We start from the raw sequence: 40,882 nt of genomic DNA on the forward strand, positions 1-40,882 counted from the left end.
GGGGCCTCGCTCGTTGCGCTTCACGGACCGTCACCCGATCGGTGGCCCGCTCGAAGAAGCTCACTGTTCTCGTCGGCTGCGGTGAAGGCGCAGACGAAGACTCGCCCCTCAGTGCGCAGGAAGCAACCTCGGTGCTGCCAGGGGGTAAGGCCGTTTCAGGATGGGATGTTGCGGCCGCCCCTTCGGCCTACGTGCAAAAGAAGGCCCTTGAATTCGGTCTAACCTCTTGCTACACGAAGGCATCCTGCGAGAATGTCCGCTTCGCGGGACGGTCTGTGTTCATGAAGGCACAAAAGCCCGGGATCACATTTTCGATCCTGACCTACCAGGACGCAGAGACTGCGCAGTTGGCCTACACCTCAGTATGGGAGGCTTGGAATGGCCGCGTCCCTAAGGCCAAGAGAGTGAACCTCGGAAAGATTGGGGACCGCAACAACGCCGTGACCGGGCTGGATGTCTCAGGTGTCCCCGGGTCGAAGTCTGTGCTCTCACAAGTGCGAGTTGGCAGCGTCATCTTGCTGACGCATGGTGCGGCAGCGCCGAAGGTCGAGTTGTCGGATTCCCTGATAGGTAGATGCGCCACAGCCTTCGCCGAACGTGCTCAGCAGGCACAAGACGGCGAGACGCCGTCGGCTGGCCTTGAGAGCGGCTGACACGGCAGCTGTAGTTCTTGATCGTCTGCCTGTCCATGCCGGTCAGTGCGGCTGCCAGGGCATGCACCTGATCGAGTAGCCGTGCAAACGAATTCTTTCGTCGGTACCCTGAGTGAAGCCGTGTGGCCACTGCCGCTGCACCACGCGGCGAGACGCCACCATGAAGAGAGGCGCAGGGGTCAGTTCGGAGCCGGGGAAGCCGTGTTGTCGGCCTAAAAGTCGAAGTTGATCTGGTCCCCCTCTACGGAGGACACCTTGACCGTTACACCCAAGGTGCTGCCGTCGTCCGCTGTGAGCTTGCACCTGGTGGTGGTCCCGACCTTGCCGGCGAGGTCCTCGGGACAGGTAATGTGCGGCTTTGGCTGGCCCGTTGTGGCGGCGGGCTTTTCGGCGAGTATGGTGGCCAGCTTGTCCGAAGACATTTTCGCCGTCGACCCGATGTTGACCGAAGCCGAGCAGCCGACAAGCAGCACGCTGGCGGCTACGGCCGGAAGGATCCAGATCGCTGCTGACGACCGCGTCGTAGCCGTGAAGAACTCCGATCTTGAGGTCATGACAGGAAGACGCAGGAAGCAGACAGCGCAGGGTGGGCACCTCCCGTGCGTGCCCACCCTGCGTCCGCAGACTACGAACTCCTACTGGAAGTAGCTGGCGCCCTTCAGGTCGCCGCCTCGGTAGTCACCGCCGGCGGTGTGGACTCGCTGCGAGATGTTGACCAGCGCCTGGTGGATGCCCCGCGCGTGCGAGTCCCACTGCTTGGACTTCTTCTGGAACTCCTCGTACGCTTCGCCGCCCCAGCCCGCGGACACGTTGAGCACGGCCTGCTTCAGGGCCTCGAGGTCCTCCTCGAGCTTCTTTGCCTGATTGCCGAGCTCGGTGGCGAGCGCATCCATGGTGCCGTATGTGACGGCGAGTTCGTCGTAGTGGACTCCGGACATGTTTCCCTCGTTTCTGTGCAGATTTCAGCCGGACTGCGCAGCCCGGACCGCGGTGCGGCTCGCTGCCGCCGATAGCTCGTCAGTAGCCTCAGTAGCTGTTGAGCGCCGAAGTCTTTCCACCGAGATCGTCCACCGAGATCTGCTTGAGGTCGGCTTCGATCTGGTCTTCGAGGTTGCGCTTGTCGGTCTTGTTCAGGTTGATGCCCTCGAGGAAGTCGTCGAGCATCTTGCCGATCGCGACCATGTGCTGGTTGATTTCCGTCTGCTTCGTGTTGAACGCCTGGGCGCCCTGTCCCCTCCAGGCCTTCTCGATCATGTCGATCGTGCCCTGCAGCTTCGCGAGCGATCCCCTGATGTTGTCGTATCGATCGACGACCTCGGTCTGAAGCCTCTGTACGTCGCCTTCATTAAGCTTGCGGTCGACCATTTCGGCACTCCCCTTCGTAAGAGCTGTGGTTCGATTCCGAGCGCGTCACCGCGCCGGAGAGGTCGTGTGTGACCGGTTGACGTGTGTGAGTCGTCATACTTTTCGCCGCGAGCGGATCACCGCGAAGGCACCGCCCCCGATTACCACGGCCGCCCCTGCGGCTCCGAGAGCGACCCACATCGTGGTGTTGTCGGACGACTCCGAGGTCGATCCTGCCGCCGAAGTCTGGCCGCCAGAAGTGTTCTTGGGGGCCTGTGACGAGGTTGATGCGGGAGCGGAAGGTGAGGCGGTGACGCCCGTGACGCCGGTTCCGTTTTCGAAGCTGAGGGGGTCGGTGGAGGCCGAACCCGAGTTGATGTCGCTGTTCTCCAGCACCTTGCGGGGGCGGACGGCGCCGTAGCCGAGGTAGTTACTCCGCTCGCCCTTCGCCCAGGTGCGGCCAGCTGTATCGATCATGGTGCGCAGGACCTGATTCGCCGTCCAGTCGGGGTGGGCGGCCCAGATGAGGGCGGCTGAGGCGGAGGCGATGGCAGTGGCCATACTCGTGCCTCGTCCATCGCAGTAAGAGCGAAATGTGGCGTCGCACCACGTGGGCACATTGAGACCAGGAGCTGACAGATCGACATAGTTGCCGTACTCCGAGAATTCACCCACTTTCCCCTTGTCGTCTGCGGCAGCCACCCCGACCACGTAGGGGTAGGCCGCAGGGTAGTCGATGCGGTTCTTGGATTCGGCATCGTTGCCGGTGCTGGCAAACATCAACTTGCCCTTGGAGTGGGCGTACTTAATTGCCTTCTCCTCGTCCGGGTCGATGAAGCGACCGCCGTAGGACATGTTGATGATCTGAGCGTCGCTGTCCGCAGCCGCCTTGATCGCATCCGCCGCGGAGGGGGTCTTCTTCTTGTCTGTCTCGTTCTTCACACCGTTGACGAGCATCCGAATGGGGATGATCTTCGCCCCGGGGGCCAAGCCCTGCATACCCTCTCCGGCACCAGTCCCGGCAATCAATTCCGCCATGCTGGTGCCGTGGCCGTCATAGTCCTCGCTAGCGTTGTACGAGACTGCATCCGGTAGCTCGTCCCCGAGCACTTGACCCTTCAGGGAAGGTGTATCGGGATTCACGCCGGTGTCCAGCACGGCAACTTTGACGCCTTTGCCGGTGCTGATCTTCCACATGTCTTCGGCGTGCATCGCGTTCAAGTACCACTGCTTCGACGGGACGTCTGCGGCGGCCGCACTCGGAGCCAGCCCCGAAGACATGACTGCGAAAGCACCGAGTGCCGCGCACGCGGTAGACACCCGTCTTCCGGCACGTCCTGCGAAGAACGCCGTCAATCCGCCACGTGGGCTGGTCCCTGTCATGCCTCTGTAGATCCTCGCTCTGATCAGTCAGTCACTGGTGGCGTGTCGCGTCGCGGGGTCTCCGGTGGAGACTCACCCTCACGATCCCTGCGGTTCGTGTTTCGTCGACTTCCCGTGCGGCCGTGCGGCGCGCCTGCGCCGCTGCCGGCCGGTCCACCGCTTCTCCCGCCTGGGGCTCGCCCCTTGGGCGTACCGACGACGCCGTCAGCATTGCCCGCGGCTGGACGCGCAGTCTGGCCCGGACGAGCGCCAGGGGCAGAGTTCGGCGCCCCGATCACTCCGCGCTGCCCGATTTGGCCGGCGGGCGCACGGGAACTGGTGTTGCCGCCGGTGCCGACGACCGTACCGCGCGGGACCTTGGAACCGGTCGCCCCTTGAGGACCTGTGGCGGGTCTTCCTCCGACAATTCCATTACCGCGCGCCGCACCTGTGGAACTCGCACCGCCCGCGCGGTCGCTCGCCGGTCCCCCGACGGTGCGTGGCATTCCGCCGGAGACACCTCGGCCCATGGGGGAAGCGCTGCCACCTCGAGCACCTGACTGCCCCGTGTTGGTGGCGTGCCCCATCGGGCCGGTCGTACCGCGACCGCCGACGGTGCCGCTCGAAGCGCCTGTACGACCCTGAGCCGAGATCGGGGCCCTGTTGCCGTTCGCTCCGCCGAAGCCCGAGGTGCGGCCGGCCAACCCGCTCTGGGCAGGTGGAACCGTGCCGGAGGGAAAGGGTGGGGTGATCCCACCATTGCTGCTCGGACCCGTCACCGTATGTGGCGCATTGGTAAGCGGCCTTGTGGTTTCCTGGGGCGGCAGGGTGCCTACGCTGTCGATCCTCGTGCCAACGTTCCCATCCTGCGCAATGGCCAAGTCGTCCACTTTCCTCAGCGGCGGCGTGGTGTCTCCCGAACGCGGGTGTTCTGATCCCCTGTTCGGAGTGTCATGTCCGGCAACCGTGGACTCACGGACGGCCGCAAGTCCACCGGAGCTTTGCGCTTCCCCAGCCTCGTGGGGGGCCCTGTAGTTCGGATCCGGCTTAGGCACCCCCACATCCGGCATAGGCTCGAACGTCGGCGGCTCCTGGGCCGCCATGATCTCTTCCGACACCGCGTAGAAGGACGCCAGCCGGTTCATCTGGTTGATCGCCTCTTGGCGGTCCTTCTCGGCCTTGACCGCAGCTGCGTACTCCGCGTTGCTCTCGATTTGCTTGGGCGTCGGAATGTCCGCGACCGCCTTGGGGTCCTCTCGGGTGTCGCGGGGCGGCATGGCGCTGCGGACGGAGGCGAGGCCCGTGGCCGCTGCCGTGACCTGGGTGCCGGCGGCGTCGGCGAAGGCGGCGAGTTTGCGGGCATGGATGACGAGATTGGCGCCCCATTTGCGGAAGGCCTCGCCCGACTCGCCTTCCCAGTCGACCCGGGTGATGTGGCCTTCGAGTTCCTCGGCGGCCTCTTCGATGGCGGTCTGGGCGTTCAGCAGGGCGGTGCCCGCAAGTTCCAAGTCCTCTGGTTTTGCGGACTCGACCATGTCGATCATGGCGTTCAGGGCGTGGCCCTCGAAGTTCGTCTTGCCGAAGACACGGGGGACCTTCCAGCCGAAGGGGAGGAGCTGGGCCACCCCCGTCGCACCGTTCACCGTGTCGATGAAGTCGACCTGCGCCGCGGCCTGCTCCCGCTCCGCCTGGTGTGATTCCTGGGGCTTCTGCTTGTCGCTCACTAGTAGGTGACCGTCCGCTCGTCGTTGCTCTTCGGCGCGGACGCGCCCTGCTTCGCAGCCTCCGCCGCTTCCCTCTCCTGCTTCGCTTCCAGCTGCTGACGGCCGATATCAGTCGTGATCTCCCAGAACCGCCGCCGCTCTTCCTCGTCGATGTTGCTGAAGTTTCCGCCCGCGCCCATGACGGCGATCTGCATCGCCTCGATCTGAAGACCCAGGTTCTTGGAGAGTGCGGTGAGGCGTTCATGGACGCGCTCGTACTGGCTGTGGAGGCCCTTGGCCTCGGCGAAGCCGCCCGCGCCGCTGAAGGAGGCCTCGGAGAGGGCGTGCGCTGCGATCTTCTGCGGGCTGCCGGGTGAGCCCTCGAATGTGGAGAGCACGGCATCGACACGCTTCTTGAAGGTTCCCAGCGCCTCCAAGCCGACTTTGAAACCCTCCGCAGGCAGCATGCCTTCCCTCCCCGTTCCCCGTTTGTCAAGTCGTTGAGCGGTGCACAGGTGATCACCCGCTCGGCACACTCGATCACCACTCTAGTCAACGTGTGTGGCGCAACCAACTGAACTTCGTGGTATGTGAGTTACCAGGGGGACCAGACCGGCCGAGCCACGAAGTCAGCAACCCCCCTCATGCGTCGTCACGGCGAAGTCGTACGAAGGGACCGTCACCGTCCCCTGACCTCCCGCGATTCCCGGCGGCTCATAGTCCCCGTCCTTCGACCGGGTGCGTGTGACCTGCATACAGAAGGCCGAGTCACCGCCGGTGACCGTGTAACGCGCCTCGGAGGGCGTATTCGAGTCGGCGGGTGTCGCATTCACGCCGTACTGCGGGGCGTCGCCGCCGCCGTGCTCGACGACCTCCTGCTCGATCTTTGTCGCGTATTCGTCGATCCAGCCGGTGTCGTTGTCCTCGGCATAGATGTCGCCGAAACCGGAACTGCCGTCCAAGGCATCCGTGGCGCCCTGCACCGCAGTCGTCAACTCGGCGTCGTCCCACGTCGTGTCATCGGAGACATTGAAGCCCTGCACGCACAGGTAGATGCCGATGCCGGCCAGGGCGACGAACACGACGCGAGCGGCGATGAAGGAGGCGTCGGACAGTTCTTCGGCCGACGGGTTGATGCCGGCGCGCCACGCCCGGACGCGGTCCGCCTTGACGCAGGCCATGGCCAGCAGCACGGCGGACAGGATGAGGCCGAGGACATTCAGTTCGGTCAGCGCGTCCATGGTCCGCCGCCCTCCACCCGTCGCTTCTGCCTGCGTCGCGCGTCCCGGAGCGCCACCGCCGTGCCGCCCATCCCCGCGACGAGGACCACCGCGCCCACGGCCACGTAGGTGGCGAGGCGGGCGTTGCGTTCCTCGGCGGTTTCGCCGATCTGGAACTTGGCCGGGGTGGGGGCTTCCGGTCTGCCCAGGCCTGCTTGGGGGTTGGGGGACTCAATGGGGTGTTCGTCCTGCGTCAGGGCTCGTACGGGGTCGACCACTCCCCAGCCGACCAGACGGTCGTGGCCCGCGGTGGTGCGCTCCGCGGTCTGCTCGATCTGGGCGACGATCTGCCGGGCCGTCCAGTCGGGGTGTTTCGCCTTGATCAGCGCCGCGAGGCCGGCGACGTACGGCGCCGAGAAGCTCGTACCGTTGTCGGAGCAGTGGCCGCCCTTGGGGACGGTGGAGATCATGTCGACACCGGGGGCGGCGACGCCGACGAACTCGCCGGACTGGGAGAAGGCGGCGCGCTCGTTGTTGCGGTCCGAGGCGGCGACGGCGAGGACGCCCTCGTAGGAAGCCGGGTAGGTCTCCTTGACGTTGCCGCCGAGGCCGTCGTTGCCCGCTGAGGCCACGACCACGATCTTCCGGGCCAGGGCCTCGTTGATCGCCAGCGCCAGATCGGACGTCGACTCCATCGGCTTCGTGGTGTCCTGGGAGATGTTGATGACGTCGGCCCCGGCCTGGACGGCGTAGCGGATCGCTTTGGTCAGGGTGCCGACGTCGCCGTTGCCCTCCGCGTCGTTCTGCTGGATCGGGATGATCGTCGCGTCGGGGGCGAGACCCACGAAGCCGGTGCCCTTGACGGGCCGGGCCGCGATGATGCCGGCGACCTTGGTGCCGTGGCCGACCGTGTCCGTGGTGCCGTTCTCCTTGCCCCGCTCGATCGGGTTGCCGTCGTCGTCCCTGAGGTTCTCGGGCAGGAAGTTGCGGCCGCTCTTCACGTCGACCGCGTCGGTGAGCTGGGGATTCGTCACGTCGACGCCGGTGTCGATCACCGCCACCCGCATGCCCTTGCCCGTGGACTGGCTCCACAGTTCGTCCAGGAGGACGCGCTGCAGGGACCAGGGGCGGCCCGGGTACTTGCCGTTGGGGAACGCGCACTGGTCCGAGTACGGCAGGTCGGCCGCCGCCGCCGGGGGTGCGAGGACGACGGGGGCGGTCGTGAGCAGGGTCGCCGCCGTCACCGCGGTCGCCCTGTGGAGGAAGGAGGGCAGGTGTGGCATGTCCGGACCCCTCAGGAACCCTGCGGCTGGCGTGCCGCCGTCGTCGACAGGCGTGGGCCGGTGGGCAGGAACTCCGACCAGGCGGCGGGGATCGGCGCGGGGTCCACGTCCTTGTAGCCGAGCCGGGTCTGGGCCTGCTGGGCCTCCTGCCGGGCCTGCCGGCGGTCCTTGGCCGTCGTACCGATGCCGGCGTCGTCCGTGCCGCTGTCGGCGTTGGACTGCAGGACGTAGCGCAGGCCGGTGTCGGTGACGAGGAAGACGGGGCCGGCCTTGGTCTCCCTGCCCTGGAACTGGCGGTAGAGCTGGCCGGAGCCGGGCGTGACGTAGGCGCTGGAGGAGCCGGTGGGGAGCTTGGCCGGGAAATCCGTGCCGGCCCAGGTGCTCAGGGTCGTGGCTCCCGAGCCGGCGTTGACGCCGCGCAGGACGTTGCAGACGGTGCCGCGGCTTCCTGCGGTGCCGGAGGCATCGTTGACGGGCTGGGGGTCCTCGGTGGGCCAGCGGTGTTCGGTGCCGAACGGCTTGCCGGGGACGATCGCACCGGGGCTCATGTCCTTGGCTCCACCGGCCTGGCCGAGGGAGGCCAGGTCCTCGCTGAACAACAGAAGCTGGGCGACGAAGGCCGAGACGGGGGCGACCCTGCCGGGCAACACCACGTAGTACTGGTCGCTGTTGAGGTCGGATGCCTTGAGGACCATGCCGACCTTGTTGGTCTTGTCGTCCAGTTGGCCTGGGGCGTCGGCCGCGACACCGATCTGGTCGGGGATCTTCGGGAAGGAGATCGGGTCGCCGGTGTGCAGGGTCTCCAGCCACTCGTGGGAGACCTTCTGCGGCTTGCGTCCGGAGCCGACGACGGCGCGCAGCAGCAGTTCGTTGCTCTTGTCGACGGGGTACGAGCGTCCGCTCGCGTCCACCACGTAGTGCTTCCCGTCGGGGGCCACGACGTAGAGCAGTTGCCCGCCTGTCAGTTTCTCGCCCTTGCCCTCGGTCGCCTTCACGTCGCGGGAGGCGAGGACCAGGGCCGCCTTCTGGATGGACTCCCCGCCCGCGCTGGGGCGTTCGCAGACCGCCCAGCGCTTCTCGCCGCCCGCCTCGGCCGCCGAGGGGAGACGGTCGGGCGCGTAGGGGATGCCGATGGTGGCTCCGTGGGGGATCTTGCCGTTGTCGAGGACGGACTCGGCGACGGTCACCACATCGCCCTGGCCTTCGTTGAGGAGCAGCTTCGCGGAGGCCATGTTGAGGACCGGGTGCAGCTGGACCTGTTTGCCGGTCTTCAGGACGACGTAGCGCGTGGTCGAGTCGCTGGCGACGATCACCTTGGCGTTGGGCTCGTCCCAGCCCTTGGGTGCGGTGGGCTTGAACATGCCCCAGGCCCCGAAGACGGCCATGACGACCACACCCACGATGGCGCCGGGGATGACCGCGCGCAGTGGACGAGGCGCTCCCTCCTCCGAACCGTCGGGCGACGACTGCAGGAAGGCCGCGAGCATGCGGCGCTTCGCGAAGGTGTAGGCATTGAGCTGGTCGCGCCGAGATGCCATCTCTGCTTGTCTCTCCCCGTGTTCAGATGTGCCGCGCTCGCCCGGTGTGTCATGGCCGACCGCCCCGGTGTCAGAGCGGCCCTCTACTATGCCTGGTGTCCGCGGGGACTTGTGGAGCGGGTAGGGTGCCCGGGCCTTCAGGGCACGGTGCGGTGCTGAAACACCAGTGAGTGCTCAGCAGAACGGGGGGATGGAGTGATGGCTTCCGGAACGCGCGCCCGGTCCCGTGACCGATCGCGGACACGGGGTGCTTCGGCGTCCGGGCAGGGACCGGCACAGCGGCCGGCCTCGCCGGGCGCGCTCCACTCAAGGGTGCGTTCGGGTCAGGTCGGGGCATTCCGGTTGCAACGCCTTGTCCTGTTCGAGGTCGCGGCGGCCATCGTGCTCGTCGGGTGGGTGATCGATCCTGTGGCCGTGGTGCCTGCGGCTGTCCTCGCCGGCTGTCTGGTGCTGCTCTCCTTCCTCCGTCGCCGCGGGCGTTCCCTGCCCGAATGGCTGGCCACGGCTCAGGCGTTGCGTGCACGGCAGCGGCGGGCCGCGAGTACGCCGATACCGGAGGGCACGGAGCCGGGGCTGGCGCCGGCCGTGGAGTGCGACCCGAGTCTGCGGACGTACACGTACAGCGGCCGCGACCGCCGACCCGTCGGAATCGTCGGGGACGGTACGTTCGTCACCGCGGTCCTGCATGTCGAGGCCGACGCCACCGCGCTGCGGGCCGAGCGGAACAAACAGCCGTTGCCGCTCTCTCTGGTGCACGACGCCTTGGAGGTGGACGGTATCCGGCTGGAGTCGGCGCAGGTCGTGCTCCACACCCAGCCCGCGCCCGCGATCCATCTGCCCCGGCAGTCCGTGGCAGTCGCCAACTACGCGCCCCTGCAGGAGCAGACGGGTGCGCCGGCCGTGCGCATCACGTGGATCGCGTTGAAGCTCGATCCGGAGCTGTGCGCGGATGCGGTGGCCGCGCGCGGGGGCGGCCTGGTCGGAGCGCAGAAGTGCGTCGTGCGTGCCGCCGATCATCTCGCGAGCCGACTCACCGGATCCGGATTCCGGGCGACCCTTCTCGACGAGGAGCAGCTGACCTCCGCCATCGCCACGTCGGCCTGCGCCAACCCGCTGGTGACGGCGGAGGCCGGGCGGGCGGACACGCGGGAGCGGCGGACCGAGGAGTCGGGCCGGAACTGGCGCTGCGACAACCGCAGACACACCACGTACTGGATCCGTCGGTGGCCCGCCCTGGGTGGGGAGAGGGCTCCGTCGCTGCCGCAGCTCGTCGCGCTGGTGACGGCCGTCCCCACCCTCGCCACCACCTTCAGCCTCACGCTCAGGCGGGGGGAGCGGAAGGAGGTGTCCGTCTGCGGGCACCTGCGGGTGACCGGGCGCAGCGACGACGAACTCGTCGCCGCCCGGCGCGCGGTGCAGGCTGCGGCCCGGCACACGGGCATGGGGCTCGCCCGACTCGACCGGGAACAGGTACCCGGCATGCTCGCCACTCTGCCCCTCGGAGGTGTCCGGTGACGGCGGCTGCCCCGCGCGTAGGACAGGCGGCGGCCACCGGACGGGGCGAGCCGCAGACCTCAGCCCCGGAGCGGGCGCGCGAACTGCTGCGCCGCGGCTTCGGCTTGATCGGCCCGAGGCACCCGCGGCACTCCGTGACCGTCGACCAACTGGACACCCTCGCCCTGCCCGTGGCCGACGACGGCGTCGTCATCGGTGTGGACGCGGAGAACCGGCCCGCGGTACTCGGGCTCAATCGGCCGCTGCCGTACGACGTCGTGCTCATCGGCGGGCTGTGGACCGTGCAGGTCATCGCGCTCAGGGCGGCGGCTACGGGGACGCGGGTCGCCGTGGAGACGGCGCGGGCGCAGGTCTGGATGCCGATGGTGCACGCCATGGGGGGCGGTCAGAACGGGATGGCCGTGTACGACGTCGGGCGGGTGCCGCCGCTGGGTGCCTCGGCCGGTACGCCGGTGCTGGTGGTGCGGGACTGCGGGATGCGGCCGCCTCGCGGTCGCGTGGTCTCCGGGCCCTGGCAGTCGGTGCTGACCCTGTTGCCGTACGTCAGTCCTGTCGCTCCGCGGCTCGTGCGGCAGGCGCGGCTGGTCGGGATTCAGCGGGTGTCGCCCGACGAGGCCGCGGAACTGGGCCGCACGATGGCGCTCACCCGGGCCGAAACGGACTCCCTGCCGGGGCTCTCCGACGGCCTCACCCTGTGGTGTACCGACCGCGATCGGCAGTACGCGATGACACAGCCCACGGACGCGGAGACCGGGTTGTTGGGTACGCCACGTCGGATGGACTGACGGGCCTGGCAGGGAAACCGTTCGCAGCACCCGGTTTGTCAATGGTTGCGCCAGCAATTACGTCGCATTTGCCTGGATTTCGAGGCCCGGCGTTGCCGTGGAGGGGCAGACGGGCCTGCCGGGGCGGGGCTTGTGGTGATTAGGCTGGGACGGGGCTCGACGTCCAGACCCCGTGGAGTAGGCGTCGGCGTCCCCGGGGGAAGGCGGGGAGCCTGTGGAGCGGACGACCCCGGACGACCTCGATACGCCGCAAACGACTTCGCACCGACTTCGCACGACGTCGGACGACAAGCAAGGGTCGCCCCAGCACGGCATGAGCGTGCTCGACCACACCAGGAGGAACACTGTGAGCAGCGATCGGGACGGGATCCGCGGGGGCTGGGCGACACCCGGCGATGACCAGCCCGACGCGGAGTCCGCAGCAGAGGTGACGGGCGAGTTCACCATCGACTACGCGCCGCCCGCCTGGTACACGCAGAACGCCTCGGGGAGTTCGTCCTCGGGGCAGGGGGCGGGGGCGGCCGAGGACTCCGGTGCTTCCGGTGCTCCTGCGGGGGCCGGCGGGACCGGGGCACCCAAGGGGCCGGTGCCGCCGTTGCCGGGACTGACTCCGCCGCCGCACGCGATTCCTTCCGGTGGGCAGCCGTCCGTCCCAGGGCCGGGCTCCGCCCCTGCTCCGGCTCCGGCTCCGGCTCCGGCTCCGGCTCCCGCTCCGGCTCCGGCTCCGGCTCCGGCTCCGGGGGCGCCTTTCACGCCGCCGGCGCCGCCGCCCGGTCCTGGCGCTCCGTTCACGCCTCCCGCGCCTGCGCCTTCGTCATCGCCGGGTGCGCCGTTCACGCCGCCGGCATCCGCTTCCGGTGCCGGGGGGCCGGCCGGCGTGCCCAGGCTTCCCATGGGGTTCGAGCCTCAGGGGGCGCAGCAGCACAGCGCGGAGCAGGAGGCGCCTGCGGCGGACCCCTCCTCGCCTACGGCTGTGCCCGACATCCCCGTAGGTGGCTACCAGGCGCCGTGGACGCCGCCGGCTCCGCCGGTAGCCCCGGCCGTTCCCGAAGCTCCGGCGACTCCCCCTGCCACCCCTGAGGCTCCGGCCACTCCCGAAGCTCCGGCTGCTCCGGCTGTCGGCGACGCCGAGGAGCCGGGGACAGGTGACGTGGAGAGCGGCGCCACCATGCGCTTCTCCGCCGTCGCCCTGAAGCGGGAGATCGAGGAGCGTGCCGCCGCGGAGGCGGATTCCACGCCCGGCGCCGCCGACGTCCCGGAGGCGGAGGGCGCCGAGAGGGCCGGTGACGGTGACGGTGCCCTCACCGATGACGTGGAGGAAGACGGCCCCGGTGCGGAGGTCGACGACGGCTCGGACGCGGTCTCGGAGTACGCGCTGGACGCGGACGCCTTCGCCGACGTGCCGGAGGCCGAGGAGCCCGAGGCGGAGGTCACGCGGCCGGTAGCCGAGGACGTGGCACCGGAGGTCACCGAGCCGCAGGTTGCCACGCCCGAGGACACCCCGTCCGAAGAAACCGATGTCAGGGCCCCCGAGCCCGGCCACGCCGGGGCCGGGGACACCGGGGCCGGGGACGTGAAGGCAGAGGACTCCGAGTCCGGGCATGCCGAGTCCGGGGATGCCAAGGAAGAGGACGTCCAGCCCGAAGACGCCCAGCCGGCGGCCGACCAGCCTGTGGACGCCGTACCGGCCGGGGCTGAGGGCCGGCATGAGGACGCGGAGGCCGGTGCTGCCGAGCCGAATGACGCGCTCCCCGCCGACCGCGCGCTCGCGCAGAGTGAGCAGGAGGGCGCCGTACCGGCCGCCCCGGCCGCCCTCGATGCCTCGCAGAGCCCACCCTCGGACTCGACTCCCCCGCCTCCGCAGGGCGTGCCGCCGCTGCCGCCGTCGTACCAGCCGGCCGCCCCGGCGCCCGCGAGCCAGTGGCCCGCACAGCAGCAGCCTCAGCCGCAGGCGCAGCCCGCGGACCCTAACGCGGCCGCGCAGCCCACGGCAGCGCAGGGGCAGCCGCCGGTCCCGCCGCAGCCCTCGGTTCCGGCCCAGCAGCCGCCGTTCCGGCCGCAGGCGCCGCAGCCCGCGCCTGCCGCATGGAACCAGCAGGCCGCACCGACGCCGCCGAACCAGCCGCCCGCCCAGCCCGTACCGCAGCCCGGCGGCTACGGCTTCCCGCACCCGGGCGCTCAGCCTCCGGCCGCGCCGACCGCCCAGGGCGGCTACGGCTTCCCGCACCCCGGTGCCCCGGCCCCGGCCGCACAGCCCCCGGCACAGCAGCCGGACGGCCCGCAGGCACCCCCCGCCCAAGGCGGCTACGGCTTCCCGCGGCAGAGTGCCCCCGCCCCGGCAGCCCAGCAGCCTCCGGCCCAGCACCCCGGCCCTCTGCCCTCCTCCGCGCCGACCCCGCAGGACGGCTACGGCTTCCCACAGCCGGGCGTCCCCGCTCCTGCCGCACCCGCCCCCCAGGGCGCGTACGGCTTCCCGCACGCCGGCGCTCCCAACGCCCAAGGCGGCTACGGATTCCCCCAGCCCCCCGCCCAGCAGCCCCACCAGCCCCAGCCCGGCGTCCCCGCGCAAGCACAGCCGCAGCCCGAGGCCCAGCCTCCGCACGCCGGGCAGCACGAGCAGCAGCCGGGTCAGCCGGCCCATCCGGGGCAGCCCCCGCACCCCGGGCAGCCCCAGCAGCCCGTCGACCCCCGTACCGGTGCCGCCTGGCCGCAGCCCATGCAGCACGACCAGCGGCAGCCGACCAACCCGGGGGCCGCGCCGCTCGGTTACACCGCTGCCGTGGAGCTGTCGTCCGACCGGCTGCTCAACAGCAAGAAGCAGAAGGCGAAGAGCAGCCGTCCGGCGGCCGGTGGCGGTCGGTTCAAGATCGGTGGCAAGAAGGAGGAGGCCGAGCGGCAGCGGAAGCTGGACCTGATCCGCACGCCGGTACTGTCCTGCTACCGCATCGCGGTGATCAGCCTCAAGGGTGGTGTCGGCAAGACGACCACGACCACCGCGCTCGGCTCCACGCTCGCCACCGAGCGGCAGGACAAGATCCTCGCGATCGACGCCAACCCGGACGCGGGCACCCTCGGGCGCCGGGTGCGGCGGGAGACCGGGGCCACCATCCGTGACCTCGTGCAGGCGATCCCGTACCTCAACTCGTACATGGACATCCGGCGGTTCACGTCCCAGGCACCTTCCGGCCTGGAGATCATCGCCAACGACGTCGACCCGGCCGTGTCCACGACCTTCAACGACGAGGACTACCGGCGCGCGATCGACGTGCTGGGCAAGCAGTACCCGGTGATCCTCACCGACTCCGGTACCGGCCTGCTCTACAGCGCCATGCGCGGTGTGCTGGACCTCGCCGACCAGCTCATCATCATCTCGACGCCGTCCGTGGACGGGGCGAGCAGTGCGAGCACGACGCTGGACTGGCTGTCCGCGCACGGGTACGCCGACCTCGTCTCGCGGTCCCTCACCGTCATCTCCGGGGTGCGCGAGACCGGCAAGATGATCAAGGTCGAGGACATCGTGTCGCACTTCGAGACGCGCTGCCGGGGCGTCATCGTCGTGCCCTTCGACGAGCATCTCGCCGCCGGTGCCGAGGTCGACCTCGACATGATGCGGCCGAAGGTGCGGGAGGCGTACTTCAACCTCGCGACGATGGTCGCCGAGGACTTCGTCCGTCATCAGCAGTCGCACGGCCTGTGGACCTCCGACGGCAACCCGCCGCCGGTCGCGGCCCCGCCGCTGCCCGGTCAGGCCATGCCGGGTCAGGCCATGCCCGGTCAGGCCATGCCGGGTCAGCCCGCGCCCGGCCAGCCCTACGCCCAGCCGGGGCAGCCCCCGCACCCCGGGCAGCAGCAGCCGGCACCCGGCCAGCCGGGTCCGTACCCGCAGCAGCCACAGCAGCCGCTGCCCGGCCAGCCGTACGCCCAGCCCGGGCAGCCGTATCCGCAGCCGGGCCAGCCGTACGCCCAGCCGGCCCCGCCCGGTCAGCCGTACCCGCAGGCCGCGGGTCAGCCGCCCTACCCGCAGCCGGGACAACCGGGTCAGCCGGGACAACAGCCCGCCCAGCCTCCGGCCGCTCCCCCGCAGCCGGGCTACGGCTACCCCCAGCCCGGTCAGCCCGGCTACCCGGCTCAGCCCGACGGGCAGGCCCCGCCGCCCCCGCCTCCGCCTCAGCCTCAGCCTCCGACGCAGTAATCCCCTCACCCGATCGGCCCCTTTCGAGGGGCCGATCCCCTTCGGGCCCGCGCCGTTCCGACTCGGCGCGGGCCTCGGCGCGTTCAGGGGTGAATTCCGTTGCCAGGCCCTGGCCAGGGGCGCGTCAGTGGTCTCGACCAATGGGTGCGGAAAGCTCGCCAATTCGTTATTTCCGCAGGCCACAAGGGGTGAACACGCCGTTGACGGGTGGAGACGGCCGCTGGTACACACACATCACGCATCTGACAGCTGATCAACCCGTCCTTCCCGTCCGAGCGATGACGCGAGGTCCGACCATGGGCACGATCGATCAGAAACGCAGCCTCCTGCACGGCCTCCGGCTCGCCGCCCTGGCCGGGGCGGCCGCGCTCACCCTCACCGCCGGTCTCGCGACCCCGCTCGACCCGGCGCCCCAGCAGGCCCGGGCGGCCGACGACGGCAAGAAGGTGCTGACCGTCGCCGTGGCGCAGAGCGTGGACTCGCTCAGCCCGTTCCTGGCGGTCCGGCTGCTCAGCACGAGCATCCACCGGCTCATGTACGAGTACCTGACCAACTACGACCCCAAGGACAACCACGCCATCGCGGGCCTGGCCACCAAGTGGGAGCCGTCGCCGGACAAGCTGACCTGGACGTACACGATCCGCGACAACTCCACGTGGTCGGACGGGCAGCAGGCCACCGCCGAGGACGCGGCGTGGACGTTCAACAAGATGATGACCGACACCGGCGCGGCCACGGCGAACGGCAGCTACGTCGGGAACTTCCGCAAGGTGACGGCCCCGAGCCCCACCGAGCTGGTCATCGAGTTGAAGAAGCCGCAGGCCACGATGGCCGCGCTGGACGTGCCGATCGTGCCGAAGCACGTGTGGGAAAAGGTCTCGGACTTCTCCGAGTTCAACAACGACAAGAGCTTCCCCGTCGTGGGGAACGGACCGTTCGTGCTGAGCGGCTACAAGGCCGACAGCTACGTCCGGCTCAAGGCCAACAAGAGCTTCTGGCGCGGGTCACCGAAGTTCGACGAGCTGGTCTTCCGCTACTACAAGGACCAGGACGCGGCCGTCTCGGCGCTGCGCAAGGGCGAGGTGTCGTTCGTCGCCGGGTCCCCGTCCCTGACGCCCGCTCAGGCGGAGTCCCTGGAGGGCGCGGACAACATCCAGGTCAACGACGCCCCCGGCCGCCGTTTCTACGCGCTCGCCACCAACCCCGGCGCGAAGGCGAAGAACGGCGAGAAGTTCGGTGACGGCCATCCCTCCCTGCTGGACCAGCGGGTGCGCAACGCTCTGTTCCGCGCCGTCGACCGCGAGGCGATCATCGACAAGGTGTTCCGGGGCCACGCCGTCGAGGGCGAGGGCTACATCCCGCCGCGCTTCCAGGACTACTTCTGGAAGCCGTCCGCACGCCAGAAGCTGGCGTACGACCCGGCCGAGGCGGCCCGGCTGCTCGACCAGGCGGGGTACGAGAAGAACGGCGACGGCAAGCGCGTCGGCAAGGACGGCAAGCCGATCACCTACCGCGTGCTGTGCCACGCCACCGACCCGAACGACAAGGCGGTCGGCAAGTACCTCCAGGAGTGGTGGGGCAAGCTCGGCATCGGCGTCCGGCTCAACTGCCTGGACAACGTGACCGACCCGTGGCTGGCCGGCACGTACGACCTGGCGTTCGACGGCTGGTCGGTCAACCCCGACCCGGACTTCGTGCTGTCCATCCACACCTGCGGGGCCCTTCCGGCGACCCCCGAGGAGACCGGCGCGACGGACAACTTCATCTGCGACAAGAAGTACGACGAGCTCTACGCCCGTCAGCTCACCGAGTACGACCCCGCCAAACGGGCGGACATCGTCAAGCAGATGGAGTCGCGGCTGTACGACCTCGGGTACATGAACGTCATGGCGTATCCGAACGCGGTCGAGGCCTTCCGGACGGACCAGATCAAGTCGATCACGACCATGCCGGCGAAGGCGGGCAACATCTACGGCCAGGACGGCTACTGGAGCTGGTGGTCGGCCGTCCCGGCGGACTCCGGCGGGACGTCGGACAGCGCGTCGTCGACCGGGGTCGTGGTCGCGATCGTCGCCGGTGTCGTCGTCCTCGCCGGGCTCGGCGGTTTCGCCGCCATGCGGCGGCGGGCCACCGCCGAGGAACGCGAGTAGGGCGGCGAGCGGGTACTCATGACCGCTGACGCGACCCCCGCGCTGGTCGAGGACAAGCAGAGGGCGCCCGGGCCGCGGGTACGCAAGAGCTCCGCGTACCCGCGGTACCTGGCGGGCAAGGTGGCCGGTGCCGCGGTATCGCTGCTGGCCGTGCTCGTGACCAGCTTCTTCCTCTTCCGGCTGATCCCGGGCGACCCGGTGAAGACCATGACGGGCGGCCGTCAGGTCTCGGCGGAGCAGCTGGCCGCCTACCGCGAGGAGTTCGGGCTCGATCTGCCGCTGTGGCGGCAGTTCACGGACTACTGCGGCAAGGCCCTCTCGGGCGACTTCGGGACGTCGTACCAGTTCCGCGCCCCCGTCGTCGACAAGATCATCGAGGCGCTGCCGAACACCCTGCTCCTCACCGGCACCGCGTTCGTGCTCTACACGCTGCTGGGCGTCTTCCTGGGCACCCGGTCGGCGTGGCGGCACGGCAAGCTCGGCGACCGCTTCAACACGGGTCTCGCGCTGACGCTGTACTCCATCCCGTCCTTCTGGCTGGGACTGCTGCTGATCGTCGTGCTGTCGGTGGGCATCGGCCCGCTGCCCGGCGTGTTCCCGACCGGCGGCATGGAGTCGGGCGGCGAGGAGGGCTTCGCGTACGTCCTCGACGTGGCGCACCACCTGGTGCTGCCGGTGGTGACGCTGGTGGCCGTGGAATACGGGCAGACGCTGCTGGTCACACGGTCGGCGCTGCTGGACGAGATGGGCAGCGACTATCTGACGACCGCGCGGGCCAAGGGGCTGCGCGACGACCTCGTACGCCGCCGGCACGCCGTGCCGAACGCGCTGCTGCCGACCGTGACGCTGATCTTCATCAACCTCGGCCGGACGGTGGCGGGCGTGATTCTCGTGGAGACGGTGTTCTCCTGGCCGGGGCTCGGCGGGCTGTTCTACCAGGCGCTGAGTGTGCCCGATCTGCCGCTCGTGCAGGGGCTGTTCTTCGTGTTCGCCGCCGCGGTGATCCTGATGAACACCCTCGCCGACCTGGTCTATCCGCTGCTGGACCCCCGGGTGGCCCGATGACGACGACCGAGACGGCCCCGAGCCCGCGCACCCTCGCCCGGCAGCGGCGCAGGGCGTCCGTCGCGCGCTTCTGGCGGCAGTACCGCTCCGAACGGGCGGGGCTGTACGGCCTGACCGCGCTCTCGCTGTGCGCGCTGCTGGCGCTGTTCGCACCGCTGTTCGTCGGTTCCGACGTGAGCAGCGTGACGGACGCGCCGGGGCGCCCGATGCAGAGCCCGAGCGCCGAGTTCCCGCTCGGCACCGACCAGTTCGGCCGGGACCTGCTGGGCCTGGTGATCTGGGGTGCGCGGGTGTCACTGCTGGTCGGGCTGCTCGCCGCCGTGCTGTCGGTGGCGATCGGCACCCTGATCGGGGTGACGGCGGGGCACTTCAAGGGCTGGTGCGCGACGGTGATGATGCGGATCACCGACTGGTTCCTGGTCATGCCGACGCTGGTGCTCGCGATCGCCCTGGCGACCGTGATGTCCCGCTCGCTGACCACGACCGTCGTAGCCATCGGCGTGACCACCTGGCCCACCACCGCCCGGCTGGTGCGCGCGCAGACTCTCGCCGTGGAGACCCGGCCGTACATCGAGCGGGCCGAGGCGCTCGGCGGCGGCCACTGGCACATCATGTCCCGGCACGTCCTGCCCAACGTGATGCCGCTGGTGCTGGCCCAGACGACGCTGATCATCTCCTCGGCCATCCTCGCCGAGGCGACGCTCGCCTTCCTGGGCCTCGGCGACCCCACGGTCGTGTCGTGGGGCGGGCTGCTCCAGGACGCTCGCGAGGCGGGCGCGGTCAGTGCCGGGGACTGGTGGTACCTGGTGCCGCCGGGCATCGCCATCGCCGTGGTGGCGCTGGCGTTCACACTGTGCGGGCGGGCCGTGGAGTCCGTCCTCAACCCCAGGCTGGGGGTGTCGCGTTGAGTCTGCTCGACGTCAGGAACCTGACGGTGACGTACGCGGGCGGGGCCGCCGCCGTGCGCGGGGTGGACCTGCGTCTGGAGGCGGGCCGGAAGCTCGGCCTCGCCGGGGAGTCCGGCTGCGGCAAGTCCACGCTGGCGCTGGCCCTGCTGCGGCTGCTGCCGGCGGGCACCCGGATCACCGGGGAGGTGCTCCTCGACGGCGAGGACGTACTGACCATGAAGTGGGGCCGGGTCCGGGCGGTCCGCTGGGCCGGGGCCTCCGTCGTCTTCCAGGGGGCGATGCACTCCCTCAACGCCGTGCACCGGATCGGCGACCAGATCGCCGAGCCGATCCTGCTGCACAGGAAGGCCACCGCCGCCGGGGCGAAGCGGAAGACCGGCGAACTGCTGGAGCAGGTCGGCCTCCCCGCGGCCCGCGCGCAGGCCTACCCGCACGAGCTGTCCGGCGGCCAGCGCCAGCGCGTCATGATCGCCATGGCACTGGCCTGCGACCCGCGGCTGGTCATCGCCGACGAGCCGACCACCGCGCTCGACGTGATGATCCAGGCCCAGATCCTCCGGCTCATCGAGCAGCTGGTCGCGGACCAGGACCTCGGCCTGATCATGATCAGCCACGACCTGGCGGTCCTCGCCGACACCTGCGACCGGCTCGCGGTGATGTACGCGGGCCGGGTGGTCGAGGAGGGCCCCGCTCAGCAGGTGTACGAGGACGCCCGGCACCCGTACGCCCGGGCCCTGTCGGCCGCGTTCCCGCGCGTCGGCGACCCGTCGTCCCGGTTCGCTCCGCGGGGACTGGCGGGCGATCCGCCGGACCCGGCCGCGCTGCCGTCCGGCTGCACGTTCCATCCGCGCTGTCCGGTGGCGCTCGAGTCGTGCGCCGAGGAGGACCCGGCACTGCGGGCGGCGGGGCCGGAGCGCCGGGCGGCGTGTGTGCTGGTGGGCCCGCCGGGAGCCGAGCCCCGCGAGGAACGGACCGGGCGGGAACCGGAGGCCCGCGAGGAACGTACGGCACGGGAGCCGGAGGCCCGTGAGGAGCGGCCGGCCGGGGAACCGGAGGCCCTGGAGGAAGCGAGGCCCGGCACGCCATGACCACGTCCCCCACGGCCCCCGAGGTCACCACGGCCCCGCTGCTGAGCGCCCAGGGGCTCCACGTCACCTTCCCCGGACGGCACGGCGGGCCCCGGGCCCGCGCGGTGGACGGCGTGGACCTCGGCATCCGGCCCGGCGAGATCGTCGCGCTGGTCGGCGAGTCCGGCTGCGGCAAGACGACCCTGGCGCGCGCTCTGCTGGGCCTGGTCGAGCCGACCGCGGGCCGGGTCACCTTCGACGGCCGCCCCCTGAACTACTCCGGCCGGTCCCTCAAGGCGTACCGCAAGCGCGTCCAGCTGGTCCTCCAGGACCCGAGCGGCTCGCTCAACCCCCGGCACACGGTGTACGACGCGGTCGCCGAGGGCCTGCGCATCCACGGCCACGGCGGCGACGAACGGACAGCGGTCGCCGAGGCGCTGTCCCGGGCGGGCCTGCGCCCCCCGGAGCGCTTCTTCCTGCGCTACCCGCACGAGCTGTCCGGCGGACAGCGCCAGCGGGTCGTCATCGCGGGCGCGCTCGTCCTGGAACCCGAACTCCTCGTCGCCGACGAGCCGGTTGCGTCCCTGGACGCCTCCGTACGCGGCGAGATCCTCGCCCTGCTGCTGCGGCTGCGCGCCGAGCTCGGCCTGTCCGCCCTGGTCGTCACGCACGACCTGGGCCTCGCCTGGAACATCGCCGACCGGGTCGCCGTGATGTACCTGGGCCGGATCGTCGAGACGGGCGCGGTGGAACAGGTGCTGACGGCTCCTCGGCACCCCTACACCCAGGCCCTGTTGTCCGTGCTCCCGGAGGCCCCGGGAGACCCGGTGATCCTCACGGGCGAGCCCCCGGACCCGTCGCGTGTGCCGCCGGGGTGCCGCTTCCACGCCCGCTGCCAGGTGCTGGCGAGCGGTGAGGCGGACCGGGCGGGCGTCGCGGGCGCGTGCCGTGGTCAGGATCCGGAGATCCTAGACGGCGGCGGCACGGCACAGGTGGCATGCCACTGGGCGACGCGCTGAAGCGAGGCCGAGCGGGGTGCGGGTGCCCCGGGCGTGGCGTCGCCCGGCTAGGCGTGAGGCTTCCCGGCGTGGGCGAGGGCGCCGGGGGTCCGGCAGCCGACGATCGCCGGGGCCTCCTGGACGAGCGTGTCGTCGGTGAGCGCTTCCACCATGAACAGCGCGAAGTCCACCCGGCGCGTCAGGTTGCCGGCCAGGACCGGGTCGCCGACATGCCGGCTCCACACGGGCAGGCCCTGGCTCTCGCCCTCCTCCAGGCTGCTGCCGCGCACCACGGTCCACCGGGTGTCGCTGGCGAACACCCGCCGGCACGCCTCGACCTGGTCGTCGATCTCGACGGCGCGGACGAGCTTGCCCAGTACGGCGGCGACCCGGACGCCCAGGGTGAACATCCGTGAGTACGAGTCCTTGCCGTCGCGTGTGATGTGCCAGCCGCAGGAGAAGACCAGGCGCGCGCCCGGCCGTGCGTGGTCGAGCACCGCCTGCGCGGTGCCCGACGCGTACTGCCGCACCCCCCACGGCACCAGCACCGTCAGCACCCCGTCGCACCCGGCGACCGCCTGCCGGATCACCTCCGGGTCGTCGGTGGGCCCGGGGACGATGGTCATCCGGCCCTCGAACGCGGCCAGCTTCGGCACGCTGCGTTCCCGGCACACTCCGACCACCTCGTAGCCGCGCTCCAGCGCGTGCCTGACCATGTACTGCCCGAGCTTCCCCGAAGCCCCGATGATGCAGACCTTCTTCACGCGATCCGTGTCCATGGCGCAGCCCCTTCGCCGGAATGTCTACCTTATGTTGTAAGGCAAGCTAGCCTTATGCCGTAAGGCGGTCAAGGGGAGCGCACGGGGGAAGCGAGAAGGAGGGGCTGGATGCCCGAGGGAAACAAGGGCCGACGGGGGGCGTCGGCGCGCACTCCGCTCAGTCGTGAGCGCGTGATCCGCACGGCGGTGGCGGTGGCGGACGAGAAGGGGGCGACGGCGCTCACCATGCGGGCCATCGCCGAACCGCTGGGCGTCGAGGCGATGTCGCTCTACCACCACGTCGCGGGCCGGGAGGACATCCTGGACGGCATGGTGGACGCGGTGTTCGCCGAGATCGACCTGCCACCGCGCGACACGGACTGGAAGAGTGCCCTGCGCCACCGCGCGGACTCCGCCCGTGCCGTCCTCCGGCGCCATCCCTGGGCCATCGGCCTCATGGACTCCCGTTCCCAGCCCGGCCCCGCGACCCTGCGCCATCACGACGCCGTCATCGGCACGCTGCGCGCCGGAGGATTCTCCGTCCCCCTGGCCGCGCACGCCGTCTCACTGATCGACAGCTACCTGTACGGGTTCGTGCTCCAGGAGCTGAGCCTGCCGTTCAGAGGCGCCGCCGAGCTGGACGAGGTCGCGGGCGCCATCCTGCGCGACATGCCCGCCGACGCCTACCCCCACCTCGCCGAACTGGCCACCGAGCACGTCCTCAAGCCCGGCTACGACTACGCCGACGAGTTCGTCTTCGGCCTCACCCTCATCCTCGACGCCCTCCACCCGGACGAGACCGCGGGCGCACAGCGCGCGGGCGGGCCTGCCGGGGACCGCTAGGCGGACCGCTCGGCCGCCGCCACCAGCTCGCGGCAGCGCTTGACGTCCTCGGCCATCTGCTCCAGCAGAGCGTCCAGCGTGTCGAACCTGGCCTGCCCCCGCACGAACGCCAGGAAGTCGACGGCGACATGGAGGCCGTACAGGTCGAGGCCCACCCGGTCGATGGCGTAGGCCTCCACCGTCCGCTCGGTCCCCTCGAACTGCGGATTCGTGCCGACGGAGATCGCGGCCGGCATCGCTTCGCCCTGGGCGTGCAGCCAGCCGGCGTACACACCGTCGGCCGGGACGGCCGTGTGCGGCAGCGTCTCGACGTTTGCCGTGGGGAAGCCCAGTTCCCGTCCGCGCTGGGCGCCCCGGACGACGACGCCCTCGACCCGGTGCGGACGGCCCAGGATCTCCGCAGCGCCCTCGACGTCGCCCTCGGCGACCAGCCGCCGCGTCAGCGTGGAGGAGAACGGTTCGCCGCCGCCCGCCTCGCCGGTCACGTACAGGTCGACGACCTCGACCTCGAAGTCATAGGTCTTGCCCTGCGTGGACAGGAACTCCACGTTCCCGGCGGCCTTGTGGCCGAAGCGGAAGTTGGGGCCCTCGACGACCGCCTTGGCGTGCAGCTTGTCGACCAGGACCTTGACGACGAAGTCGGCCGGGGACAGCTTCGAGAACTCGGTCGTGAAGGGGAGGATGAGCACCGCGTCCACGCCCAGGCCGGCCATGAGTTCGGCGCGGCGGTGGTGCGGGGCGAGCAGCGGCGGGTGGCTGCCGGGGCGGACGACCTCGCTGGGGTGCGGGTCGAAGGTGACGACGACGGCGGGCACGCCCAGCTCCCGGGCGCGGTCCACGGCGTGCCGGATGATCAGCTGGTGTCCGCGGTGCACTCCGTCGTAGGAGCCGATGGTGACGACGCTGCGCCCCCAGTCCTGGGGGATGTCCTCCAAGCCACGCCAGCGCTGCACTGTGCCTGCTCCTTGTCGAAAGCTCGTCGAACCCGTGTCCGGTCGGTTGTCCGTGGTTGCCTCGTGCGCAGGTCTAAGGGTGCCATGCCGGGTGCCTCCCGCCCGCATCGGCATGGGGGCTGTGACAGGGCGCACGACACCGTACTGCGGACCGGCGCCCGGGAGGCCGGTCACACGGGGACGCCCGCGTCCGCCAGGTTCTCGATCATCCGGTGGGAACTCGGGCCGACCAGCGCCGCCCATTCCTCGGGCGCCTCGGCCAGCCAGGCGGCCGCGCGGGCGGCGAAGCCCGGCACGTGCCGGCCCAGGTCGACCAGAGCCCGGTCGAAGCGGGTGGCGCCCTCCGGAGTGCGCACGAGGAGCAGGCCGATGCGGTGGACGAGGTCGCGCAGGTCGTCACCACCGTTGCGGGCGGCGGCCTGCAGCAGCGCGTCCAGGACGTCGGTGTCGTGCTCGCGCGCGAGGAGCGCGTCGCGCAGTTCGCGGCGCAGCGGACGCGAGGCGGGGATGCCGGGCGGGGTCAGGACGGCGGCGAGGGCGCAGCGCAGCCGCACCGGACCGTCCTCCAGCAGGCCGGTGACCAGCGGCAGGAGCACCGGCCGGGCGGCGTGGCCCCGGTCGAGCCGCTGGTCCGCGTACGCGGCCAGCTGCCCGGAGAGTTCCGGCCGGAGCTGAGCCGCCCGGCACAGCAGCGCGGCGACCCGCCGGGCCAGGCCCGGCGGGGTGGCGTCGGCGAGTGCCCGCAGCGCCTCCTCCGCGGCCGGCCGCTCCAGCCGGGCCGCGAAGGCCCCCAACACCGGCTCGGGGTCGGACAGGAGGGCTCCGGCCAGTGCGTCCGGCGAGAACCGCGGGTCGCCCGCCGCGAAGTACTCCAGCGCCCGCGGGAGGTAGCGGGCCCTGGTGTGCGGGTCCTGGACGAGGAGGGCGAGTGCGCCGCCGTGCAGGGCGCGGTCGGCGGGGCGGGCGAGCAGGGTGAGGGCCGCGTAGCGCAGGAGGGCGCGATCGCCTCCGGTGCTCACGTGCGGCGCGACGCGCAGTCCGTGCGCCACCGCGGCGCTCCGCCGCGCGGGTCGCTCGTCGCGCGCCCACCGGTCGACGGCCCGGCACACCGCCGACGGCTCCTCCTCGGCCAGCACGGCCAGAAGTTCGTCGGCCCGCCGGTGGCCCCGGTCGACGAGCACGTCCGTCAGATCGTCCAGGGCACCGTGGCGGTGGGTGTGCAGCAGCGCCTGCGCGGCCGTGGCGACGGTCGCGTGCGGGGTGGCGGGCAGCGGCTGCTCGTCGTCGAACCAGCCGGCGAGCTGTGGTTGTACGGCGGTGGGGTTGGCGGCGAGGAGTCCGGCGACGGCGTCCAGGAAGCGGGGCCCGGTCTCGCACGGCGGGCCGTCGGCGTGGATCAGCCGCCGCAGCAGCGCGCAGCGCGCCTCCTCCGGGAGCCGTACGCCGGTCCAGAAGGGGGGCCCGACCTCCTCCGGTACGGGCCGCTGCTGCCGCCGCCAGGCCACGATCCGGTCGGCGAGCAGCCGCAGCACCTCCGAGTACGGCGTCGCGTCGGGGAGTGCCGAGAGCGTCCCGGCGAGCAGCCGGGCGGCCCACCAGGACCGTGGATCGGCGTCCAGGGCGTGCACCAGGTCCGCCAGCCGGGAGGCCAGTTGACCGGCGCCGTGCTGGCGGGCGAGGTACAGCAAGGCCTGGACGACCGGCCCGATGCGGTGATGCGGCACGGGGTCGGACTGCGCGTCCTCGCCCCGGTGGACGAGGACGCGCAGAGCCTCGTCGAGGTCGAGGTGGGTGCCCTGAAGCCAGTCGGCGAGCCCCTCGTGCGCGAAGCGGTAGCCGGGTCCGGCGGGCACGAGCAGCCCCTCGGCGAGCACGGCCGACGCCCAGCCCGAGCAGCCGCCGAGTCGCGCCGGGGCGGGCCCCCACGGGAACACCGCCTCGAACGCCTCCCGGTCCAGGTCTCCCGGCCCCGGGCCGAGGCTGCGCCGGGCGGCCTCGTGCACCTGCCCGGCGACCCGGGCGGCCAGCCGGCGTACGGCAGTGCCGTGCAGGCCGTTGCCGGCGGCCAGCCGGTCGGCGATGCGCAGGGACATCAGGTCCAGGTGGGCGGAGAAGACCTCGTGCCGGTCGAGGGTGCCCATGGGGAGGTCCGGGGTGCCGGTGAGCGCGGACCGGATCTCGGCGAGGAGACGGAGGGTGAGGGGGTGCCGGGCGTCGGCGTCGGCCAGGGCGCTCTCCGGGACACCGTGCCGCAGGCGTGCTTCCCGGGCCTCGTCCTCGGTGAGGTCGCCGAGACGCACCCGCGCGGGCCGCCGCAGCAGCTCCGCCACCTCCTCCCAGTACTCCGTCCGGCACGCCACGGCCAGCCGTGCTCCCGCCGCCTCCAGCCACCGCACGGTCCCGTCCGTCCAGTCGGGCAGGCGGCGGGTCAGGACGGCCGGCATCTCCTCGGGGCCGTCGAGGAGGAGCAGCAGGGGACGGCCGAGGTCACGGGCCAGGCCGGCGAGGCGCTCGGGCGTGGTGTCGCCCGGGCCGTCGGGGAAGGGGGCGCGGGCGGCGACCGGCACGGCGACGGCCCGGGCCAGCGCCCGGTGTACCGCGTCCGCCAGCGAGATGTCGTCCTCCCGCAGGTCGCAGCCGCGCAGCCACAGCGTGGGATGCCCGCTGCGGGCGCGGCGCGCGGCGAGCGCGGCGAGTTCCGTCGTGCGACCGCTGCCGGGCGCCCCGGTGAGGCCGAGGACGGTTGCCCGGCCTGCCGCGAACGCGTCGAACTCGGCGGCCGCACCGGCGCGTTCGACCGGCTCCGGGACACCGGTCCCGCCGGGTGGGCCGTCCAGCCCCACCGACGTGCCGGTCAGCTCCAGCACCCCGGCGAGGTTCAGATCGGCCCCGTAGGCGGGAACCGTCGCCGCGTTCTCGGCGAGCAGTTCGGCCAGCGGCCCCGCCGCTCCGGGGATCCGGGCACACAGCGGTACGGCGAATCCGACGTCGCGGTGACCGGAGCTGAGGGCGGTGCCGAGCACTCCGACGACGGCGCCGGTCGCGGCGTCGAGCACGGGGCCGCCGGCCGCTCCGCCGCCCAGCCGCAGCGCGTCCCGCCCCGCCGTGCCGACGGCCAGCTCCAGCGCGTCGAGGCGGTGGGAGCGGTCCGTGGCCGCGTAGGTCACGGAGGCCGGGCCCAGCACCCGCGCCTCGCGCCAGCCGCCGGCGGCGATCCGCACATAGGCGCCGGCCCCGGCCCCGGCCCGGACGGTGACGGGCAGCGGCGGCACGCCGAGTCCCCCGGTCCGTACGAGGGCCAGGTCCAGGGCGGGCAGCGGGGTGACCGCGTCGGCGCCCACGACCCGGCGGCGGTCCCCGGCGCCGTACAGGACGATCCGGGGCAGGCCGTCGACGGCCTCGTGGCTGGTGATCAGCGTGCCGTGGTGGTCGGCGAGGAAGCCGGTGCCGCGGGGGCGGCCGGCCGGATCGTGGATACGGACGAGGGCGTCGCCGGAGACCGCCCCGTCCTCGTGTCCTGCTGTTCCGGGGCGGTCCGGGGAGCCTTGTGGGCTGTCCTCCGTCTCCCGGGACCGGTTCCGCGACGCCATCGTCGAGCCTCCCCGCCGTACACCCGTGCCCTCGTGTTCGACAGTAGGGGCGGGATGATCAGCGGGACAGATCGCTCTGCGAAAGCGCCCCCTTCCGCTCCCCCGGTTCACTCCGAGCGCCCGCACGGACGGGTGAAGGAACGGGGACGGCTGGATACACCCTAGGGGTGGGGGAACCGAGGGGGGACCGTGGAGCGGCGGCAGTGGGGGTGCCCCGTGGCCGCCGCTCCACGGGCGGGCACCGGCCCCCGGTTCCACCGTCAGGCGAAGACGGCGAGGCTCTTGGCCTTGCCCCGCTGCTCCTCGACGAGGGCGAGGAAGCGGCCCTCCGGGTCGAAGACGGCGACGGGGCCGGAGCCCGCGTACGTCTCGGGCATCTCCAGCCGTACGCCGTTGGTGAGCAGCCCGGCCCGCCGGGTGTCGACGTCCCAGCGGGGGAACGCGGCCGCGGCGGCGTCCGCGATCGGCATCACGGTCAGCTCCTGCTGGAGCTGGTCGAGGGTGCGGGCCGTGTCCAGTTTGTAGGGGCCGACGCGGGTGCGGCGCAGCGCGGTGAGGTGACCGCCGACGCCGAGGCCGGCGCCCAGGTCGCGGGCCAGGGCCCTGATGTACGTACCGGAGGAGCAGACGACCGAGACGACCAGGTCGAGTACGGCCGTGCCGTCGTCGGCGACGGCGTCCCGGACGTCGTAGACCCCGAAGGAGGAGACCGTGACGGGCCGGGCCGGGATCTCGAACTCCTCGCCCTCCCGGGCCCGCTTGTAGGACCGCACGCCGTTGATCTTGATGGCGCTGACCTTGGACGGCACCTGCATGATGTCGCCGGTCAGCTCGGCGATCCCGGCGTCGATGGCGTCACGGGTGACCTTGGAGGCGTCCGTGGAGGAGGTGGTCTCTCCCTCGGCGTCGTCGGTGAGGGTGTTCTGCCCGAGCCGGATGGTGCCCAGGTACTCCTTCTCCGTCAGCGCGAGGTGGCCGAGGAGCTTGGTGGCCTTCTCGACACCGAGGACGAGGACGCCCGTGGCCATCGGGTCGAGGGTGCCGGCGTGCCCGACGCGTCGCGTCCTGGCGATGCCGCGCATCTTGGCGACGACGTCGTGCGAAGTGAAGCCCGACGGCTTGTCGACGATGACAAGGCCGTCGGGCGTGGTGTGCTTCTGGGTCATTCGGCGCTGTCGTCCGTCTCGTCGTCCTCGTCGGGCTTGCGGTACGGGTCGGCGTCGCCGGCGTACTTCGCGCCCGCGGACGCCTCGCGCACCTTCTCGTCGGACATGCGCGCCTTGTCGAGGAGGTCCTCGATGGCGCGGGCGTTGTCCGGGAGGGCGTCCATGACGAAGGCCAGGGTCGGCGTGAACTTCACACCGGCGGCCCGGCCCACCTCGGAGCGCAGGATGCCCTTGGCGCTCTCCAGGCCGGCGGCGGCCGCCGCGCGCTCCTCGTCGTCCCCGTACACCGTGTAGAAGACGGTCGCCTCCCGGAGGTCACCCGTGACCCGGGTGTCCGTGATGGTGACGTGCGAGCCGAGCCGCGGGTCCTTGATCCCGCGCTGCAGCTTCTGGGCCACCACTTCCCGGATGAGGTCCGCCAGCCTCTTGGCCCGCGCGTTGTCGGCCACTGGTCCGTCTCCCGTTCTTTCCTGTCCGGTTCGTTCTCGGTTCGTCAGTCGTCTTCGCCGTGGAAGCGCCGCCTGACGGACAGCAACTCCACCTCTGGGCGGCCGGCGACCAGCCGTTCGCACCGGTCGAGCACGTCGCTCAGGTGCCCCGCATCGCCGGACACCAACGCGAGGCCGATGGCAGCCCTGCGATGGAGGTCCGTGTGGTCCACCTCGGCCGCGCTCACCGCGTACTTGCGCTGGAGCTCGGCGACGATGGGGCGGACGACGGAGCGCTTCTCCTTCAGCGACCGTACGTCGCCGAGGAGCAGGTCGAAGGACAGAGTCCCCACGTACATGTGTGTCCGGATGACCCGCCGGTACGGGATCGATGGCCCTGCCATCCGCGTGGCAGGGACATCAGAACCGTACAACGAACGGCCGGGGCCGATCGACGGAAATTACTCTCCGTCGACCGGCCCCGGACCGGACCGTCTCGGAAGCCCGAGCGCTCAGACGCGCGGCTTCTCGCGCATCTCGTACGTCGCGATGACGTCGTCGACCTTGATGTCGTTGAAGTTGCCGAGGTTGATACCGCCCTCGAACCCTTCGCGGATCTCGGTGACGTCGTCCTTGAAGCGACGCAGCCCCTCGATGTTGAGGCTCTCCGCGACCACCTTGCCGTCGCGGATGAGGCGCGCCTTGGTGTTGCGCTTGACCTCGCCGGAGCGGATGAGAACACCCGCGATGTTGCCCAGCTTGGACGACTTGAAGACCTCGCGGATCTCCGCCGTACCGAGCTCGACCTCTTCGTACTCCGGCTTGAGCATGCCCTTGAGGGCCGCCTCGATCTCCTCGATCGCCTGGTAGATGACCGAGTAGTACCGGACGTCGACACCCTCGCGCTCGGCCATCTGCTGCGCACGCCCGGCGGCGCGCACGTTGAAGCCGATGACGATGGCGTCGGAGCCCATGGCCAGGTCGATGTCGGACTCCGTGACCGCACCGACACCGCGGTGCAGGACGCGGATGTCGACCTCTTCGCCGACGTCCAGCTGGAGCAGCGAGGACTCGAGCGCCTCGACGGATCCGGAAGCGTCACCCTTGATGATCAGGTTCAGCTGCTGGACCTCGCCGGCCTTGAGCACCTTGTCCAGGTCCTCGAGGGAGACACGACGCGTGCGCTTGGCGAACGCGGCGTTGCGCTCGCGGGCGGCGCGCTTCTCGGCGATCTGACGGGCCGTACGGTCCTCGTCGACCACCAGGAAGTTGTCGCCCGCACCCGGGACGTTGGTCAGGCCCAGGACCTGAACCGGCGTCGACGGACCGGCCTCGGCAACGCTGTTGCCGTTGTCGTCGTGCATCGCCCGGACTCGGCCGTACGCGTCGCCGACCACCATGGTGTCGCCGACCCGCAGCGTGCCGCGCTGGACGAGGACCGTCGACACGGCACCACGGCCGCGGTCGAGACGGGACTCGATCGAGATGCCCTGCGCGTCCTGGTTCGGGTTGGCCCGCAGGTCGAGCGAGGCGTCGGCGGTGAGGACGACGGCCTCCAGCAGGGAGTCGATGTGCAGACCCTGCTTGGCGGAGATGTCGACGAACATCGTCTCGCCGCCGTACTCCTCGGCCACCAGACCGTACTCGGTCAGCTGACCGCGCACCTTGGTCGGGTCCGCACCCTCGACGTCGATCTTGTTGACCGCGACGACGATCGGGACCTCGGCCGCCTTGGCGTGGTTGAGCGCCTCGACCGTCTGCGGCATGACGCCGTCGTTGGCCGCGACGACCAGGATCGCGATGTCGGTCGACCTCGCACCACGGGCACGCATGGCGGTGAACGCCTCGTGACCGGGGGTGTCGATGAAGGTGATCTTGCGCTCTTCTTCGTTGACCTCGGTCGCGACCTGGTAGGCACCGATGTGCTGGGTGATGCCGCCGGCCTCGCCCGCGATGACGTTCGTCTTGCGGATGGCGTCGAGGAGCCGGGTCTTACCGTGGTCGACGTGACCCATGACGGTGACGACCGGCGGGCGGACCATCAGGTCCTCCTCGTCGCCCTCGTCCTCGCCGAACTCGATGTCGAAGGACTCGAGCAGCTCGCGGTCCTCCTCCTCGGGGCTGACGATCTGAACCGTGTAGTTCATCTCGTCGGCGAGGAGCTGCAGCGTCTCGTCGGAGACGGACTGCGTGGCCGTGACCATCTCGCCGAGGTTCATCATGACCGCGACGAGCGACGCCGGGTTGGCGTTGATCTTCTCCGCGAAGTCGGTGAGCGAGGCACCGCGCGACAGGCGAACGGTCTCGCCGTTGCCGCGAGGCAGCATCACACCGCCGACCGACGGGGCCTGCATGGCCTCGTACTCCTGGCGCCTCTGCCGCTTCGACTTGCGGCCACGACGCGCCGGGCCGCCGGGACGGCCGAAGGCACCCTGCGTGCCACCACGGCCACCGGGACCGCCGGGACGACCACCGAAGCCGGGACGGCCACCGCCACCGGGACCACCGGGACGACCGGCGAAACCGCCGCCACCGCCGCCGGGACCACCGGGACGACCGGCGAAACCGCCGCCACCGCCGCCGGGACGGCCGGCGAAACCGCCGCCACCCGGGCGACCGCCGCCGCCACCGGGACGACCGCCGCCACCGGGACCGCGGCCGCCGGGGCCACCGCCACCGGGACGCGGACCGGCAGCGGGACGCTGCGGCATCATGCCGGGGTTGGGACGCGGACCGCCGGGACCGCCGCCGGGACGCGGACCGCCGCCCTGCGGGCGGGGCATGCCGCCCGGGGTCGGACGCGCGCCGCCCGGAGCCTGCGGACGAGGACCGCCGCCGGCACCCTGCGGACGGGGACCGCCCTGGCCCTGACCCTGCTGCGGACGCGGGGCGCCGCCGGGAGCACCGGGGCCGCCCGGACGCGGGGCACCGCCCGGACGGGGCGCCTGCGGGCGCGCCATGCCGGTGGAGCCACCGGAGGTGAACGGGTTGTTGCCCGGACGGGGACCCGCCGGACGGGCACCGGGACGCGGGGCGCCGCCACCGGGACGCTGAGCGCCCGAACGGTCACCGCGGTCACCGCGGCCCTGGCCTCCCTGGCCGGGACCACCCTGGCGCGGAGCACCCGGACGCGGCGCCTGGCCGGCCGGACGCGGGGCGCCCGGACGCGGGCCGGAGCCCTGGGGCGAGGACGGCGCGGCGGGAGCCGCCGGAGGTGCCGTGAACTCGGGCGTGGTCGGAGCCGGGGACGCCGGGGCGGGCCGCGGCGCGGGCTTCGGGCCCGGGGTGGGACGGGGGCCGGGAGTGGCCGGCGCGGCGGGAGCCGCGGGCTTCTCGGCGGCGGCCGGCTTGGGGGCCGGCGGGCGCGGGGCGGCCGGACGGGCAGCCTGCGCCGGGGAGGGGGCTCCCGGCTTCGCCGGGGCAGCCTTGCGGGCAGGGGCGGACTTGCCGCCTCCGTTGCCCTGTTGGAGGGCGTCCGTCAGCTTGCGTACAACAGGCGCTTCGATCGTCGAAGACGCCGAACGGACGAATTCACCGAGTTCTTGGAGCTTGGCCATGACGACCTTGCTCTCGACGCCGAACTCCTTGGCGAGTTCGTAGACCCGGACCTTAGCCACTTCGCTCCTTTGAGGTCCGGGTTGCGTCCGGACCGTCGCTAGTTCATGGGCGTACTCATCGCGTACTCATCGAGTGCTCATCGCAATCTCGACCTGCTTTCGACTCGCGAGGTACCTAGCCGCACGGGGTTCCGTACGGCACGTCTTACCGTGTTGCCTGCTCGGCAACTGTTGTCTGCTCGACGTATCGGCGCAACGTCTTTGTGTCGAGCGGTCCCGGGACGCGCAGTGCCCGCGGGAACGCCCGGCGGCGTACCGCCTGGTCGAGACAGACCGGTGCGGGGTGAACGTACGCACCCCGGCCGGGCAGCGTACCGCGTGGATCAGGGACGCATGCGTCCTCGATCGCCACGATCCGCAACAGTTCGGCCTTGGCCGCTCGCTCCCGACACCCCACACAAGTGCGTTCAGGGCATGCGCGGGCTCGCGTCCGGCCAGACACTGTTAAGTCTACCTCCCCGTACGCTCCTCACCCCTTTGGGGCAGGATTCGAACAGATACCGCGCAGGAACCTGTCGTGATTTGAACGACGCGCGGCTTGGATCTATTCCCCGGAGCCGTTCCCGGCTGGTTCCGTGTCCGGGCGGATGTCGATCCGCCAGCCGGTCAGCCGGGCGGCGAGGCGAGCGTTCTGCCCCTCCTTGCCGATGGCCAGGGACAGCTGGTAGTCGGGCACGGTCACCCGGGCCGACCGGGTCGCCATGTCCACGATCTCCACTTTGGAGACCCGGGCCGGGGACAGCGCGTTCGCGACCATCTCGCCGGGGTCCTCCGACCAGTCGACGATGTCGATCTTCTCACCGTTCAGCTCGCCCATGACGTTGCGCACGCGGCCACCCATCGGGCCGATGCAGGCGCCCTTGGCGTTCAGGCCGGAGCGTGTGGACCGTACGGCGATCTTGGTGCGGTGACCGGCCTCACGGGCGATCGCGGCGATCTCCACCGACCCGTCGGCGATCTCCGGCACCTCCAGGGCGAAGAGCTTCTTCACCAGGTTGGGGTGCGTGCGCGACAGCGTCACGGACGGGCCGCGGACGCCCTTGGCGACCCGGACGACGTAGCTGCGCAGCCGCAGGCCGTGCGGGTAGGTCTCCCCCGGCACCTGCTCCTGCACGGGCAGGATGGCCTCGAGCCTGCCGATGTCGACGAGCACGTTCTTCGGGTCGCGGCCCTGCTGGACCACGCCGGTGACGATGTCGCCCTCGCGGCCGGCGTACTCGCCGAGCGTCGCGTCGTCCTCGGCGTCGCGCAGGCGCTGCAGGATGACCTGCTTGGCCGTGGTGGCGGCGATACGGCCGAAACCGGACGGGGTGTCGTCGAACTCGCGGGCCTCCTGGCCCTCCTCGAGGTCGTCGGGGTCCTCCTTCGCCCACACGGTCACATGGCCGGTCTCCCGGTTGAGCTCCACGCGCGCGTGGCGGCGGCTTCCCTCGGTGCGGTGGTAGGCGATGAGGAGGGCCGACTCGATCGCCTCGACCAGCAGGTCGAAGGAGATCTCCTTCTCCCGAACCAAGCCCCGCAGGGCACTCATGTCGATGTCCACGGCTACGCCTCCTCTTCCTTCATGTTGTCCTTGCGGCTGAACTCGACCTGGACACGCGCCCGGACGATGTCGTCGAAGGCGAGTCTGCGTGCGGTGGCCTTGCGGCCCTTCACCCCGGGCACCTCGGTGTCGACACCCTCGTCGTCGACCTTCAGGATCCTGGCGACCAGTTCGCCGCCCTCGGCCAGCTGGAACTTCACCAGCCGGTTCGTGGCGCGGACGTAGTGCCGGTGCTCGGTGAGGGGGCGCTCCGCGCCCGGGGTGCCGACCTCGAGGGTGTACTCGCCCTCGCCCATCGCGTCCGTCTCGTCCAGCTTCGCCGAGAGCGCGCGGCTCACATCGGCGATCCGGTCCAGGTCCGCACCGGTGTCCGAGTCGACGACGACGCGCAGCACACGCTTGCGGCCGACGGAGTCCACTTCGATCTCTTCGAGATCCAGGCCCTGGGAGCTGACGAGCGGTTCCAGTAGCTCTCGCAGCCTCTCGCTCTGGGTGGTGCTCATCCGGGTGACTCCTCGGCCGCGTGTGCTGTTGTGGGATGGGTCGCGTGTCTGATCAAAGGGTATCCGGTCGCGGGGAGTGTTGCCGTCCACCCGGTCACGAACGGTGCCGCTGAGTGATGCCGGGCGGGGGCCCGGGTACCGTGATCACGGGCGTGCAGCCCGTACAGTCCCTTCTTTCTCGTATGTTTCTCGAAACGAGCCCCCGAGGACGTCTGACGTGCCGTTCCCCCCATCGCCGCGTGCCCGCTCGGGGCCGCGCAGACGGAGTCTGCTCGCCGCCGCCCCGGCGGCCCTCGCCCTGACGGGCTGCACCGGCGGGGATTCCGGCGGCCCGGCCGGCGACGGCCCGTCGGCCGCCGACCGGGCCGCACGTGCGCGTGCGTCCCGGGACAGCGAGGCGCTGGTGGAGCACTACGACGCGGTGATCGCCGCCCGGCCGGGACTCGCGGGGCGGCTGCGGCCGCTGCGCGAGGAGGTCGTACGGCACGCGCAGGCCTTCGGCGGCGACCGGAAGGCGTCGCCTTCGGTCTCTCCTTCCGTATCAGCTTCCGTATCTCCTTCGGCAGCCTCTTCGGCCTCGCCCTCCCCGTCCGCGACTGTGCCGGGCAACGACAAGGACGCCCTCGCCGGACTCGCCGCCGCGGAGAAGGAGCTCGCCGACCGGCGGGCCAAGGCGCTGGGCGGGGCGCCGGGCGAGCTGGCGCGGCTGCTGGCGTCGGTGGCGGCGGCCGGGGCCGCGCACGTGTATCTGCTGACGAAGGGGAACGCGTGAGCGAGGAGAAGGACCGGGAGCTGCGTGCCCTGCAGGCCGCGCTGGCGGCCGAGCACGCGGCGGTGTACGGGTACGGCGTCGTCGGCGGGAGGATCGGCGACGGGCAGCGCACCGAGGCGATCACGGCGTACGACGCGCACCGGGCGCGCAGGGATGCACTGGTGCGCGAGGTGAAGGACCTGGGGGGCCGACCGGTGGCCGCGTCCGCCGGTTACGCGCTGCCCTTCCAGGTGCCGGACTCGGCGGCGGCCGTACGGCTCGCCACCGAGCTGGAGGACCGGGTGGCCGGGGTGTACGCCGACCTGGTGCGGGCGGCGGGCGGCGGGCGGCGGGCTCTGGCCGCCGACGCGCTGCGGGAGGCGGCGGTGCGGGCGGTGCGCTGGCGCGGCGAGAGCGTAGCCTTCCCTGGGCTCACCGAGCGGGCCGGCACGGCCCCGCCCTCGGCGGCGCCGACGGCGTGACCCGCGCAGGGCACGCACCGCGGACAGCAGGAAGGGAACGACTCGCGCATGGTTTTCGAACCGCCGAAGCGTCTGGTCAGGGCGCTCGGTGAGACGGCGCCGGACGGTGACGACTGGCTGGAGAAGCTGCCCGAGGCGGCGCAGCAGGCCGTCGCGCTACGCGAGTTGACCGTGGAGCGGGTGCAGGTTCCGGGCGGGCGCAGCAGCCTGGTCGTGCTGGTGCGGACGGCCGACGGGACGCCCGCCGTGCTCAAGCTGGCGCCGGGCCGGGCCCGCCCGGAGGCGGAGCGGGCCGCGCTCGCGCACTGGGCCGGGCGGGGTGCCGTGCAGCTGCTCGAGCCCTTCACCGCGGACGGCGTCCTGCTGCTGGAGCGGCTGCATCCGGACGTGTCGGTGCGGTCGCTGCCGGAGGCGAAGGCGCTGCTGGAGGCGGCGGGGACGCTGCGGCGGCTGTGGGTGGAGCCACCCGCCGACTTTCCCTTCGAGACCGTGGCCGAGCGGACCGGGCGGCAGGCCGAGGCGATGCGGGCGCGGGCCGATCCCGAGGTGGCCCCGCTGGTCGACCTGGCGCTCGCGGCGCGCGGGGAGCTGCTGGACGCGCCGCCCGAGCACCGGCTGCTGCACGGCACGTTCCGGCAGAGCAAGGTGCTCGGCGGGGAGCGGATGCCATGGCTGGCCGTGGGGCCAGACCCGGTGGTCGGCGAGTGCGCCTTCGATCTGGCCCGGCTGGTCAGGGACCGAGTGGAGGACCTGATCGCCCAGCCGTCCGGCGCGGCCACGACCCGCCGCCGGGTGAAGCGGCTCGCCGAGTCCCTGGACGTGGACCAGGAGCGGCTGCGGGGCTGGACGCTGTTCCGGGCCGTGGAGTCGGGCGTGCGGGCGGGGCGGGTCGGGCGGCCTCGGGACGCGGAGCTGCTGCTGGAGTTCGCGGGCTGGCTGTGAGCGCTCCGGGCGACCGGAGCGCTCGCGGCAGCGCCGTGGACGGTCCTACGCCGTGAGGCGGGCGACGGCCTCCTCGACCGTCAGTTCCTCGCGCTCGCCGGTGCGGCGGTCCTTCAGTTCCACCACGCCGTCGGCCGCACGCCTGCCGGCCACCAGGATCTGCGGTACGCCGATCAGCTCGGAGTCCGTGAACTTGACGCCCGGGGAGACGCCGGCGCGGTCGTCGACCAGGACGCGGACACCGGCCGCGGCCAGCTTCGCGGAGATGTCGAGGGCCAGCTCGGTCTGGAGGGCCTTGCCGGCGGCGACGACGTGGACGTCGGCCGGGGCGACCTCGGCGGGCCAGCACAGGCCCTTGTCGTCGGCGCTCTGCTCGGCAAGGGCGGCCACCGCGCGGGAGACACCGATGCCGTAGGAGCCCATCGTGACGCGGACGGGCTTGCCGTTCTGGCCGAGGACGTCGAGCTTGAGGGCGTCGGCGTACTTGCGGCCCAGCTGGAAGATGTGGCCGATCTCGATGGCGCGGTCGAGGACGAGGCCCGTGCCGCACTTCGGGCAGGGGTCGCCCTCCTGCACGACGACGACGTCGACGTACCTGTCGACCTCGAAGTCACGGCCCGCGACGACGTTCCTGGTGTGCGTGCCGGCCTTGTTGGCGCCGGTGATCCAGGCCGTGCCCGGGGCGATCCGCGGGTCGGCGATGTACGTGACCTTGTCCAGGCCCTGGGGTCCGACGTAGCCGCGGACCAGGTCGGGGCGGGCCGTGAAGTCCGTCTCGGTGACCAGTTCGACGGAGGCCGGGGCGAAGTGCGCCTCGACCTTGCCCATGTCGACCTCGCGGTCCCCGGGGACGCCGACGGCGACGATCTCGCCGTCGACCTTCACGAGGAGGTTCTTCAGCGTGGCCGAGGCCGGGACGCCGAGGGAGGCGGCGAGGGTCTCGATGGTCGGGGTGTCGGGGGTCGGGATGTCCTCGGCGGCCGGCACGTCCGAGCCGTCGACGGGCTTCAACTCGTACGTGATCGCCTCGGTGTTGGCGGCGAAGTCGCAGTTCGGGCAGTCGGCGAAGGTGTCCTCGCCGGCCTCGGCCGGGGCCAGGAACTCCTCGGACTTGGAGCCGCCCATCGCGCCCGCTGTCGCGGCGCAGATGCGGTAGTCGAGGCCGAGTCGCGCGAAGATCTTCTGGTAGGCCTCGCGGTGCAGGGCGTAGGACCGCGCGAGGCCCTCGTCCTCGGTGTCGAAGGAGTAGGAGTCCTTCATCAGGAACTCGCGGCCGCGCAGGATGCCCGCGCGGGGCCGGGCCTCGTCGCGGTACTTGTTCTGGATCTGGTAGAGGATGACCGGAAGGTCCTTGTAGGAGGACGCCTGGTCCTTCACCAGGAGGGTGAAGATCTCCTCGTGGGTGGGGCCGAGGAGGTAGTCGCCGCCCTTGCGGTCCTGCAGGCGGAACAGCTCGGGGCCGTACTCCTCCCAGCGGCCGGTGGCCTCGTAGGGCTCACGGGGCAGGATGGCGGGGAGCAGGACCTCCTGGGCGCCGACGGCGTCCATCTCCTCACGGACGATGCGCTCGACGTTGGCCAGCACCTTCTTGCCGAGGGGCAGCCAGCTCCAGATGCCGGCGGCGGTGCGGCGTACGTAGCCGGCACGGACGAGGAGTTTGTGGCTGAGGACCTCGGCGTCGGCCGGGTCGTCGCGCAACGTCTTCGCCAACAACTGGGACATGCGCTGGACCGGTACGTTCGCCATGGTTCCTCTGCTCCTGCTGCTGGGGGTCCCCCCGCTCGAGCGGAGCCGAGAGTGGGGGAAGGTGATGGCAGGAGGTTATCCGGGGGGTGCGGGGCGGTGGAAATCGGTTATCCGCGGCGCAGGGGCAGGGGGGCGCCCATCACGGCGTACGGCTTGGGCGCGCTGGGGAAGAGGACCTGGCGGGCCAGGTCCTGGTAGCCGAGGGAGCGGTAGAGGGCTCGGGCCGGGCTGTCGGTGTCGATCGCGGAGAGGATCGAGCGGGGTTCCGCGGCGCCGTCGGTGATCGTGGTGATCAGGGAGCGTCCGAGGCCGCGGTTCTGGTACGCGGGGTGGACGTGCAGTTCGGTGATCACGAAGGAGTCGTCGAGCCAGTGGTCGTGGCCGTTCGCCCTGAGGTACGGCTCCACGACGGTGGACCACCAGTGGGTGCGGTCGTTGGGCATGCCGTAGACGAACCCGACCAGGTCGCCGCCGACTGTGGCGCCGAGGGCGCGGGCGCCGGGGTAGGTCATGTGGCGGAGGACGATCTGGCGGCGGACGGCGACTTCGTCGGGGCCGAGACCGAAAGCCACGGCTTGGACGGCCAGGGCCTCGTCTACGTGGGCGGGGAGGTCGAGGGGGCCGATCACCAGGTCCATGCCGGGAGCCTACAGGGACGTTTGGGTGGTCGTCGGGGTGCGGGATTTTGTGCGATCGCTCGCGCGGTTCCCCCCACCGGTTCGAGCCCGCCCGCCCACTGCCCCCTCAGAAGAGCACGCTCATGAAAGCGCCGACCTCCTGGAAGCCGACCCTCGTATACGTCCTCCTGGCCGCCGTGTTGAAGTCGTTGACGTACAGGCTGACGACCGGGGCGACGTCGGCCAGGGCGTAGCGCAGGACGGCCGCCATGCCGGGGGCGGCCAGGCCGGTGCCCCGGTACTCGGGGGCCACCCACACGCCCTGGATCTGGCAGGCGCGGTTCGTCGCGGCGCCGATCTCGGCCTTGAAGACGACCTTGCCGTCCGAGTCGAAGCGGGCGAAAGCGCGGCCGGAGCCGACGAGTTCGGCGACGCGGGCCTGGTAGAGCAGGCCGCCGTCGCCGGCCAGCGGGGAGACGCCGACCTCCTCGGTGAACATCGCGACACACGCCGGCATGATCGCCTCCATCTCGTCCTTGCGGACGCGACGGACGTAGGGGTCCGGGGTGATGCCGGCCGGGAGGTGGTCGGTCACCATGAGCGGCTGGTGGCGGCGGACGTCGCGGGCCGGACCCCAGTGAGGTTCCAGCAGCCGCCACAGGTCGGAGGTGGCGCCGGAGGGGCCGACGATGGAGGAGCAGCGACGGCCGGCCCGGCGTGCACGGTCGGCGAAGGCGCGGACGGCGCGCGGGCCGGCGCAGATCGGGACCAGGTTGGCGCCGGCGTAGCAGAGGGACGTGAGGATCCCGTCCTCGTACCAGCCCCACATCTCGCCGCCGAGCCGCCACGGGTCGAGTCCGGCGATCTGCACGCGGGACGTCACGAAGGCGTTCGCGACCGGCTCGCGGTCGAGGACGGCGAGCGCGGCGTCCAGGTCGCTCGGTTCGAGGACCCGTGAGGTCGTCTGGGTCAACACGTCCGGGGGCCTCACACACTGGGGGCGGCTGGTCCCCGCACTATAGCTGCGCTGCTGGGGCAGGGTGCCTCGGAGCCCGTGGCTGCTCTGTGGGCGGGTGTGGGGGTTCCGTGGCTGCTCTGTGGGCGGCTGCGGGGGTTCCGTGTCCGGGCGCGCGGTCGCCCCGCGCCCTGATGGGCAGGGC

Annotated in this window: 35 protein-coding genes and 1 pseudogene; 14 read left to right on the forward strand and 22 right to left on the reverse strand. The window is 71.5% G+C overall.

Going from position 1 to position 40,882, the window contains the following annotated elements:
• Positions 1 to 653: hypothetical protein (locus tag ACFU3E_RS33065; protein WP_384166729.1), on the forward strand; the 653-nt coding region annotated here is incomplete at its 5' end.
• A gap of 212 nt (positions 654 to 865) precedes the next feature.
• Here the strand turns inward: ACFU3E_RS33065 and ACFU3E_RS33070 are convergent.
• From ACFU3E_RS33070 to eccB, 9 genes are all read right to left on the reverse strand, one after another.
• Positions 866 to 1,207 (reverse strand): DUF4333 domain-containing protein, encoded by a 342-nt coding sequence (locus ACFU3E_RS33070; RefSeq protein WP_384166732.1) that lies wholly within the window; start codon positions 1,205 to 1,207, stop codon positions 866 to 868.
• A gap of 81 nt (positions 1,208 to 1,288) precedes the next feature.
• Positions 1,289 to 1,591, reverse strand: a complete 303-nt coding sequence (locus ACFU3E_RS33075; protein ID WP_384166735.1) for a WXG100 family type VII secretion target — start codon at positions 1,589 to 1,591, stop codon at positions 1,289 to 1,291.
• Positions 1,592 to 1,679: 88 nt separating this feature from the next.
• A complete protein-coding gene (locus ACFU3E_RS33080; protein ID WP_097221214.1) occupies positions 1,680 to 2,018 on the reverse strand; it encodes a WXG100 family type VII secretion target in 339 nt (112 codons plus the stop codon).
• 93 nt (positions 2,019 to 2,111) lie between these two features.
• Entirely contained in the window at positions 2,112 to 3,209 is a 1,098-nt protein-coding gene (locus ACFU3E_RS33085; protein ID WP_384166817.1) for a S8 family serine peptidase, read from the reverse strand.
• A 194-nt stretch (positions 3,210 to 3,403) separates the two neighbouring features.
• Positions 3,404 to 5,083, reverse strand: coding sequence for a hypothetical protein (locus tag ACFU3E_RS33090; RefSeq protein ID WP_384166738.1), 1,680 nt, complete (start codon positions 5,081 to 5,083; stop codon positions 3,404 to 3,406).
• Complete coding sequence (locus ACFU3E_RS33095) at positions 5,083 to 5,529, reverse strand: hypothetical protein (RefSeq protein WP_384166741.1); 447 nt, start codon at positions 5,527 to 5,529, stop codon at positions 5,083 to 5,085. Before ACFU3E_RS33095 ends, ACFU3E_RS33090 begins: the two co-directional genes overlap by 1 nt.
• Before the next feature lie 162 nt (positions 5,530 to 5,691).
• A complete protein-coding gene (locus ACFU3E_RS33100) occupies positions 5,692 to 6,303 on the reverse strand; it encodes a hypothetical protein (RefSeq protein WP_384166744.1) in 612 nt (203 codons plus the stop codon).
• Positions 6,291 to 7,565: a type VII secretion-associated serine protease mycosin gene (gene mycP, locus ACFU3E_RS33105; RefSeq protein ID WP_384166747.1), complete on the reverse strand. Its 1,275-nt coding sequence runs from the start codon at positions 7,563 to 7,565 to the stop codon at positions 6,291 to 6,293. Before mycP ends, ACFU3E_RS33100 begins: the two co-directional genes overlap by 13 nt.
• Positions 7,566 to 7,576: 11 nt before the next feature.
• Positions 7,577 to 9,103, reverse strand: a complete 1,527-nt coding sequence (eccB, locus tag ACFU3E_RS33110) for a type VII secretion protein EccB (RefSeq protein ID WP_384166750.1) — start codon at positions 9,101 to 9,103, stop codon at positions 7,577 to 7,579.
• 198 nt (positions 9,104 to 9,301) lie between these two features.
• Between eccB and eccE the strand changes: the two genes are divergently transcribed.
• From eccE to ACFU3E_RS33155, 9 genes and pseudogenes are all read left to right on the forward strand, one after another.
• Positions 9,302 to 10,618: a type VII secretion protein EccE gene (gene eccE, locus ACFU3E_RS33115; RefSeq protein ID WP_384166753.1), complete on the forward strand. Its 1,317-nt coding sequence runs from the start codon at positions 9,302 to 9,304 to the stop codon at positions 10,616 to 10,618.
• Entirely contained in the window at positions 10,615 to 11,403 is a 789-nt protein-coding gene (locus ACFU3E_RS33120; RefSeq protein WP_384166756.1) for a hypothetical protein, read from the forward strand. Before eccE ends, ACFU3E_RS33120 begins: the two co-directional genes overlap by 4 nt.
• A gap of 313 nt (positions 11,404 to 11,716) precedes the next feature.
• Positions 11,717 to 11,878: pseudogene (locus tag ACFU3E_RS33125) on the forward strand (SCO5717 family growth-regulating ATPase); the annotation flags it as partial.
• A 693-nt stretch (positions 11,879 to 12,571) separates the two neighbouring features.
• On the forward strand, positions 12,572 to 15,595 hold the full coding sequence (locus ACFU3E_RS33130) for an AAA family ATPase (RefSeq protein ID WP_384166819.1): 3,024 nt from the start codon (positions 12,572 to 12,574) through the stop codon (positions 15,593 to 15,595).
• Between the two features lie 296 nt (positions 15,596 to 15,891).
• Positions 15,892 to 17,745: an ABC transporter substrate-binding protein gene (locus ACFU3E_RS33135; protein WP_384166760.1), complete on the forward strand. Its 1,854-nt coding sequence runs from the start codon at positions 15,892 to 15,894 to the stop codon at positions 17,743 to 17,745.
• Positions 17,746 to 17,763: 18 nt separating this feature from the next.
• Positions 17,764 to 18,810, forward strand: coding sequence for an ABC transporter permease (locus ACFU3E_RS33140; RefSeq protein ID WP_384166763.1), 1,047 nt, complete (start codon positions 17,764 to 17,766; stop codon positions 18,808 to 18,810).
• Complete coding sequence (locus tag ACFU3E_RS33145; protein ID WP_384166766.1) at positions 18,807 to 19,718, forward strand: ABC transporter permease; 912 nt, start codon at positions 18,807 to 18,809, stop codon at positions 19,716 to 19,718. Before ACFU3E_RS33140 ends, ACFU3E_RS33145 begins: the two co-directional genes overlap by 4 nt.
• Positions 19,715 to 20,806, forward strand: coding sequence for an ABC transporter ATP-binding protein (locus tag ACFU3E_RS33150; RefSeq protein WP_384166769.1), 1,092 nt, complete (start codon positions 19,715 to 19,717; stop codon positions 20,804 to 20,806). The genes ACFU3E_RS33145 and ACFU3E_RS33150 overlap by 4 nt, the downstream gene beginning before the upstream one ends.
• Positions 20,803 to 21,804 (forward strand): oligopeptide/dipeptide ABC transporter ATP-binding protein, encoded by a 1,002-nt coding sequence (locus ACFU3E_RS33155; protein ID WP_384166772.1) that lies wholly within the window; start codon positions 20,803 to 20,805, stop codon positions 21,802 to 21,804. The genes ACFU3E_RS33150 and ACFU3E_RS33155 overlap by 4 nt, the downstream gene beginning before the upstream one ends.
• Positions 21,805 to 21,851: 47 nt before the next feature.
• Here ACFU3E_RS33155 and ACFU3E_RS33160 read toward each other — a convergent pair whose 3' ends face one another.
• Positions 21,852 to 22,562, reverse strand: a complete 711-nt coding sequence (locus tag ACFU3E_RS33160) for an NAD(P)-dependent oxidoreductase (RefSeq protein WP_384166775.1) — start codon at positions 22,560 to 22,562, stop codon at positions 21,852 to 21,854.
• A gap of 108 nt (positions 22,563 to 22,670) precedes the next feature.
• Between ACFU3E_RS33160 and ACFU3E_RS33165 the strand changes: the two genes are divergently transcribed.
• Positions 22,671 to 23,384, forward strand: a complete 714-nt coding sequence (locus tag ACFU3E_RS33165) for a TetR/AcrR family transcriptional regulator (RefSeq protein WP_384166778.1) — start codon at positions 22,671 to 22,673, stop codon at positions 23,382 to 23,384.
• On the opposite strand, the gene ACFU3E_RS33170 is transcribed toward ACFU3E_RS33165, so the two are convergent.
• From ACFU3E_RS33170 to rimP, 9 genes are all read right to left on the reverse strand, one after another.
• A complete protein-coding gene (locus ACFU3E_RS33170) occupies positions 23,381 to 24,337 on the reverse strand; it encodes a bifunctional riboflavin kinase/FAD synthetase (protein ID WP_384166781.1) in 957 nt (318 codons plus the stop codon). The genes ACFU3E_RS33165 and ACFU3E_RS33170 overlap by 4 nt on opposite strands.
• 170 nt (positions 24,338 to 24,507) lie before the next feature.
• Complete coding sequence (locus ACFU3E_RS33175; protein ID WP_384166784.1) at positions 24,508 to 27,927, reverse strand: trypsin-like peptidase domain-containing protein; 3,420 nt, start codon at positions 27,925 to 27,927, stop codon at positions 24,508 to 24,510.
• 260 nt (positions 27,928 to 28,187) lie between these two features.
• Complete coding sequence (gene truB / locus ACFU3E_RS33180) at positions 28,188 to 29,093, reverse strand: tRNA pseudouridine(55) synthase TruB (protein WP_384166786.1); 906 nt, start codon at positions 29,091 to 29,093, stop codon at positions 28,188 to 28,190.
• Entirely contained in the window at positions 29,090 to 29,542 is a 453-nt protein-coding gene (gene rbfA, locus ACFU3E_RS33185) for a 30S ribosome-binding factor RbfA (protein WP_102912767.1), read from the reverse strand. The genes truB and rbfA overlap by 4 nt, the downstream gene beginning before the upstream one ends.
• Positions 29,543 to 29,586: 44 nt before the next feature.
• A complete protein-coding gene (locus tag ACFU3E_RS33190; protein WP_384166789.1) occupies positions 29,587 to 29,880 on the reverse strand; it encodes a DUF503 domain-containing protein in 294 nt (97 codons plus the stop codon).
• A 153-nt stretch (positions 29,881 to 30,033) separates the two neighbouring features.
• Positions 30,034 to 33,138, reverse strand: coding sequence for a translation initiation factor IF-2 (infB, locus tag ACFU3E_RS33195; protein ID WP_384166791.1), 3,105 nt, complete (start codon positions 33,136 to 33,138; stop codon positions 30,034 to 30,036).
• Positions 33,139 to 33,283: 145 nt separating this feature from the next.
• Positions 33,284 to 33,580 carry a YlxR family protein gene (locus tag ACFU3E_RS33200; RefSeq protein ID WP_384166793.1) on the reverse strand — a complete coding sequence of 99 codons (297 nt, stop codon included), beginning with the start codon at positions 33,578 to 33,580 and terminating at the stop codon, positions 33,284 to 33,286.
• Between the two features lie 102 nt (positions 33,581 to 33,682).
• A complete protein-coding gene (gene nusA, locus ACFU3E_RS33205) occupies positions 33,683 to 34,681 on the reverse strand; it encodes a transcription termination factor NusA (protein WP_384166795.1) in 999 nt (332 codons plus the stop codon).
• 2 nt (positions 34,682 to 34,683) lie between these two features.
• Positions 34,684 to 35,184, reverse strand: coding sequence for a ribosome maturation factor RimP (gene rimP, locus ACFU3E_RS33210; RefSeq protein WP_384166798.1), 501 nt, complete (start codon positions 35,182 to 35,184; stop codon positions 34,684 to 34,686).
• Positions 35,185 to 35,401: 217 nt separating this feature from the next.
• Between rimP and ACFU3E_RS33215 the strand changes: the two genes are divergently transcribed.
• Genes ACFU3E_RS33215 through ACFU3E_RS33225 form a run of 3 tightly spaced genes read left to right on the forward strand, consistent with a single transcriptional unit; the run spans position 35,402 to position 37,359 of the window.
• A complete protein-coding gene (locus tag ACFU3E_RS33215) occupies positions 35,402 to 35,956 on the forward strand; it encodes a hypothetical protein (RefSeq protein ID WP_384166801.1) in 555 nt (184 codons plus the stop codon).
• Positions 35,953 to 36,417, forward strand: coding sequence for a ferritin-like domain-containing protein (locus ACFU3E_RS33220; protein WP_384166804.1), 465 nt, complete (start codon positions 35,953 to 35,955; stop codon positions 36,415 to 36,417). Before ACFU3E_RS33215 ends, ACFU3E_RS33220 begins: the two co-directional genes overlap by 4 nt.
• A 48-nt stretch (positions 36,418 to 36,465) precedes the next feature.
• Complete coding sequence (locus tag ACFU3E_RS33225) at positions 36,466 to 37,359, forward strand: aminoglycoside phosphotransferase family protein (RefSeq protein ID WP_384166807.1); 894 nt, start codon at positions 36,466 to 36,468, stop codon at positions 37,357 to 37,359.
• 45 nt (positions 37,360 to 37,404) lie between these two features.
• On the opposite strand, the gene ACFU3E_RS33230 is transcribed toward ACFU3E_RS33225, so the two are convergent.
• From ACFU3E_RS33230 to ACFU3E_RS33240, 3 genes are all read right to left on the reverse strand, one after another.
• A complete protein-coding gene (locus ACFU3E_RS33230; RefSeq protein WP_384166810.1) occupies positions 37,405 to 39,105 on the reverse strand; it encodes a proline--tRNA ligase in 1,701 nt (566 codons plus the stop codon).
• Positions 39,106 to 39,212: 107 nt separating this feature from the next.
• Positions 39,213 to 39,743 (reverse strand): GNAT family N-acetyltransferase, encoded by a 531-nt coding sequence (locus ACFU3E_RS33235; RefSeq protein WP_384166813.1) that lies wholly within the window; start codon positions 39,741 to 39,743, stop codon positions 39,213 to 39,215.
• A gap of 106 nt (positions 39,744 to 39,849) precedes the next feature.
• Entirely contained in the window at positions 39,850 to 40,698 is an 849-nt protein-coding gene (locus ACFU3E_RS33240; RefSeq protein WP_384166815.1) for a GNAT family N-acetyltransferase, read from the reverse strand.
• Positions 40,699 to 40,882 lie beyond the last annotated feature (184 nt).

It is taken from the genome of Streptomyces sp. NPDC057424 (genome assembly GCF_042803315.1).
In the GTDB taxonomy this organism is placed as follows: Bacteria; Actinomycetota; Actinomycetes; order Streptomycetales; family Streptomycetaceae; genus Streptomyces.

Coding starts and splice junctions, on each gene's coding strand:
- ACFU3E_RS33070 (WP_384166732.1), bottom strand. CDS start 1,207: ATGACCTCAAGATCGGAGTTCTTCACGGCTACGACGCGGTCGTCAGCA.
- ACFU3E_RS33075 (WP_384166735.1), bottom strand. CDS start 1,591: ATGTCCGGAGTCCACTACGACGAACTCGCCGTCACATACGGCACCATG.
- ACFU3E_RS33080 (WP_097221214.1), bottom strand. CDS start 2,018: ATGGTCGACCGCAAGCTTAATGAAGGCGACGTACAGAGGCTTCAGACC.
- ACFU3E_RS33085 (WP_384166817.1), bottom strand. CDS start 3,209: ATGCACGCCGAAGACATGTGGAAGATCAGCACCGGCAAAGGCGTCAAA.
- ACFU3E_RS33095 (WP_384166741.1), bottom strand. CDS start 5,529: ATGCTGCCTGCGGAGGGTTTCAAAGTCGGCTTGGAGGCGCTGGGAACC.
- ACFU3E_RS33100 (WP_384166744.1), bottom strand. CDS start 6,303: ATGGACGCGCTGACCGAACTGAATGTCCTCGGCCTCATCCTGTCCGCC.
- mycP (WP_384166747.1), bottom strand. CDS start 7,565: ATGCCACACCTGCCCTCCTTCCTCCACAGGGCGACCGCGGTGACGGCG.
- eccB (WP_384166750.1), bottom strand. CDS start 9,103: ATGGCATCTCGGCGCGACCAGCTCAATGCCTACACCTTCGCGAAGCGC.
- eccE (WP_384166753.1), top strand. CDS start 9,302: ATGGCTTCCGGAACGCGCGCCCGGTCCCGTGACCGATCGCGGACACGG.
- ACFU3E_RS33130 (WP_384166819.1), top strand. CDS start 12,572: ATGCGCTTCTCCGCCGTCGCCCTGAAGCGGGAGATCGAGGAGCGTGCC.
- ACFU3E_RS33135 (WP_384166760.1), top strand. CDS start 15,892: ATGGGCACGATCGATCAGAAACGCAGCCTCCTGCACGGCCTCCGGCTC.
- ACFU3E_RS33140 (WP_384166763.1), top strand. CDS start 17,764: ATGACCGCTGACGCGACCCCCGCGCTGGTCGAGGACAAGCAGAGGGCG.
- ACFU3E_RS33145 (WP_384166766.1), top strand. CDS start 18,807: ATGACGACGACCGAGACGGCCCCGAGCCCGCGCACCCTCGCCCGGCAG.
- ACFU3E_RS33155 (WP_384166772.1), top strand. CDS start 20,803: ATGACCACGTCCCCCACGGCCCCCGAGGTCACCACGGCCCCGCTGCTG.
- ACFU3E_RS33160 (WP_384166775.1), bottom strand. CDS start 22,562: ATGGACACGGATCGCGTGAAGAAGGTCTGCATCATCGGGGCTTCGGGG.
- ACFU3E_RS33165 (WP_384166778.1), top strand. CDS start 22,671: ATGCCCGAGGGAAACAAGGGCCGACGGGGGGCGTCGGCGCGCACTCCG.
- ACFU3E_RS33175 (WP_384166784.1), bottom strand. CDS start 27,927: ATGGCGTCGCGGAACCGGTCCCGGGAGACGGAGGACAGCCCACAAGGC.
- truB (WP_384166786.1), bottom strand. CDS start 29,093: ATGACCCAGAAGCACACCACGCCCGACGGCCTTGTCATCGTCGACAAG.
- ACFU3E_RS33190 (WP_384166789.1), bottom strand. CDS start 29,880: ATGTACGTGGGGACTCTGTCCTTCGACCTGCTCCTCGGCGACGTACGG.
- rimP (WP_384166798.1), bottom strand. CDS start 35,184: ATGAGCACCACCCAGAGCGAGAGGCTGCGAGAGCTACTGGAACCGCTC.
- ACFU3E_RS33225 (WP_384166807.1), top strand. CDS start 36,466: ATGGTTTTCGAACCGCCGAAGCGTCTGGTCAGGGCGCTCGGTGAGACG.
- ACFU3E_RS33230 (WP_384166810.1), bottom strand. CDS start 39,105: ATGGCGAACGTACCGGTCCAGCGCATGTCCCAGTTGTTGGCGAAGACG.
- ACFU3E_RS33235 (WP_384166813.1), bottom strand. CDS start 39,743: ATGGACCTGGTGATCGGCCCCCTCGACCTCCCCGCCCACGTAGACGAG.